The organism is Pseudoalteromonas sp. UBA6610 (assembly GCF_002433295.1).
GTDB lineage: Bacteria > Pseudomonadota > Gammaproteobacteria > Enterobacterales > Alteromonadaceae > Pseudoalteromonas > Pseudoalteromonas atlantica.
The window spans coordinates 1-57,671 of the sequence record NZ_DJHW01000128.1; the positions used below are offsets into that span (position 1 = coordinate 1).

The 57,671-nt window shown below is 42.4% G+C and carries 47 protein-coding genes, 1 pseudogene and 1 riboswitch (1 of these 49 running past the window's edge); of the genes and pseudogenes, 27 read left to right on the forward strand and 21 right to left on the reverse strand.

The window, feature by feature from the left end; genetic code table 11:
* The 4 genes and pseudogenes from B4F91_RS16545 to dapA all read right to left on the reverse strand — a co-directional run.
* Window positions 1-132 (reverse strand): annotated as a pseudogene (locus tag B4F91_RS16545) (succinylglutamate desuccinylase); the annotation flags it as partial.
* A 5-nt stretch (window positions 133-137) separates the two neighbouring features.
* The gene (locus tag B4F91_RS16550) at window positions 138-1,343 is read right to left on the reverse strand and encodes a PLP-dependent decarboxylase (protein WP_288636066.1); all 1,206 of its coding nucleotides are present in this window, start codon (window positions 1,341-1,343) and stop codon (window positions 138-140) included.
* Window positions 1,343-2,083: a 2,3,4,5-tetrahydropyridine-2,6-dicarboxylate N-succinyltransferase gene (locus B4F91_RS16555; protein ID WP_288636068.1), complete on the reverse strand. Its 741-nt coding sequence runs from the start codon at window positions 2,081-2,083 to the stop codon at window positions 1,343-1,345. Before B4F91_RS16555 ends, B4F91_RS16550 begins: the two co-directional genes overlap by 1 nt.
* Before the next feature lie 15 nt (window positions 2,084-2,098).
* Window positions 2,099-2,983, reverse strand: coding sequence for a 4-hydroxy-tetrahydrodipicolinate synthase (dapA, locus tag B4F91_RS16560; protein ID WP_256851532.1), 885 nt, complete (start codon window positions 2,981-2,983; stop codon window positions 2,099-2,101).
* A 128-nt stretch (window positions 2,984-3,111) separates the two neighbouring features.
* A riboswitch (Lysine riboswitch) is annotated at window positions 3,112-3,308 on the reverse strand.
* A 194-nt stretch (window positions 3,309-3,502) separates the two neighbouring features.
* On the opposite strand from dapA, the gene B4F91_RS16565 reads away from it, so the two are divergent.
* The 6 genes from B4F91_RS16565 to B4F91_RS16590 all read left to right on the forward strand — a co-directional run bounded on the left by B4F91_RS16565 (window position 3,503) and on the right by B4F91_RS16590 (window position 11,990).
* A complete protein-coding gene (locus tag B4F91_RS16565; protein WP_286936891.1) occupies window positions 3,503-4,207 on the forward strand; it encodes a DNA-3-methyladenine glycosylase I in 705 nt (234 codons plus the stop codon).
* A 2-nt stretch (window positions 4,208-4,209) separates the two neighbouring features.
* Window positions 4,210-5,616 carry a protein adenylyltransferase SelO gene (locus tag B4F91_RS16570; protein WP_286936892.1) on the forward strand — a complete coding sequence of 469 codons (1,407 nt, stop codon included), beginning with the start codon at window positions 4,210-4,212 and terminating at the stop codon, window positions 5,614-5,616.
* 335 nt (window positions 5,617-5,951) lie between these two features.
* Window positions 5,952-7,010 (forward strand): OmpA family protein, encoded by a 1,059-nt coding sequence (locus tag B4F91_RS16575; RefSeq protein WP_138578050.1) that lies wholly within the window; start codon window positions 5,952-5,954, stop codon window positions 7,008-7,010.
* Window positions 7,011-7,318: 308 nt separating this feature from the next.
* On the forward strand, window positions 7,319-9,916 hold the full coding sequence (acnB, locus tag B4F91_RS16580) for a bifunctional aconitate hydratase 2/2-methylisocitrate dehydratase (protein ID WP_273606268.1): 2,598 nt from the start codon (window positions 7,319-7,321) through the stop codon (window positions 9,914-9,916).
* A gap of 199 nt (window positions 9,917-10,115) precedes the next feature.
* The gene (locus B4F91_RS16585; protein WP_286938657.1) at window positions 10,116-10,748 is read left to right on the forward strand and encodes a 2OG-Fe dioxygenase family protein; all 633 of its coding nucleotides are present in this window, start codon (window positions 10,116-10,118) and stop codon (window positions 10,746-10,748) included.
* A 9-nt stretch (window positions 10,749-10,757) separates the two neighbouring features.
* Complete coding sequence (locus tag B4F91_RS16590) at window positions 10,758-11,990, forward strand: cysteine desulfurase-like protein (RefSeq protein ID WP_286938658.1); 1,233 nt, start codon at window positions 10,758-10,760, stop codon at window positions 11,988-11,990.
* A gap of 142 nt (window positions 11,991-12,132) precedes the next feature.
* On the opposite strand, the gene B4F91_RS16595 is transcribed toward B4F91_RS16590, so the two are convergent.
* Window positions 12,133-12,837: a 2OG-Fe(II) oxygenase gene (locus tag B4F91_RS16595; RefSeq protein WP_004588165.1), complete on the reverse strand. Its 705-nt coding sequence runs from the start codon at window positions 12,835-12,837 to the stop codon at window positions 12,133-12,135.
* 36 nt (window positions 12,838-12,873) lie between these two features.
* Here B4F91_RS16595 and B4F91_RS16600 point away from each other — a divergent pair, with 36 nt between their 5' ends.
* From B4F91_RS16600 to B4F91_RS16630, 7 genes are all read left to right on the forward strand, one after another.
* Window positions 12,874-13,263, forward strand: a complete 390-nt coding sequence (locus B4F91_RS16600) for an acyl-CoA thioesterase (protein ID WP_286938659.1) — start codon at window positions 12,874-12,876, stop codon at window positions 13,261-13,263.
* Between the two features lie 181 nt (window positions 13,264-13,444).
* The gene (locus B4F91_RS16605) at window positions 13,445-14,425 is read left to right on the forward strand and encodes an aldose epimerase family protein (protein ID WP_286938660.1); all 981 of its coding nucleotides are present in this window, start codon (window positions 13,445-13,447) and stop codon (window positions 14,423-14,425) included.
* A gap of 186 nt (window positions 14,426-14,611) precedes the next feature.
* The gene (locus tag B4F91_RS16610) at window positions 14,612-17,359 is read left to right on the forward strand and encodes a TonB-dependent receptor (RefSeq protein WP_286938661.1); all 2,748 of its coding nucleotides are present in this window, start codon (window positions 14,612-14,614) and stop codon (window positions 17,357-17,359) included.
* A gap of 173 nt (window positions 17,360-17,532) precedes the next feature.
* Entirely contained in the window at window positions 17,533-19,059 is a 1,527-nt protein-coding gene (locus B4F91_RS16615; RefSeq protein ID WP_286938662.1) for a tryptophan halogenase family protein, read from the forward strand.
* Window positions 19,060-19,071: 12 nt separating this feature from the next.
* Window positions 19,072-19,833: a SapC family protein gene (locus tag B4F91_RS16620; protein WP_273611773.1), complete on the forward strand. Its 762-nt coding sequence runs from the start codon at window positions 19,072-19,074 to the stop codon at window positions 19,831-19,833.
* A gap of 81 nt (window positions 19,834-19,914) precedes the next feature.
* Entirely contained in the window at window positions 19,915-21,393 is a 1,479-nt protein-coding gene (locus B4F91_RS16625) for an SLC5 family protein (protein ID WP_024032020.1), read from the forward strand.
* Window positions 21,394-21,837: 444 nt separating this feature from the next.
* Window positions 21,838-23,970: an alpha-galactosidase gene (locus B4F91_RS16630; RefSeq protein ID WP_286936293.1), complete on the forward strand. Its 2,133-nt coding sequence runs from the start codon at window positions 21,838-21,840 to the stop codon at window positions 23,968-23,970.
* A gap of 63 nt (window positions 23,971-24,033) precedes the next feature.
* Here the strand turns inward: B4F91_RS16630 and B4F91_RS16635 are convergent, their stop codons facing one another.
* Window positions 24,034-24,735, reverse strand: a complete 702-nt coding sequence (locus B4F91_RS16635; protein WP_004588172.1) for a FadR/GntR family transcriptional regulator — start codon at window positions 24,733-24,735, stop codon at window positions 24,034-24,036.
* Window positions 24,736-24,913: 178 nt separating this feature from the next.
* On the opposite strand from B4F91_RS16635, the gene B4F91_RS16640 reads away from it, so the two are divergent.
* Window positions 24,914-25,672, forward strand: coding sequence for an SDR family NAD(P)-dependent oxidoreductase (locus tag B4F91_RS16640; RefSeq protein WP_024032022.1), 759 nt, complete (start codon window positions 24,914-24,916; stop codon window positions 25,670-25,672).
* Between the two features lies 1 nt (window position 25,673).
* On the forward strand, window positions 25,674-26,624 hold the full coding sequence (locus tag B4F91_RS16645) for a 2-dehydro-3-deoxygalactonokinase (RefSeq protein WP_248531436.1): 951 nt from the start codon (window positions 25,674-25,676) through the stop codon (window positions 26,622-26,624).
* Between the two features lie 76 nt (window positions 26,625-26,700).
* Here B4F91_RS16645 and glpD read toward each other — a convergent pair whose 3' ends face one another.
* From glpD to galE, 7 genes are all read right to left on the reverse strand, one after another.
* Window positions 26,701-28,206 (reverse strand): glycerol-3-phosphate dehydrogenase, encoded by a 1,506-nt coding sequence (gene glpD, locus B4F91_RS16650; RefSeq protein ID WP_096041020.1) that lies wholly within the window; start codon window positions 28,204-28,206, stop codon window positions 26,701-26,703.
* 201 nt (window positions 28,207-28,407) lie between these two features.
* On the reverse strand, window positions 28,408-29,910 hold the full coding sequence (gene glpK, locus B4F91_RS16655; RefSeq protein WP_096041021.1) for a glycerol kinase GlpK: 1,503 nt from the start codon (window positions 29,908-29,910) through the stop codon (window positions 28,408-28,410).
* 205 nt (window positions 29,911-30,115) lie between these two features.
* Window positions 30,116-31,444: an alpha/beta hydrolase family protein gene (locus B4F91_RS16660; protein WP_286936299.1), complete on the reverse strand. Its 1,329-nt coding sequence runs from the start codon at window positions 31,442-31,444 to the stop codon at window positions 30,116-30,118.
* A 31-nt stretch (window positions 31,445-31,475) separates the two neighbouring features.
* A complete protein-coding gene (locus tag B4F91_RS16665; protein WP_286936301.1) occupies window positions 31,476-32,477 on the reverse strand; it encodes a Gfo/Idh/MocA family protein in 1,002 nt (333 codons plus the stop codon).
* A gap of 19 nt (window positions 32,478-32,496) precedes the next feature.
* Entirely contained in the window at window positions 32,497-33,645 is a 1,149-nt protein-coding gene (gene galK, locus B4F91_RS16670; protein WP_024032028.1) for a galactokinase, read from the reverse strand.
* Window positions 33,635-34,699 carry a UDP-glucose--hexose-1-phosphate uridylyltransferase gene (locus B4F91_RS16675; protein WP_286936302.1) on the reverse strand — a complete coding sequence of 355 codons (1,065 nt, stop codon included), beginning with the start codon at window positions 34,697-34,699 and terminating at the stop codon, window positions 33,635-33,637. Before B4F91_RS16675 ends, galK begins: the two co-directional genes overlap by 11 nt.
* A gap of 1 nt (window position 34,700) precedes the next feature.
* Window positions 34,701-35,714 (reverse strand): UDP-glucose 4-epimerase GalE, encoded by a 1,014-nt coding sequence (gene galE / locus B4F91_RS16680; RefSeq protein WP_286936304.1) that lies wholly within the window; start codon window positions 35,712-35,714, stop codon window positions 34,701-34,703.
* 306 nt (window positions 35,715-36,020) lie between these two features.
* Between galE and B4F91_RS16685 the strand changes: the two genes are divergently transcribed.
* Window positions 36,021-36,848 (forward strand): SDR family NAD(P)-dependent oxidoreductase, encoded by an 828-nt coding sequence (locus B4F91_RS16685; RefSeq protein WP_248443284.1) that lies wholly within the window; start codon window positions 36,021-36,023, stop codon window positions 36,846-36,848.
* 144 nt (window positions 36,849-36,992) lie between these two features.
* On the opposite strand, the gene B4F91_RS16690 is transcribed toward B4F91_RS16685, so the two are convergent.
* Window positions 36,993-37,232 carry a YdcH family protein gene (locus B4F91_RS16690; protein WP_004588182.1) on the reverse strand — a complete coding sequence of 80 codons (240 nt, stop codon included), beginning with the start codon at window positions 37,230-37,232 and terminating at the stop codon, window positions 36,993-36,995.
* A 301-nt stretch (window positions 37,233-37,533) separates the two neighbouring features.
* On the opposite strand from B4F91_RS16690, the gene B4F91_RS16695 reads away from it, so the two are divergent.
* The 10 genes from B4F91_RS16695 to speD all read left to right on the forward strand — a co-directional run bounded on the left by B4F91_RS16695 (window position 37,534) and on the right by speD (window position 49,235).
* Window positions 37,534-38,523 carry a zinc-dependent alcohol dehydrogenase family protein gene (locus tag B4F91_RS16695; protein WP_286936306.1) on the forward strand — a complete coding sequence of 330 codons (990 nt, stop codon included), beginning with the start codon at window positions 37,534-37,536 and terminating at the stop codon, window positions 38,521-38,523.
* A gap of 332 nt (window positions 38,524-38,855) precedes the next feature.
* Window positions 38,856-41,129, forward strand: a complete 2,274-nt coding sequence (locus B4F91_RS16700; RefSeq protein WP_286936307.1) for a putative bifunctional diguanylate cyclase/phosphodiesterase — start codon at window positions 38,856-38,858, stop codon at window positions 41,127-41,129.
* Window positions 41,130-41,257: 128 nt separating this feature from the next.
* Window positions 41,258-41,839, forward strand: a complete 582-nt coding sequence (locus tag B4F91_RS16705) for an anthranilate synthase component II (RefSeq protein WP_248443281.1) — start codon at window positions 41,258-41,260, stop codon at window positions 41,837-41,839.
* 46 nt (window positions 41,840-41,885) lie between these two features.
* Complete coding sequence (locus B4F91_RS16710; RefSeq protein WP_286936309.1) at window positions 41,886-43,046, forward strand: HDOD domain-containing protein; 1,161 nt, start codon at window positions 41,886-41,888, stop codon at window positions 43,044-43,046.
* 444 nt (window positions 43,047-43,490) lie between these two features.
* Window positions 43,491-44,696, forward strand: coding sequence for an aspartate aminotransferase family protein (locus B4F91_RS16715; RefSeq protein WP_004588188.1), 1,206 nt, complete (start codon window positions 43,491-43,493; stop codon window positions 44,694-44,696).
* Window positions 44,697-44,780: 84 nt separating this feature from the next.
* Window positions 44,781-45,797, forward strand: a complete 1,017-nt coding sequence (astA, locus tag B4F91_RS16720; protein ID WP_004588189.1) for an arginine N-succinyltransferase — start codon at window positions 44,781-44,783, stop codon at window positions 45,795-45,797.
* Between the two features lie 16 nt (window positions 45,798-45,813).
* Window positions 45,814-47,283, forward strand: a complete 1,470-nt coding sequence (astD, locus tag B4F91_RS16725; protein ID WP_029774138.1) for a succinylglutamate-semialdehyde dehydrogenase — start codon at window positions 45,814-45,816, stop codon at window positions 47,281-47,283.
* 140 nt (window positions 47,284-47,423) lie between these two features.
* Window positions 47,424-47,771 (forward strand): DUF3802 family protein, encoded by a 348-nt coding sequence (locus tag B4F91_RS16730; RefSeq protein ID WP_004588191.1) that lies wholly within the window; start codon window positions 47,424-47,426, stop codon window positions 47,769-47,771.
* A 149-nt stretch (window positions 47,772-47,920) separates the two neighbouring features.
* Window positions 47,921-48,334 carry an OsmC family protein gene (locus tag B4F91_RS16735; protein WP_004588192.1) on the forward strand — a complete coding sequence of 138 codons (414 nt, stop codon included), beginning with the start codon at window positions 47,921-47,923 and terminating at the stop codon, window positions 48,332-48,334.
* Between the two features lie 88 nt (window positions 48,335-48,422).
* Entirely contained in the window at window positions 48,423-49,235 is an 813-nt protein-coding gene (speD, locus tag B4F91_RS16740) for an adenosylmethionine decarboxylase (RefSeq protein WP_004588193.1), read from the forward strand.
* 82 nt (window positions 49,236-49,317) lie between these two features.
* Here speD and B4F91_RS16745 read toward each other — a convergent pair whose 3' ends face one another.
* Window positions 49,318-50,589, reverse strand: coding sequence for an aromatic amino acid transport family protein (locus tag B4F91_RS16745; RefSeq protein ID WP_286936316.1), 1,272 nt, complete (start codon window positions 50,587-50,589; stop codon window positions 49,318-49,320).
* A gap of 476 nt (window positions 50,590-51,065) precedes the next feature.
* Here B4F91_RS16745 and B4F91_RS16750 point away from each other — a divergent pair, with 476 nt between their 5' ends.
* A complete protein-coding gene (locus B4F91_RS16750) occupies window positions 51,066-51,551 on the forward strand; it encodes a hypothetical protein (RefSeq protein ID WP_286936319.1) in 486 nt (161 codons plus the stop codon).
* Between the two features lie 199 nt (window positions 51,552-51,750).
* On the opposite strand, the gene B4F91_RS16755 is transcribed toward B4F91_RS16750, so the two are convergent.
* From B4F91_RS16755 to cysD, 6 genes are all read right to left on the reverse strand, one after another.
* A complete protein-coding gene (locus tag B4F91_RS16755; RefSeq protein WP_286936320.1) occupies window positions 51,751-52,032 on the reverse strand; it encodes a hypothetical protein in 282 nt (93 codons plus the stop codon).
* A gap of 156 nt (window positions 52,033-52,188) precedes the next feature.
* Window positions 52,189-52,959, reverse strand: coding sequence for a 3'(2'),5'-bisphosphate nucleotidase CysQ (gene cysQ, locus B4F91_RS16760; protein ID WP_029774142.1), 771 nt, complete (start codon window positions 52,957-52,959; stop codon window positions 52,189-52,191).
* A 5-nt stretch (window positions 52,960-52,964) separates the two neighbouring features.
* Window positions 52,965-53,561, reverse strand: coding sequence for an adenylyl-sulfate kinase (gene cysC, locus B4F91_RS16765; RefSeq protein ID WP_024032040.1), 597 nt, complete (start codon window positions 53,559-53,561; stop codon window positions 52,965-52,967).
* A gap of 33 nt (window positions 53,562-53,594) precedes the next feature.
* Complete coding sequence (locus tag B4F91_RS16770) at window positions 53,595-55,319, reverse strand: SLC13 family permease (protein ID WP_004588197.1); 1,725 nt, start codon at window positions 55,317-55,319, stop codon at window positions 53,595-53,597.
* A 31-nt stretch (window positions 55,320-55,350) separates the two neighbouring features.
* Complete coding sequence (gene cysN, locus B4F91_RS16775) at window positions 55,351-56,775, reverse strand: sulfate adenylyltransferase subunit CysN (protein WP_286936321.1); 1,425 nt, start codon at window positions 56,773-56,775, stop codon at window positions 55,351-55,353.
* A protein-coding gene (cysD, locus tag B4F91_RS16780; RefSeq protein ID WP_004588199.1) for a sulfate adenylyltransferase subunit CysD crosses the window boundary here: on the reverse strand, window positions 56,775-57,671 show its 3' portion. It continues 3 nt past the right edge of the window; the window shows 897 of its 900 coding nt (coding positions 4-900); the start codon falls outside the window, past its right edge; its stop codon occupies window positions 56,775-56,777. The genes cysN and cysD overlap by 1 nt, the downstream gene beginning before the upstream one ends.

Genomic DNA, 57,671 nt, shown 5'->3' on the forward strand with positions numbered 1-57,671 from the left:
ATTGGCTTGAATATACACGCTTGGCCCGCTGCCATCGCCTTTTAAGCGATACACCGGAATAGTTAGGGGTAAGCCGTTTGCTACTTCCCCTACTACAATGTTTTCTTGGCTAATGGGTGTTGTTATGCTCATGTTTATTACCTTAAGTAGTGACTGGCATCTTCTGCTTGGCGCACACACGTGAGCTCGCCATTTTGTAACACGTATTCTGCAGCTAGTTCATGGCATAAAAAATAGGGCATGCTTTCGGTAAAACCATAGGCGCCACATTGGCTAAACACCAGCCAGTCTTGCTCGTTTAAATCGCTTGGTAGGCTATGCTCGCCTAAGCAATCAAGGGCAGTACATAATGGGCCATATAAGCTCATTGCTTGTTCTGGCGCTGTTGATTCGCGCAGTAACGCCGCAGGAAAATCTTGGCTTGTAACAGCTGGGCGCAATAAGTGGTTAATACCACCGGTTAAAATAACTTGCTGTTGCCCGTAGTTTTGTTTGCACTCAACGACGGGGTTCGCGTAATGTCCGCATTCGCCTACAGCGTAACGGCCAAGCTCCATCCAAAGCTCGTCTACACCCGCATCTTTTTTAATTTTTGCCAGCGCGGTGATTAATCCATCCCACTCAAGTGTTGCATCGTTTGATGTGTAAGGAATACCTAAACCGCCGCCTAAATCTAAAATTTTCAGGTTTATATTTAAGTTTTTAGCCAAGGTGGTAAGCGGTGCAATCATTTGCGACCACAGCTCGCTTAGCTTTTGTGTGCTAAGCATGTTGCCCCACTGAAAAATATGTAGGCCATCAAAATTAAGTGCTGGGTAATCGCCAGTATTGAGTGCTTGCCATTCATCGCAACCAAGCCCAAACGGAGTAAGGCTGTCACCCCCTAATGGGTTTTTTTCACCTTCTGGCCAGCGTAATTGCACACGCAGTAATACTTGCAGCTGCGTATTTTGCAGCTGCGCTTGTTGGTTTAACCAACCTACTTGATTGAGGCTTTCGGCAACAAAAATACGCACGCCGCGCTCAATAAAGTGTTTAATTTGTTTAGGGCTCTTTGCAGGCCCTGTGTTGAGCACGCGCTGTGAACTAATACCTTGTGCAAGGACTTGTTCAAGCTCACCTTTACTTGCTACGTCAAAGTTAAATCCGGCGCTGTCTAGGCATTGAATAACCTTAGAAAGCGGATTGGCTTTTACCGCATACCAAAGCTTTACATCGGTTTGCGCAACTAAACGGGTAAGGTGTGCGTTTAGTTTGTCTAAGTCGTAAACAAAAAAAGGTGTATCAAGTTGCTGAGTAAGTGTATTTACGGCGGCCTTGATAGGCGTGCTCAAAAAGCTCATTATCGTAAAACCTCTTCTAGCAATAACGATGCATCGCTTTGCTCGTCGCGGTATTTAACAATGAGTGCACACGACATGCTTAGGCCTTGCTCACGAGCCCATTCGCTAGACGCTGGGCGAGAGCCTGGTATTACAATAGCGTACTCTGGGATTGGTTCGCCTTTATCTAGCTGGCGCTCGTTAACACAGTCGTAAACCGGAATAGTGGCAGATAAACGCACGCCTGGTGCAAGTACAGCGCCTTTTTTAACCACTACGCCTTCAACAATGACACAACCTGCGCCAATAAAGGCATCGTCTTCAACCACGACTGGGCTTGCCCCAATTGGCTCAAGTACACCACCAAGTTGAACAGCCGCGCTTAAATGTACATTTTTACCAACTTGTGCACATGAACCCACTAATGCGTGGCTATCAACCATAGTGCCTTCGTCGATGTATGCGCCAATATTTACGTACGCTGGTGGCATAATAATAGTGCCTTTAGCTACGTAGGCACCGCGGCGAACACTGGTGCCACCTGGTACCATACGCACGCCATCTTCAGTGCTAAATTCTTGCGGTGCAAGGTTGTGCTTATCAACAAACCCGCCTGCAAACTCGGTGTTAGTGCCATTTTTAAAGGCTTCTAAAATGCCTTGTTTTACTTCTACGTTAGCTTCCCATTGGCCGCTTTCGTTTTGTGATGCTGCGCGTACTGCGCCCGATTCTAAATTATTTAGTAGTTCTAACCAGCTCATTATAAAAACCTGTGTTTAATGCCAAGATAAAATGGTGTCGTTTGCAGTGGTAATGCAATCGGTTTGCGTTAACTCAAGATGCGTTAAAGGTGGACGCAACAGTGGGCTATTTAAACGCCCTTGCTGGTGCATTAGCACTTTAACGGGAATAGGGTTTGCTACAGCAAATAGGCTATTGATAGCCCGAGTCCACTGAGCAAATAAATTGGGGTGTTGACCGCTTAGGCTGCGCTTTACAAATTCGTGTGTTTGCAAAGGCCATGCATTGGCCGCAACCGAAACTAAGCCTTTTGCACCTGCTTGGGCAAAGTAGGGCATAAGTGCATCGTCGCCACTGTATAGCGCTAAATTAGGCGCGGCTTGTCGGTATGCTTCAAATTGGGTGATGTTGCCACTGGCTTCTTTTAAAGCCCACAGTTTTGGGTGCGCTTTTAAGTTTTCAATGGTTTCGATAGGAATGCTTACACCGCTGCGCCCAGGTACGTTGTACAACATACACGGATGCACGCTTTCGTTTAATAAGCTTTCGTACCAATGTGTTTGACCTACAGCCCCTGGTTTTGCATAAAGAGGCGAGCCTAATAAGTAGCTGTGAATAGGTAATTGGTTACAGTAGCTAACCCATTCTTTTTGTTGGGCCAAATTACTACCACCAACAGCAACCATAAGCGGTACACTGGGTTTTAATTGGCACACGTGCTCAACAATGCCTTGCTGCTCTTTAAGCGTAAGGGCTAAGCCTTCACCTGTGCTACCGAGCAGTAAAATACCGTTGTGTGCCGCTTCTTGTTCGCTAACAAGTGTTGTGAGCGTGTCGTAGTCAACATTACCTTGTTGATCAAACGGCGTAACAAGCGCTGTCCACAGTGCGTAGTCGTCTAAATTGAAGTTGTGAATCATCTCTTACGAACCTATAAGGTGTTCGAGATATTAAGGAGGCTGTATGATGTGAGCCGCATTAACGTCGTTCGAACAGTATTCGAAGAGCGAATGGGCTTAAAATAATAGGGCGCACGGCCTTATTATTTAAGACCAGAAGCTCTCCACCAAACTAATAAGCTGCTCTAAAACAGCTATTGGTGACAGTCGCTAGGATTCAACCTAGTCGCCCGAAGTAATTGCTTCGCAAAAGCGTTTACCTCTCGGCGGTATTCCCCTCACATATGCTCACTGGAGTTTGCGCTCCTAACATACGCTACCTGAATAACGCACCTCTTCTAGCCCTTTGTATTTTGTTTAACCGCAAAAGGTTTAACAAAATACAATTTAAATAGGGTAATTGCGGCGATTAAAACATTTTAGCCGTCTAGGTGTCAAGTTGCAGGATACAGATTAGTTCATCGAAAATGCGGGTGGTTACGTATTGGCTGCTTTTCTCGTAAACTAACCCTATGAGCAGTGATGAGGTATTTAATAAGTATGGAAAAATTTAGCGATATTTATAAGCGAGCAATAGAGCGAAAAGGTTCTGAAAAAATGCTTAAGTTATTACTCGCAAAACCCTTATCTAAAAAAGCATTAAGCGCATTAAGTGACGACGACTGGCTTGAAGAGTTTACCCGTAAAGTATTTCAAAGCGGGTTTTACTGGTCGGTAATAAACAGTAAATGGCCAGGTTTTAGAGAGGTTTTTTGGCAGTTTAGTGTTGATAAATTACTTATGATGCCGCCCGATATGCTCGAGCAAAAAGCAACTGATGAGCGTATTATTCGTAATTATAAAAAGGTAAAAACAATTCCTGAAAATGCCTACATGATCCACGAAATAGCTCAGCAACATGGCAGTTTTAGCAAGTTTGTAGCTAACTGGCCAAGCGATGACATTATTGGCTTATGGGCATATTTAAAAAAACACGGCGCCCGTTTGGGCGGCAATACAGGCCCGTATGCCTTAAGAGCGCTTGGTAAAGATACTTTTTTACTTTCGCGAGATGTGGAAAGCTATCTAAGAGCGCACAAAATTATCGATGGCGGCCTGCAAACTAAAAAATCACTCACTGCCGCACAGGCGTTTTTTAACGAAATGCAAAAGCAAAGTGGTTTGAGCCTGCAAGAACTTAGCTTAATTGTGGCTTACAGCGTGGGCGACAATCGCGTAGGCATAAGCCAACAAACAGAGGATTAACTATGAAACTAGTGCCAAGATACACAGACATAGCAGATAACTTCGCAATAGAGGACAGTCCTTCAAGCGTTGCTGCCCCGCAATTGCTGCTGTGGAACGAAGCGTTAGCACAGCAGTTTAATATAGATGTTGAGCCAGCGCTGCGCGCCAGTACTTTTGCTGGTAACGAGCCACAACCGGTAAATGCTGTAGCGCTTGGCTATTCTGGGCATCAGTTTGGGCACTTTTCGCCGCGCTTGGGTGATGGGCGAGCGCACTTACTGGGTGCTATCAGCGATGATAAAAATCAGCTGTGGGATATTCAGTTAAAAGGCTCAGGCGCCACGCCTTTTTCAAGAGGAGGCGATGGGCGATGTGCACTAGGCCCCGCTATTCGCGAGTATATTATGAGCGAAGCTATGCATGGCTTAGGGATTAAAACCACGCGGTGTTTGGCTGTTGTCGGCACAGGCGAAGCTGTTTATCGTAATCCGCCGCAACCTGGCGCAATTGTTACCCGCTTAGCAAGTAGCCATATTCGCGTTGGCTCGTTTCAGTATTTAGCAACTCAAGGTGATGTAGAGGGATTAAAAAAATTAGCTGATGTAGCCATTGAACGCCATTACCCAAGTATTCAATCAACAGGGGCTCAGCGCTATTTAGACTTTTTAGCAGCCGTTATAAATAGTCAGCTAGCGCTGGTTATTAGCTGGATGCGAGTAGGCTTTATTCATGGCGTTATGAATACTGATAATACCTTGATAAGCGGCGAAACTATCGACTACGGCCCGTGTGCAATGATGAATACCTTTGATTTTGATACCGTGTTTAGCTCAATTGATAAGCAAGGTCGCTATGCCTATGGTAATCAGCCAAATATTGTAAGTTGGAACTGTGCGCGTTTAGCCGAGAGCCTAATACCGCTTATACATGAAGATGACGAACAAGCTGTAAGTTTAATGACGCCGCTAATTAATCAGTTTTCTACGTTATTTAACGAGCAATATAATCAAATGTGGGCACAAAAATTAGGCTTAGCAGGTTATAACGAAGACGATGTAGAGCTTGTAAGTAAGTTATTATTGTTATTTCAAGAGCATAAGCTCGATTACACCAATACCTTTGATGCCCTAACCGAGTCACTAAAGGGTGGCAAAGTGCCAGATGAGTTAACGCAATGGGCCCAGTTGTGGCAAAAAAGATGTGATGAAAACAGCTATAACCTAATGAGAGCGGCTAACCCAAGGGTTATACCGCGTAATCACATCGTCGAAGAAATCCTTGCGCAATATAATCAACACGGCGAGAGCGAGCTGCTAAGCGACTTCTTAGCGGTGATGGGTAACCCATATGATAAAACAGCTAACTTAGCCCGCTTTCAAAAGACAGGTAAAGATGACAAGGGCTATCAAACTTTTTGCGGTACTTAAGTATTGTAATTAATTGTAAGTTTTTGATTATAAATAGTCATTTTTAAATGATTCAGTGTCCAATGATTGAGCAGTTATATACTCGGTGGTATTGTTCGCATTCATAAAAAGTGACTATTTGTAAATTACCATAATTTATTAATTGCCGATTAGGTAAAAATTTTCACTTAACCTACAATTGGTGGTTGGAATGTCTGTATATCGTTGAAAAAATTTATAATCTTTATTTTTTCGTTAAGTATCGATTAACAAAAGCTCAGGTAGTGTGTACAAAACTGGTTGAGCTAGCATTGATTAGCTACAATTTTCTAAGTTGTTAAAATGGGAAGAAAACAATGAAATTAAAATCACTTACAATTGCAATTGCGTTAGCTGCAACTAGCGCGTCTACATTCGCTGCCGATAAAGAAGAAGGCCTTTATCTTGGTGTTTTCGGTGACTACTATGATGCGTCATGGAAAAACATGCGCGCACAAACTGGCCTTGATGTAAACGAGTCAACTGGTTGGGGTGTAGAAGCAGGTTACCGTTTCAGCGATTACTGGAGCGCACGCCTTGAGTATGCAGATATGGACTTTAACGCGTTCGATAAAGTAGCGGGTAATCGTAATAATATCGATGGCGAGCGTTACGGTATTGATGCGCTTTACCACCTTGACGGCGGCCCTTTCTACGGTCTATTCGGTATTAAAGAAATGGACGTAGTAGATGACAACACATTCTTAAACGCAGGTGTTGGTTACCAACACTTTATTACTGATGGCTTTTTCGTAAACGCTGAAACTGCGGTATACCAAGGTCTTGATAAAGGTTACACAGATGTAGGTGCTAAAATTGGTATTAACTACTTATTTGGCCAAAACTCTATGCCTGCACAGCCTGTAGAACCAGCGCCTACAGCAGTAGTAGAAGTACCTGTAGAACCTAAAGACAGCGACAACGACAACATCCTAGATAAAGATGATAAATGTCCTAACACGCCAATGACAGACGCTGTTGATGGCGATGGCTGTACTTTATACGAAGACCGTGAAGTAACAACAAGCTTATTAGTTACTTTCCCACATGATTCTGCACAAGTTGGTCAACGTTACTTTGACGACATTGCATCAGTATCTGAGTTCTTAAAAGAGCACGAAGATACAACTGTACTACTTGAAGGCCACGCGTCAGCTGTAGGTAACGCAAACTACAACAAGATGCTTTCTAAAAAGCGTGCTGATGATGTAGCACAAGAGCTAATTAAAGATGGCATTGCTGAAGATCGCATTACAACTGTTGGCCTAGGTGAAGAACGTCTTAAAAACACAGCTAACACGAAAGAAGCTCACGCTGAAAACCGTCGTGTAGAAGCACATGTAAAATCTATTGAACGTGTAAAAGTTAAGCGTTAATAGTTACTTACTTTATTTTAAAAACCCAGCCTAGTGCTGGGTTTTTTTATGCCTTTAAAACAGCATATACAGTATTAACCTGATTAAACAAGAATGATTATTACTTAACAAACATTCACGAAAATAGAATTTACGCTTACCACTATTCATAATATTTATAGTCGGTATAATCAGTTGCTTAGCTGGATGGATTTTCATCTATACATAAAAGCTTTATAATCCCGCGTTAGAATACTATAAGTATTGGGTTACTTTTTTTGCGCATGAGGCGCTACCGAATACTTTCACGTCACCAAGAGGGCAATATTGTGCTACAAGAATATCGTAAACACGTAGAAGAACGTGCCGCGTTAGGTATCGTACCAGCGCCATTAGATGCTCAGCAAACGGCTGATCTTATTGAACTAATTAAAAACCCACCAGCGGGTGAAGAAGAGTTCATCTTAGATTTACTAATCAACCGCGTACCACCAGGCGTTGATGATGCAGCATACATCAAAGCAGGCTTTTTAGCGGCAGTTGCTAAAGGCGAAGCACAATCTCCATTAGTATCTAAAGAAAAAGCAGCAGAATTATTAGGTACAATGTTAGGTGGTTACAACATCGCCCCAATGATTGAGCTACTTGATGACGAAACACTTGCGCCTATCGCTGTAAAAGGTCTATCAAACACATTATTAATGTTTGATGCATTTTACGACGTAGAAGAAAAAGCAAAAGCAGGTAACGAGCACGCTAAAAAGATTATTCAATCTTGGGCAGACGCTGAATGGTTTACTAACAAGCCAGCTGTTGCTGAAAAAATCTCTGTTACTGTATTTAAAGTAACCGGCGAGACAAACACTGATGATTTATCACCAGCACCAGATGCATGGTCACGTCCAGATATCCCACTTCATGCTTTAGCAATGCTAAAAAATGAACGCGACGGTATCACTCCTGACAAAGCGGGTGAAGTAGGTCCAATCACTAAACTTGAAGAATTAAAAACACAAGGTTTACCACTTGCATACGTAGGTGACGTTGTAGGTACTGGTTCTTCTCGTAAATCTGCAACTAACTCTGTGCTTTGGTTTATGGGTGATGATATCCCATACGTACCTAATAAGCGCGTTGGTGGTGTATGTTTAGGTAACAAAATTGCGCCTATCTTCTTCAACACAATGGAAGATTCAGGTGCGTTACCAATCGAGTTAAATGTTGATGAGTTCAACATGGGTGATCAAATTGATATTTACCCATACGAAGGTGTAGTTAAGCGCCACGGTACTGATGACGTTATCTCTACTTTTGAACTTAAATCAGACGTAATTTTAGATGAAGTACGTGCCGGCGGCCGTATTCCTCTAATCATTGGTCGTGGTTTAACAGACAAAGCACGTACCTCTTTAGGTTTAGGTGCTACTGACGTATTTAAAGTACCAGCAGTCACTGAAGTGTCTGATAAAGGCTTTACACTAGCGCAAAAAATGGTTGGTAAAGCATGTAACGTAGCAGGTATTCGCCCAGGCCAATACTGTGAGCCTAAAATGACCACTGTAGGTTCGCAAGATACTACAGGTCCTATGACACGTGATGAGCTTAAAGACTTAGCATGTTTAGGTTTCTCTGCAGATTTAACAATGCAGTCATTCTGTCATACCTCTGCTTACCCTAAACCAATTGACGTAAACACTCACCATACGCTTCCTGATTTCATCATGAACCGTGGCGGTGTTTCACTTCGCCCAGGTGATGGTGTAATTCACTCTTGGTTAAACCGTATGTTATTACCAGATACTGTAGGTACTGGTGGTGATTCACATACACGTTTCCCATTAGGTATTTCGTTCCCAGCGGGTTCAGGTGCAGTAGCGTTCGCAGCAGCAACAGGTGTTATGCCACTTGATATGCCTGAGTCTATTTTGGTTCGCTTTAAAGGTGAAATGCAACCAGGTATCACTTTACGTGACCTAGTACACGCAATCCCTTACTACGGTATTAAGCAAGGCTTATTAACAGTAGAGAAAAAAGGTAAAATCAACGAATTCTCTGGTCGCGTACTAGAAATTGAAGGTGTTGAGCACTTAACTGTTGAGCAAGCGTTTGAATTATCAGATGCATCAGCAGAGCGTTCAGCAGCAGGTTGTACTGTTAAGCTTTCTAAAGAGTCTATCAGCGAATACCTTGAGTCTAACATTGTTATGCTTAAGTGGATGATCTCTGAAGGTTACGGCGATGTACGTACAATCGAACGTCGTATTAATGCAATGCAAGAATGGTTAGCTAACCCAGAACTTATGGAAGCTGATGCTGATGCAGAGTACAAGCACGTTGTAGAAATCGACCTAGCAGAAATTAAAGAGCCAATCCTTTGTGCTCCAAATGACCCAGATGACGCGCGTTTACTTTCTGATGTTACTGGCGAGAAAATTGATGAAGTATTCATCGGTTCTTGTATGACTAACATTGGTCACTTCCGTGCTGCGGGTAAATTACTAGATGGCTTTACTGGTCGTATCCCAACTCAACTTTGGGTAGCTCCACCAACTAAGATGGATAAAGACCAACTAACTGACGAAGGTTACTACGGTATTTTTGGTCGTGTTGGTGCACGTATCGAAACGCCAGGGTGTTCACTGTGTATGGGTAACCAAGCACGTGTTGCTGATAAAGCAACGGTTGTTTCTACCTCAACACGTAACTTCCCTAACCGTTTAGGTACAGGCGCAAATGTATTCTTAGCATCAGCTGAGCTTGCTGCAATAGCGGCAATTTTAGGTAAATTACCTACACCAGCTGAGTACCAAGAATACGCAGAGAAAATCAATGCAACGGCTGCAGATACATACCGTTACTTGAACTTCCACCGTATGCCTCAGTACACTAAAAAAGCAGACAACGTAATTATTCAGCAAGCTGTATAATCTAAACCTGTTTTTAAAAAAACCCGCTTAGGCGGGTTTTTTATTGGTTAAAATAAAATTGAATATTTCATGCTGTAATAAGTTTTAATTGAATTAAATATAACCATTACCCACTTTTTATATAAATAATAAAGCAAATATTCCTTTCTACATGCATTAAAATCTCTTTCAATATTCTCATTATTTTAAGCGAGATTTTATGACTGCATTAAACAACCAGAATTTACTGCAACTTCGTTTTATTAACCAAGCAAATATTGATTTGGTTAAGCCTTCTTTTGATAACCTACCTGCTAATCCGTATGCAGATGGTGAATTTCGTAAGCGTCGTTACTCGGTAATTAAATTTCAAAATGGTGAGCTAAAACTACAAGCTGCCAAAGCGTTTGTTCAAGACGATTCCATTAATACCTTTCAGGGTAATGTTGAGCGTACTTATGAAAACTTAGAGCAAAGCTTACTTGAGTCAGAAGGTATGAAAAGCATTGTAAGTGAGTTTTGTGAGCTTACCGGCATTGATGAAGACCGTGATATTGAAATTCACCAATTTAGAATGCTTGCCATTGATAGCGATACGCCGGCAGCACCTGAAGGTGTGCATCAAGATGGGTTTGACCATGTTTGTGTATGTGGTGTTTCTCACGAAAACTTAGAAGGCGGCGAGCTGCTTGTATACGAAAACAAGCAAGCTGAACCGTGTTTTAAAATGGAAATTAAAGACGGAATGTTTGCACTAATAAACGACCGTCAAGTTTGGCACAATGCAACGCCAATGAACAAAGTAGATACAAGCAAGCCAGGTTACCTGGATTGTTTTGTACTTACCTCTTAAGGAATGCTCATGAACATAGCGCAACTACGTGAGCAGTTTCCTGCATTAATACAAACCGTTGATGGTAAATCGCCAATATTTTTAGATGGCCCAGGTGGCTCTCAAGTGCCGCAGTCTGTACTAAATGCAATGACTGCTTATTTAGGGCACTACAACTCAAACTTAGGCGGTGCGTTTTTTTCAAGTGATAAAACCGTTGAGTTAATGGCAAATGCGCGCCAAGCAGCAGCCGATTTACTTAATGCGCCAAGTGCACAAAATATAGTGTTTGGCCCTAACATGACCAGCCTTACCTTTAGCTTTAGCCGTGCTATTTCACGCATTTGGCAAGCCGGTGATGAGATTATTGTGACTAACGCTGATCACTTCTCAAATGTATCGTCATGGCAGCAAGCAGCGCAAGATAAAGGCGCTAAAGTTCAAACCGCTTTAATTAACGAGGCTGATTGCAGCTTAGATATGGCGCAGTTTGAAAGCTTATTAAACAGCAATACTAAACTGGTTGCGGTAACTTACGCTTCAAATACTACGGGTTCTATTAACGATATTAAACGTATTATAGAGCTTGCCCATGCTGTAGGCGCATTAGTGTACGTTGATGCCGTGCATTATGCACCGCACGAGCTTGTTGATGTTCAGGCCCTTGATTGCGACTTTTTGGCCTGTTCTGCATATAAGTTTTTTGGTCCTCACTTAGGCATGGTGTACGGTAAAACACAGCATCTTGAAGGTTTTACGCCTTACAAAGTAGAACCAGCTAAAGATGTAGCACCAGGTCGATGGGAAACAGGCACGCAAAGCTTCGAAGCCTTAGCAGGTTTTATTGCCGCTGTTGATTACATTGCTGCAATTAGCGGGCTTGATGAAGGCCACACGCGCCGCGAAAAGTTAAGCGTGGCTTTTGCTAAAACAAAGCAGCACGAAATGGCGCTTAGTGAGTACTTTTTAACGCGTTTAGTTAATTACCCGCGCATTAAGCTATTTGGTATTGATGACCTTGAGCGCTTAAACGAGCGTACGCCTACATTTGCTTTAACCTTTGAAGGGCTAGAGCCGCGTGAGGTGTCTGAGTTTTTAGGCAAACAGCATATTTGTGTATGGGATGGTAATTTTTATGCACAAGGCTTATGTGAGCAGTTAGGCGTACTTGATAAAGGCGGTGTAGTGCGCATTGGTTGTATGCATTACAACACCACCGAAGAGCTAGATAAGTTATTTGATTTGTTTGATCAACTTCTTTGAAACTGACAGTTTATACCAATCCGCATAATTAAGTATTATCGCGGATTGGTATGAATACAAATCTGCGCTTTTAAATGACTCTTTTTAAAGCTCAAATGCTTAAAGTAGTCAGCGGTTAGTTAGTTTTTGCCCGCTGACTGTTTTAGCTTTTAGGTGTGCCGTATATGTGCTCTGCGCGATTAAATAGCACCCATGAAGTTAAAATATATTTATCGTTCGATACCGGCTTATTACCTCGATGGGTATGCGTAAAGTAGCCAGGGGCAATGACCATAGTGCCTTTTTTAGGCGCAATTTTACGTTTTTGATAATAAAACTCTGTTTCGCCACCTTCCTCTACATCGTTTAAATAAAACATAAATAATAATACACGGTGCAGTGCTTCATTGTGTTGTAGCTGTGGATACACTTCACTATGCCAGTAAGGGTAGCCGCCTTTATTTACCTCGTACTTTTGCGCCTGAATGTTCCCAAGTCTAAATATTTGCTGCACCAACACAGAGAGCTGCGGTTTGCCTACTTCGTCAAAGTTATCCTGTGTTAAATCCACCACATCCCCCGTTTTTGGGTGATAAACTTTTAAGCCAAATGCGCCAATTAGCATAAAAAAGTGTGCTTCTACATAGTTAAAAACATGCTGTGCAGTGGTTTGCTGAATATGCTTTAATTGTTGGGCGTATTCTGGGTAACTGTTTAATTGCAGGTCGTGGCTGTCTTTCTTTTTTAAGTCCACACCACCAGAGGTTACACCTTGTTTTACATGCGGGCTGTTAGAGAATGTGGTAATAAAGTTATCGCAAAAATCATCGCTTAACGCGTTATCAATAACGTGGATAAAGTCCGTCATGATTTACCTTTTTATTTAGTTATTATTTGGATTTTTATGTTTATTGAAAAAGTGATGCCGCGCTTTAGCGAAACAGATGCACTCGGACACATCAACAATACCGTACTACCTGTATGGTTTGAAGCCGCACGCGTCCCTATTTTTAAATTTTTTACCCCTGATCTTAACCCACACGACTGGAAACTGATCATCGCTAAAATAGAAGCATCGTTTGTAGGGGAATTATTTTATGCTCACGAAGTGACGATTAAAACAGCTGTTGAGCATGTAGGAAATAGCTCTTTTACCATTAAGCAAGAGGCGTGGCAGCAAGGTAAATGCTGTGTTGTGGGTAAAACTGTATTAGTGCGTTATAACTTTAAAAACAAAGCTAAACAAAATTTAAGCGAAACAGAAGTCGCAGCACTCAGCGATCACCTAGTTTAACTAGGTGCATTTGATCCACGCAACGAGGAGCGGTGATGTAAACTACAAGCGACAGCTGTGAATTTTTATAGCGTTATTTTAACGCATTTTGATTGAGTTACGCTTCTCACTTATATACTATTTATATTATATATTGTTGCACCGCTATGACAGGTACTGTTGAGCTGGTAGTTTATGGAGAATGAATGTGGCATCTACAACTGGCAATAAATCTTTAGAGGTAATAACGCTTAGCGATGGTAAAAGCTTAACTGCAGAAATATTGCCATTTGGCGCTATTATCAAAAGCATAAAGTTTAATAACCAAGAGATGACACTGTGCGTTAACGAACCTGCTTATTATTTAGAAAACCCATTTTATTTAGGGGCAACAGTCGGGCGCTACGCAAATCGTATTGAAAACGGACGTTTTGTATTATCAGGCACAGAGTACCAACTTAAAGCAAATAATGGCCCAAATAGCTTACACGGCGGCGAAAAAGGCTTCAATAAAGTACTGTGGCAAGTCACTAAACAAAGCAATAATGAAGTGGAGCTCTATTACTGCTCGGCAGATGGAGAAGAAGGCTTTCCTGGCCAATTACAAGTTTGGCAAACAATTACTGCACGCAATGGCGAGCTAATCCTCAGTTACAAAGCCATTACTGATAAAGAAACCCTCGTTAACTTTACCAACCACTGCTATTTTAATCTTGAAGGCAGTGAGAGCATTAATAATCACCTGCTGCAAATAAATACCGCAACGTATTTACCTATCGATAGTAACAGTATACCGCTTGCCCATCATGAAGATGGCTCGGGCAGCTGCTTTGATTTTACTCACCCTAAGCCCATTGGCGATGCACTTTGCGCACAGCATGCACAGCTTGATGCCGGTAGTGGCTTTGATCATTGCTATATTTTTAGTGATGACAATCGTTTAAAAACAATGGCTACATTAACCTCGCCACACACGGGCGTTAATTTAACCCTTAAAAGTACCCAACCTGGTATGCAGCTTTATACGGCAAATTTTGTAGGTTCTCCTTTTAAAGCACGCCAAGCAGTGTGTTTAGAAGCTCAAAACTGGCCCAATGCAGCAAATAGAAGCGATTATCCAAAAGCTAATTTATTGCCGGATGAAGAATATAATCAGCAAATAATTTTTGCGTTTTCGCAATAACGTACTAATTCCACTGTTAAATTAAAGAAAACAAAAAGAAAAATACACGTAACAAAAAGATAGCCATAATTAAGGAAAAGGTTGCACTTTTGCTCAATTTAAAGTATTTATATTATAAATAGTATTTGAAGCTATACACACCACACAACGACAAAATGACTACACACAATCAGGAGTTTTTAAAAAATGATAATTAACAATAAGTTATCGTTCAACAAGAAAACCGCACTCAGTATTGCTATTACAGGCATATTGGCAAGCGGCCACGTTGCAGCTCAAGGCGCTGAAGGCGACACACCGACAGTAGTAGATAAAGATGTTGAGGTTATCGCAGTAACGGGTATTCGCAGCAGCTTACGTTCATCAATGTTAGATAAAAAAGCATCTAATGTTGTAACCGATGGGATTAAAGCAGAAGATCTTGGTAAATTTCCTGATTTAAACGTAGCAGAGTCTCTGCAACGTATCACAGGTGTAGCCATTGACCGTAGTGGCGGTGAAGGGCAAGCAGTAACAATTCGTGGTTTTGGCCCACAATTTAACACGGTACTTGTAAATGGTCGTCAAATTGCGACTGACAGTGCAGGGCGTGAATTTAATTTTGATGTATTAGCGGCAGACCAAATCACCGGCGCTGATATTTATAAAAGTAACAGTGCAACGCTTCAAGAAGGCGGCATTGGTGGTACGGTTAACGTAACCACAGCTCGTCCATTCGATTTTGGTGGCTTACATGTGATTGGTTCAGTAAAAGGTATGTACGAAAGCCTTTCTGAAGAAGTATCGCCATCGGCTTCATTTTTAGTAAGTAATACGTTTAACGACGACAAGCTCGGTGTGCTTTTTGCCATCACTAACCAACAACGTAAGCTGCAAAATAACCAAATTTTAACGGCTGGTTGGCGCGGTGGACAAACTATTTCAAATCCACAAGACGGCGTATTGTACGACAATGCATACATCCCACGTAACTGGGACCAAGTTGTAGATGAGCAAGACCGTGAACGTACTAATGCAAGCTTAGTATTACAATATGCACCGTCTGACGATATTACTATTACCGTAGATGGTTTAATTTCTAAATTTGAAGTGGACTCATCAGTACGCGATTTAGCTTCTTGGTTTGAACCAGACCGCGTAGGTAGCGCAACAATCGATCCAGAAACGGGTACCTTGCTTACCTTTACGCAAGAAGTAGGTTTAGGTAACGCCAGTGGCAACCCTGCAACCGACTTTGTATCACACACACGTAACTCGCGTGATGTAACTAACAAAGCATTTGGTGTTAACGTTGACTGGCAAGTAAACGAGTCATTAAAAGCAAAATTTGACGTATCTCGCTCAACAGCTGAAAACGACCGTGCTGGTAATGACCGCTTTAACGTAGTGGGTATTATTAACAGCTACAGCTTTGATGGCACCGGTAGCGTTCCTACCGTACAGCATGATGGTTTTGAAAATGGCTCGCTGCCAGATGCAAGCCTTGCGCGTCTTCACTACAACGAAATTGGTAACCAGTTTACTGATGAAGATGAAATTACCGAAATCAAAGCCGATTTTGAATATGTACCAGATAAAGGCCCAGTTGATCGCATTAACTTTGGTGCTTATCGTCAAGAACGTGAAAAATCAAGCTTCCAAATTTTTGGTAGCCAATGTCAATTTTGTGGTTACGGCACTGAAGCACCACTTGATGAAATTGATTTTGAAGCTTACTCAGCAAGTAACTACTTTCCAGGTTTAATCGATACATTTTATAGCTACGACGGCGACAAAATGCTTGATTACCTTGCTGACCAAGGTTTCCCTGTAGAGCCAACACTACAAAATAACCGTTACACAATTAACGAAGATATCACTAGCCTTTACATGGACTTTACCATTGGTTTTGACCTAGCTGATATGCCAGTTACGGTTAACATGGGCGCACGTTACTCAGAAACTGATATTGAAGTAGCGGCTGTACAAAGCTTTATCAGCGATGTTATTCCTACCTCTGATGCCACTTTATTCCAAAACGTATTTGGCCCGGCAACAGACATTCAAGAAGGGACGAGCTACTCAAACTTACTTCCTTCTTTTAACGTTAAGCTTGAACTGCAAGACAACATGATTTTACGCTTTGCAGCGTACGACAGTATTACTCGTCCTACTATGTCACAGTTATCACCTGCGACCACGTTTAACGAGCCTCGTCGTCAAAACTTAACAGCAAGTGGTGGTAACCCTGCACTTAAGCCGTTCCAATCTGAAAACTGGGATATCTCTTACGAGTGGTACTACAACGACGCTAACTTATTTAGCTTTGCCGTATTTAGTAAAGAAGTAGATGACTTTATTGTTACCCTAACCGGCGACGAAACATACGACATGACTGACCGTACAGGCCCTGATTTTGCGTGTACAACCTGTACTGACCAAAGCGATGCCGAACTTAACGGTAGCTCAGAAGTTTACACTGTAAGTCGCCCGCAAAATGGCGAGTCTGCAACGGTAACGGGTTACGAAATCGGTGTAACTCATATGTTTGAAAACGGCTTTGGTTTTATTGCTAATGCCACGGTAGTAGATAGCGATATTAGTGTTGATGGCGATACAAGCCAAACATTTGCGCTTGAAGGGTTAGGTGATTCACAAAACTTAGTGCTGTTTTACGAGCAAGATAACTGGCAGGCACGTGTTGCATTTAACAACCGTGAGGGCTTTTTACGCTTAGTTGATAACGGCTTTAACGGCGAACCAGTGAACGTAGAAACGTACGGTCAATGGGATATTAGTGCAAGCTACGATATCAACGAAAACTTCACTATTTTTGCCGAAGGCATCAACATTACTGAAGAAGAGCTAGTGCAAACGGGCCGTTTTGCTAATCAAATCTACTCTGTAGAAGATAATGGCTCACGTTACGCGTTTGGTATTCGCGGTACGTTTTAATTGATAGCAGAGGCAGCGATTGCCTCTTAGTTTTCATTGCAGTGCATTATAAGTACTGTTACTAATAAAGTTAGTAGCTAATTTGCACAAAATGAGACTAATTTAAACAAATGCCCGAAAGGGCATTTGTTGTCTAACCGGTTATCAATAAAGTACTCAAAGAGTAGTCCGTTATGAATAAAGCAATAAAAACAATCGCCGTAATTGGTGGCGGCACAGCAGGATGGCTGAGCGCTGCAATTATCGCTTCGTATCACCAAGGTAATAAGGGTGATGGCTTAAAAGTGATGTTGGTAGAATCATCTGATATTCCAACAATTGGTGTAGGTGAAGGTACCTGGCCCACTATGAAAAACACGCTTCAGCAAATTGGTTTGCGAGAAGTGGATGTATTTAAAGCCTGTAATGCCACCTTTAAACAAGGTGGTAAATTTGTAAACTGGACGCATGGCAACAACGATTTTTACTACCATCCCTTTACGGTACCGCTAGGCTACGGCCGTATAGATTTAGCCCCCTATTTAGATAATGTTGAAAACTTTGCTCAGCAAACTAATTTTCAGCACGATATTTGCGAAGCAAACCTAGCACCGAGAGGCATTGCGCAAGGCGAGTATCAAGCAAATTGTAATTACGCATACCATTTAGATGCCGGTGCCTTTGCTGAGCTATTAAAGCAACATTGTAAGAGCAAACTCGGCATTGAGCACATTATTGGCACCGTTGATCAGGTAAAGCTTGATGAAAGCGGAGCTATAGACACCCTTACCTTAACCGATCAAACCCGCACAATAAACGCTGATTTATTCATAGACTGCACGGGTTTTTCATCGCTGTTATTAGGCCAAGCCCTTAACGTGCCATTTAAAAAAATGGATCACGTATTATTTAACGACAGCGCCCTAGCTATGCAAGTCCCCTACGATGAAGGTGATAAGTCACTGGCCAGTCATACCATTGCCACCGCACAAAATGCTGGGTGGATTTGGGATATAGGCCTAACGCATCGCCGTGGTGTAGGGCATGTATATTCAAGCAAGTTTTTATCAGATGAAGAAGCCGAGCAAAACTTACGTAACTATTTAGGTGATGCCGCTAAAGGCTTAACTGCCCGAAAAATAAGTTTTGAGTCAGGCTATCGCGAAAAATTTTGGCACAAAAACTGTGTTGCAGTGGGAATGTCGGCAGGTTTTGTAGAGCCCCTTGAAGCAACTGCCATTATGCTGGTTGAAATCTCGTCTCGCTTTGTTGCAGAGCATATGCCAGCCGATACTCAAGTTATGCCCATTGTTGCAAAGCGCTTTAATGAGCAAATGGATTATCGCTGGCAGCGTATTATCGACTTTTTAAAACTACATTACATGCTAACTAAGCGCCCAGAGCCTTACTGGCAAGCGCACATACAACCGCAAAGCATTCCGCAAAGTTTACAAGAAGACTTACTGCTTTGGGGGACGCGTGGCCCTCTTATTCAAGATTTTCATGGCGCATTAGAGCTATTTCCTGCCGCCAGTTACCAGTATGTTTTATACGGTATGGGCTTTAAGCCCGACTTTACTAAGCAAGCGTATTTGTACTCAAACGATGCGCAAGCAAATCAAATAATTGAACGTAACAGCCAGCTTACACAGCAGATGTTGCAAACGTTGCCGCCTCACCGTGCTTATATTGAGCAGTGGCTTGCGGCTAACCCAGTTTAAGGATGTGTAACTATGGCTATTAGTGAACTATCAAATACTCAACACCAAGCAATAAAAATTAACCCTAATGCGGGTGTTGAATACGCAAAAACACAGCATTTAGTTAATCTACGTGCAAACGAAGTAGCAAAAGCGGCCTGCGATTTACCTATTTTTTTAGCGCGTAACGCACACAACGGCAGCTACACCATTTCGGGCTTAACCAGCTTTAGTGCTCAGCAAAGTTTATTTGTGAGTAACAATCAATGGCAAGCGCTGTACACGCCTGTGTGCATGCAAACCCAGCCGCTTTATTTACTCACTCGTGAGGCAAATAGCAGTGAGTACTTTATTGCTATTGATGAGCAAAGCTCAGCCGTTAATACCCAGCAAGGCGAGCCGTTATTTGATGCCAAAGGCAACCCAAGCCTGTATTTAAGTGCGCAGCAAAAGCTACTAGAAAGCGATTTAAAAAATGATTACCAAACGTACCAATTTACCCAAGAAATTGCCCGCTTAGGGCTTATTAAAAACATAGATATTGTTTTGCAGTTTGAACAAGGCGAGGCGCAAACTATTCAAGGTTTGAGCACTGTTGATGAAGATAAACTGCAAACTTTAGACAGCGATACCATTGCCAATTTACACAAACAAGGTTACCTGAGCGTGCTTAACAGCATGCTTATTTCGTTGTTTCAGTTAAATGCGTTAGTAAAGCGTCACAACCAGCATCCTGAACTTATGCCATTAAAGCAAATTAAGTTAGAACTAAGTCGAGATGCACACGCACTGTAAGGTGCAATTTATTAATTAGCCTTTACAGGTTAATACGTTCACATAGACAGACATTGCGTTTAACGCGCTGGAGACACACACATGTCAGACAACATTTTGCAGTTGGTGGTTTTTTTCTTTGTAACCGCTTTAATTGGTGGACTTACATATTGGAAGTGCCGAGGCCAAAACCGTAATAGTGGTGATAATCAAACAAAAGAGTATTTTTTAGCGGGCGGTGGCCTTACTTGGATGTTTGTAGCAGGCTCAATTACGCTCACAAATTTAAGTACTGACCAGCTGGTGGGCATGAATGGCAATCAAATGGCCTTGCTCGTGTGGTGGGAATTGGCGGCTATTTTAGGACTTATTATTTTAGCCAAAGTATTTATTCCTGTTTATTACAAGTACAACTGTACAACCACCACAGAGCTGTTAGAAAAACGCTACAACAACAAGCACATTCGCGCTGTTATTGGTGGCTTATTCTTTTTAGGTAATGCGCTAATTTACATGCCTGCGGTTATTTATTCTGGTGCGCTATTTATGCAGACCATGTTTAAGGTTGATATACCGCTAATGTACATAGCGACCGCATTTGCTTTAGTAGGCGCTATTTATGCATTTTTTGGTGGCTTACGTGCGGTTGCCGTATCCGATACCTACAATGGTTTATTAGTGTTAGGTATGGCAATACTGGTCGTATTTTTAGCGCTTAACGCGATTGATTACGACTTTAGCGGTATTCCACAAGAGCGCTTAACATTAATTGGTGATGCTGACTCGCCAATCCCTTGGCCTACGCTTTTAACCGGTATGATCTTTATTCAAATGTATTACTGGGGTACTAACCAAACCATTACCCAGCGTGCAATGGCTGCGCCAAACGTTAAAGAAGCGCAAAAAGGGATATTTGCAGCAGCGGGTATTCGCTTTTTAATTGTACCGGCGATTGTGGTGCTACCGGGTATTATTTCGTACAAACTGTATGGCGACATTGGCGATGCAGCTTATGGCCGAATTGTAGGTGATGTAATGCCTGCTTGGTTAACGGGTGTATTTGCCGCAGCAATGGCGGCGGCAGTGCTTTCTACTTATAACAGCTTATTAAACTCGGCTACGGCACTTTACGTGTGTGATATTCACGAAGCTTACTTTAATAAAGAGCCAAGTGTAGTAAAGCTAAGTGGCTATGTTACGTTGTTACTTACTAGCTTAACGCTTGTGCTTGTGCCAATTTATCAGCAAGCCGACAGCATTATTAACTTACTACAACAGTTAAACGGCTTATTAAGTATGCCTATATTCTCAATTTTTGTAGTGGGCTTATTGTTTAAAAATGTGGATGCGCGTGCAGGTATTGCCGCGGTAATTTTAGGCGTGGTTATGTATGGCATGCTGACGTTTGAAAATTCGCCGCTACATACTGAACTACACTATATTCACTTAATGCCAATTACACTTATTGTATGTGTAGCCTTTGCGTTAATCGTTAATAAAGTAGTGTTTGGTTTAAATGCACAGTGGGCAGGTAAAACACCTGCTATTGAAGATACGCCACCAGTGCACGCACCAAAATAACCAGCAATAAAAAGTTAAGTCACTTTTTATTAGCCAGTTAACACATTACTAAATCGGCCTAAGGTAACTTAGGCCGATTTTTGTTTATTCAATTAACCTACACTGTAGATAACACCTATGGGCAATAATACTTAATCATTTTGCGTGGCTAAACGTGTGACTACCAGCTGGGTTTTACAGGCTACCCCAGGCTAAAAGCCCACTAAATATAATATTGCACAAGGTGGTATTAAATTTTTTATCCGCTGTTTAAGTTAATGACTGGTATAGCCAGTAATAATATTGGCTAAATTACACCGTAAACACTATCTAAAAGTAATTTGTATGATATATACTATTATTCTAAAATCACTGACTGCAATTTGATGCAGTAAGCGGCGAGTAAGCACACATATAATGTACTCGCGTATTAAACTCATCTTCATTAAAGAGGACAGGAGAATCATGGCTGATATTAAACCATTCTTTCGATTAGACAGCGCAAACAGCACCGTTATTTTCGACTGCCAGAGCAAAACCCCAGCGTTACTTTATTTTGGTAAGCGCCTATCTGAGCAAACAACTGAAACAATGCTAACTCAGCTTGCGACTCGTCAGGAAGTAAAATGTGCCGTGGTTGAAGAAGCACCTATTTCTCTTTCTCCGCTATTAGGTGAAGGCTTTACAGGCGCGCCAGGGCTAGAGCTGTCAAACGACACCATAGCTTGGTCAGTTGGGCCTGCTCTTCAAGATGTTCGTCAGCCGACCCCTTCTAGCTTAGAGTTTGTAAGTGTTGATGAGCTGCGTGGTATTGAAGTAGTGCACAGCATCAGACTTGATAGCAACACCGATGTGCTAAGTGCGCATACCGTATTAACCAATTTAAGTGATGCACCGCTAAGCGTTAATTTTTGCGCCGCACCTACGTTCCAACTACCCGATAGCATGAACAAACTAGTGAGCTTTGAAGGACGTTGGTCTAACGAATTTCAACGCCAATCGGTTGATTTAGTATTAGGCAGCTTTGTACGCGAAAACCGCAAAGGTAAAACATCGCACGACGTATTCCCTGGCTTATTAGTTCATAGCGAAGGCGCAGGCGAGCAACAAGGCGAGTGTTATGGCTTTCATTTAGGTTGGAGCGGTAACAACAAGCTACGCGCTGAGCTATTACCAGAAGGGCGCCGTTATGTGCAAATGGGTGAGTTATTATTACCGGGCGAGCTAACCCTTGCTAAAGGCCAAACGTATCAAAGCCCAAGTATTTATGGCTCGTTTTCGAGCGATGGCTTTAGTGCACTGTCGCGTAATTTTCATCGTTTTGTTAAAGCTAACTTACTTAGCCAGGCGCAGCGCGAAAAAACACGCCCAGTGCATTACAACACGTGGGAAGGTATTTACTTCGATCACGATGTAGACACGCTAAAGCAGCTAGCCGATAAAGTAGCGCCATTAGGTATTGAGCGTTTTGTACTGGACGACGGTTGGTTTAAAGGTCGCCGTGGTGATTATGCTGGCCTAGGTGATTGGACAGTAGACTACGAAATTTACCCAGACGGCCTATCGCCAGTGATTGACCATGTAAACAGCTTAGGCATGGAGTTTGGTATTTGGTTTGAACCTGAAATGGTAAACCCAGATAGTGACTTATACCGCGCCCATCCTGATTGGGTATTAGGCTCAGAAAATAACGAGCAACTTAGCTTTAGAAACCAGCTAGTGCTTGATTTAACGCGGACTGAGGTTGTTGAATACCTATACAAAGCGATTGATGACATTTTAGTTGAATACCCAACAATTAAGTACATTAAATGGGATATGAACCGCGATATAAACCACGCGGGTAACTTCTCAGGCAAGCCTGCGGTGCATCAGCAAACACTGGCACTGTATCGCTTAATCGACCGTATTAAAGCGGCGCACCCTGGCCTTGAAATAGAAAGCTGTTCTTCAGGTGGTGCCCGTGTAGATTATGGTGTGCTTGCACACACAGACCGTGTATGGACGTCAGATTCTAACGATGCACTTGACCGTCTTGAAATTCAACGCGGCTGTTCGTTCTTCTTCCCATCGTCGGTTATGGGTGCACACGTAGGCCCTCGTGATTGTCATATCACAGGTCGTAATGTCAGTATTGAAATGCGTGCTGCGGTATCTATGTTTGGCCATATGGGTATAGAAATGGACCCACGTGAGCTGACCGATCACGAATACAATGCGCTTAAAGCGGCTATTTCGCTGCACAAAGAGCACCGTGAATTTATTCATGCTGCCGATTTGTACCGCCTCGATAGCGACGATTTATCAATTAACTTTGGTTTAATCGACGAGCAAAAATCAAAAGCGTTATTTGCGTATAACAGTGTACGCGAAACACCGCGCACTGCGCCTAATAAGCTTCGTTTTGTTGGTTTAGATGCAGATACGCAGTACACACTTAATTTGGTGTGGCCTGTTAAATTTGAAGAATACCGACCTTCGTCTATCGCCGCTGTTAACGGGCAAACTTTTACGGGTGAAGCGTTGATGGAATTTGGCCTACAAATGCCAATTTCATTCCCGCAAACATCGCTTATTTTTGAGCTTAACAAAGCTTAAAATATAGCAAGCAGTAAAAAGGGAGCTAATTAGCTCCCTTTTTTAATAATGTTTTTTAAGCCATTAGTCGAGTTTAGACTCAATCAGCTCAAGCGCTTCTTCTAAAATAGTTTCTACTGCTTTTTTAGCGCGCTCTGGATTGCGCGATTTAATCGTATCTAAAATATCAGCATGCTTTGCAACGTCGGCCCCTGGCACACCTTTAATGTGGTTGGTGTAACGAATACTTACGCGCAGCGCGGTGCTAATAAATTCAGTGAGCTGTACAAAAAAGCGGTTATTACTGGCTACTAAAATACTGGTATGAAAGGCAATATCGGCTTCAAGCGGATCGTCTAAGCCTTGGTCTGCATCGGCCATGCGGGCAAGTGCGTTGTCTATTTCAGCAAGTTGTTCGGCGCTGGCATTTTCAGCTGCTAGGGCAGCGGCTTGTGGCTCAAGTGCGACACGTACTTGTGTAAACTCTTTTAATAAAGAAAGCGACGGTTTACTGCTTAAAATCCAGCGCAGTACATCTGTGTCAAACATATTCCAGCTGCTTTCTGGCAGTACGCGGATCCCTTGCTTAGGGCGAGAAGATATTAAGCCCTTAGCAGAGAGCATTTTAACTGCTTCGCGTGTTGCACTGCGGCTCACATCGTATTTTACGCATAGGTCAGCTTCTGAGGGCAGGCCTTCGTTAACTGGGTAAACGCCACGCACAATTGCAAAGCCTAAATCATGGGTTAATTGTTGTGTTAAATTTTGACGAGGTTGGCTTTTCATTGAGCGTTATCCGAATGAGTTATTGCTTTATTATATATCATATATCATATTAATGTACGAAAGGATATGTTATAAACTTTGTTAAAGGCAAGTATTTTAACACAGCTGTAACAGTAATCCTCTTTAGCAAATAATTATAAATATTAAGAGGGGCAGTCTGTATTATGGAGAAACGCATTTGAATAATCACGCTCACTACCCCAGTATTTCTGGCAAAGTTGTTTTTATTACCGGGGGCGCTTCAGGCATTGGCCGTGCAATGGTAAAGGCGTTCGCCGCTCAAGCTGCCAAAATTGCCTTTATAGATATTAATAACGAGGCTGCCCAATCTCTTATAGCCTCACTGCCTAACGCCAAATTGTGGTTTAGACAGGTTGATGTAACCGACTCAAATGCTTTACAGCAATCTTTGGTAGATGCATGTGCTGAACTAGGCGCTATAAATGTACTGGTAAACAATGTAGCCAACGACCGCCGTCAAGCCAGTGAAGACGTTACAGTACAAGATTGGGATCAATGCCTACAAATTAATTTAAATCCGGCGTTTTTTGCCTCGCAAGTCGCTATGTCTTTTATGAAAAGCGAAGGCGCGGGGAGTATTATTAATTTTAGCTCTATCAATGCCATCATGGGGCAGCCACAAATGGCGGGTTACGTAACGGCAAAGGCCGGTTTAATCGGCATGACTAAAGCACTGGCGCGCGATTATGGTGAATTTGGTATTCGGGTGAATGCTATTTTGCCGGGTTGGGTTGCCACCGACCGCCAATTAGCCAGTTGGTTTACTGAGCAAGAGCAAGTGAAGTGGATGGAAGCCATGGCACTTAAAAAGTTAGTAACCCCTGAAGATGTAGCTAATTTGGCACTTTTTTTAGCTGCCGACGAAAGCAGTATGATCACCGGTCAAGGTATTAAAATTGACGGTGGGAGGCTCTAAGTTGCAGCACTTAAACCTTTTTATAGCCGTAGATTGGGGCACGAGTCATTTACGCGCCTATTTATGCGGCGTAAATACCACAGGGCAGTTAACTTTAATTGCTCAGCGCGACGGCCCAGGTGTGATTAGAGATAAACAAAACTTTGAACATACTTTAATTGGTGTCGTTGCACCATGGACCAGCGAATACGGCGTTTTACCTATTTATATGGCAGGGCAAATCACCTCAAGTATTGGCTGGAAAGAAACCCCTTATTTAGCGTGCCCCATAAACCCCGAAAGCCTGCTTAGTGGCGCAATTAATTTTGATTGTGCAGGTAACAAAGTCAGTGCTTTGCCTGGTACAAAATGCACATTACAAAACAATTTATTTGATGTAATGCGCGGCGAAGAGCTGCAAATTTTAGGTTTTTTAAAACAAAACCCGGCCTATCAGCAAGGCAACGTACTCATTTGTTTACCCGGTACCCATACTAAATGGGTGCTGTTAAAAGATGGTCAAATTATCTGTTTTAAAACCGCAATGACCGGCGAATTATACGACTTGCTATGTCATCAAAGTGTACTTATTCCTAACGACTGTGAAGCGGGGGAGTTTGATTGGCATGCATTTGAGCAAGGCTGTGAACTCACGTTAGGCAGTGACAGCGGTAATTTGGCGCACGGTATTTTTAGTGTCCGTACGCGCCAGCTTTCAAAAGAGTTAACACCAGTGCAAGCCAAGGCATACTTGTCGGGCGTGCTTATTGGTAGCGATGTACGCGCTGCACGCCATGCCAGTGAATGGCAATTGGTGAATAATTCTAAAGTAGTGGTTATTGGCACAGAGCAACTAAATACCTGCTTTACCCATGCGTTAAATTGCATTGGTGTGCAATGTTTAGAGTTTGACGTAAAAGAGGCTACGTTAAGTGGTTTTAACTACTTATTTAATAGTAATAAAACCAAGTAATATAAAAAAGCCCCCAATATTGCTTGTGCAATCATTGGGGGCTAGTTCTTAAATTAAGTAAGGGTTAAAGCGGCTGTTAAGCTGTTTTAGCCGCTTGGCTTTGCGTAATATAATGATTAAGCGTTGCGACTTGTGCTTCATTAAAGCGCAGTCCTAGTTTACTTCTGCGCCATAAAATATTGTAAGCGTTACCCGCCCATTCTTCATTTAGTAAGTAATCGACTTCTGCTGCAAATAAGCCATGACCAAAGTCTTGGCCTAAATCACTGAGCTGGGTTGCACTGCCTAAAATTAGTTTTGCACGAGTCCCGTAGGTACGTACAAAGCGTTTAAGAGTGATTTCTGGTAACCAACTATAAGCCGCTTTAAGCTCATTGGTCAGCGCTTCTACCGAGCTAAAATCGCCACCGGGTAAGGCGCTGTGTTTGGTCCACGCTTCACTCATTTGTGGGTAAAATTCTTCAAGCTTATTCACTGCAGCTTCGGCAAGTTTACGGTAGGTGGTAATTTTGCCACCAAACACACTTAACAGTGGTGTGTGTTTGCCTTCACTTGAAAGCTCTAACTTGTAATCACGCGTTACTTTTTGTGCATTCACTGATTCGTCATCAAGCAGTGGGCGCACACCCGAAAAGGTATGTACTATGTCTTCGCGTTTAATGTGGTTTTTAAAGTAGCTGTTAGTAATATCGATTAAGTAATCGATTTCTTCATCACTAATTTTTACATCTTGCGCTGCGCCTTTGTGTTCAACATCGGTGGTGCCTACTAGCGAGTAGTCATCTTCAAACGGTATAACAAACACAATGCGCTGATCTTTATTTTGTAAAATGTAGGCTTGTTTTTCATCGTGAATACGCGGCACCACAATATGGCTGCCTTTAACAAGGCGAATATTTTGTGGCGATTTTTCTATCAGTGCTTCGTCAAATAATTTTGCTACCCACGGGCCCGCTGCATTAACAATACCTTTGGCTTTAATAGTTTGTTGCGCCTTAGTTTGTTGTTGCTCAAGCGTTACCTGCCATTGGTTATCGATGCGTTTTGCACTTACGCACTTGGTTTGCGTAGCAATGGTCGCGCCTTTGTTTTGGGCAGCTAAGGCGTTTAAAATTACCAAACGTGAATCATCAACCCAGCCATCTGAGTATTCAAACCCTTTTGTAATTGAAGGTTCTAATACGCTGTTTTCACCAAATTTAATGCCACGCGAGCCAGCAAGTGTTTCGCGCTTAGCTAGGTTGTCGTACATAAATAAGCCAATACGGATCATCCATGCTGGGCGTAGGTGCGATTGGTGCGGTAGCCTAAAGGTAAGCGGCCACATAATATGCGGGGCATTTTTAAGCAGCACTTCGCGCTCAGCCAAGGCTTCTTTTACTAATCTAAATTCGTAATGTTCAAGGTAGCGTAAACCGCCGTGGATCAGCTTAGAACTATTTGAAGACGTTGCACTGGCAAGGTCTGATTGTTCACACAATAGAACTTTTAATCCTCTGCCTGCTGCATCAGCTGCTATTCCAGTGCCGTTTACACCGCCACCGACGACGAGTAAGTCGTATTCGTTATCTGCTAATTCCACCGAGCTAACCTTTTTATTTGTAATATAAATAAGACATATAGCATCATAAAGCTGTGGCTCTTATTTGACAATAGATAACCACGCTTTTTGCTTGTTAATTTTTAATCCTGATCTTTTTAAAACATACAGCGTACAACGCGCCATTTAAGCGCTGTTGCCGGTGTTTTGTAAGCCGCTAATTTTAATTAGCGGCTGGGCGTTTTACGCTTGTTTGCTATCGTCACTAGAGAGACAAACTTGCGCTACACAGTGCTGCCACTTTGCGTATAAATCGTTACGTTCGTCAGCGCTCATTGTTGGCTCAAAACGTCGGTCGCAGGTCCACATTTTTGCTAATTGCTCAGTTGACTCATACACACCGGTTTGTAAGCCTGCTAAGTATGCTACGCCTAAAGAGGTGGTTTCGGTCACTGTTGGGCGCTCTACCGTTGCGCCTAAAATGTTTGATAAAAAGGTCAGTACCCAGTTATTTTTAACCATACCGCCATCTACCCGTAACACGCTTGGGCGTAAGCCATCACGCTCCATTGCTTTTTGTAAGTCTTTGGTTTGATACCCAACCGATTGCAGCGCAGCAGCAACAATGGTGCTAATGCCCGAGTCGCGGGTTAAACCTAAAATAGCGCCCCGTGCATTTGGGTCCCAGTAGGGCGCGCCTAAACCTGTAAACGAAGGCACTAAAAATACCCCATGATCAAGCGGTACATCTTTTACTAACGATTCGCTCTCTCCGGCATGGCTTAATAGTTTTAAGCCTTCAACAATCCACTGCATCGTGGCGCCTGCCATAAAAATGCTGCCTTCAATGGCATATGTTGGTTTGCCATTTAGCCTGTAAGCCACCGTGGTTAGTAAGCGGTTTTCAGAGGTAAGTGCTTTTTCGCCGGTATTCAGCATTAAAAAACAGCCCGTACCGTAAGTACTTTTTGCCATACCTTGCTCAAAACATGCGTGGCCAACAAGGGCTGCTTGCTGATCGCCGGCAATACCACATACGCGTATTGGTGCGCCAAAAATCTCATCGCTGGTTGAGCCAAACTCGTCGGCTGAGTCCATCACTTGGGGCAGCATAGATTCAGGAATTTCGAATAAATCGAGTAGTTCTTGATCCCATTGCTGAGTATGAATATTAAATAACATAGTGCGTGATGCATTGGTGGCGTCGGTGCGGTGCTCTTTACCACCGGTTAACTGCCATAGTAAGTAGGTATCAACGGTACCAAACGCCAGTTCACCTGCAAGGGCTTGTTCGCGTGCGCCTTCAACGTTGTCTAAAATCCAGCGTACTTTAGTGGCCGAAAAATACGGGTCTAGCAGTAAGCCGGTTTTATCGCTTATGGTTTGGCAAAGCTCGTCAGTGCTTAGGCTTTCGCAGTAATCGCTGGTGCGGCGGTCTTGCCACACAATGGCGTTATAAATAGGTTTGCCGGTTTTTTTGTTCCACACTAAAGTGGTTTCACGTTGGTTGGTGATACCAATGGCAATAATTTCTTCAGGCTTAACGTTTTTATCTGCTAATACTTCGCGGCTGGTACTTAGCACGGTTTGCCAAATATCGTTAGGGTCGTGTTCTACCCAACCATTTTGCGGAAAATGCTGCGAAAATTCTTGTTGTGCTGAGCCAAAAACGTCTGCATCTTTTGTAAACAAGATGGCCCGAGAGCTTGTGGTTCCTTGATCAATTGAGAGTATGTATTTTGACATGATATTTGTGTTATTTATCTTATCTTATATATGACTAGATTGCCTTTAACTTACATTAATGGCAATGATTTTTTCTTAAAATAACCGTTTAAAAAATAAGCACGCTGTTTTTATTTGCTAACTCTTTTAAATAACAGGTGTTTTATAGCAGCATTATTTTAAGTGCGTATGCGGCTAAATATAAAAATAGCCGCCAAAGTTTGTGTTACTTGGTGCGCGGTTTAGCTTGTTGCCAATCCATACCAGTAGAAAAACGATTATCAAACCCATGCCATGCTGGCAGTGGCTTACCATTAACCACTGCTTGGTCGCCATTTTGTGGTAAGTCTAGGTATTCACATTGGCTGGTAATGCCTTTTACGTGGCAGTCCATCATAGCAAGTACAAAGTGTTTGTTGGTCTCGTTTAGGGTGCGCATTGACCACGATGGCTCGTAGTAATGGCCTATATCTAATTCGCTGCTACGTTTGGCAATAGCAGGAGCAGGGTGCGGCGCAATATTATGGCGCGCATTTTTGTAAGTAAGCAGGTACTTGTCGGGGCTGCCCGTTTGGTTATATAGGTTTTTAATGCCTTCATAACCGGATATATCATCTAAGCTACCCGCGACATAAAGCGAAGGCACTTTAATGTTTTGCATAGCACTGGCATTAAATAAGTTATGTTGCCCGCCCCAAGGCGCAAAGGCCACCATAGCTTTAATGCGTGTATCTACTTGTGGGTTTTTATATTGCCCACCTGCACAGCTATTGAGTAATTGCTGCACTTGTTTAATTTGTGCAGGGTCTTTCATACCGGTAAACATTGCAGTGGTTTGCTCGTTAAAGTCATAACAGCCACCAATTGTATTAACCGCGCCAAAACCACCCATAGAGTAACCAATTACGCCTGCGCTTTTGTTATCCACTTGCTTGCTGGCAAAGTTGTTTTGTTCGTTAAAGTAGTTAAGTACAAATTGTTGATCGCGTGAGCGGTTAATAAGGGTACTAAAAAAGCCCGAAAACGGCGCATTTCTAAAATCAACATCTGCATTGGTTGAGTCGGTATGATCTATGGCTGCCACAATGTACCCATGCGATGCTAAATGTTCGCCCAAGTAATACATAATTGTACGATAGCCGGTATAACCGTGTGAGAGCACAATAACAGGGTAGTGCTCTTTGTTATTAATGGCTACATCGCGCATGGCATCGGCTTGTAAGGTAAACGTTTTACCTGTACGGGTTATGTCGCTGTAGCTGGTTAAGGGTGCGTTTGCACTGTCTGCTGCTGGGTACCACACTTCTACTTTTAAAGGGCGATCTTTTTTCCCTTGGGTTGCAGGGTCAAACTGCGCGGGATTTACTAAATCAAGCGTTTGTACGCCAACGCTGTAACTACCTTTAGCAGCAAGCTCAGGAAGTACTTCGCTGGTTAAAGGTGGGTAGAGTTGCTCTGGTGTTTTTTGATCTGCAAAAACAGTACTTGCTGTTAAGCAGCCCGTTGCTAGCAGCAAGGCTTTTGAAAGCGCCTTTAACGTGTGTGTGGTTGTCATTGTGTATCCTTGTTGTGTGTATTTTTTATTATTAATCTAGCTGATGGGCTTCAACGCTATCGCTGTATTTAAGCTGCCACTGCGCCCGAAGCGTATCCATTATGTGCATTACCCGCAGGCTTGTGCTGAGCGGTAATACATTGCTTTGTGTTTGTTGTTGTAAAATACATTTGCTAACGTGAGCAATTTCAAATTTAAAGTTTTCATCGTCATTAAAGCTAAAATCAAACTGCTGCACTTGTTGTGCGTTTAAATGAAGCTCTAGCGACTGTGCACCAACAAATTCAGCAATGCGAATATACCCGTGCTCCCCTAAAATACAGGCTTCGGTAGGGCCATTTTGTTGTAACGCGCTACTAAGCTGCGCAAATTGCCCTTGGCCGTAATTTATAAGGGTTACACTGCGCTCATCTACGCCGGTCGTGCTTTTATGTACTAATGATTTAATTTGTTCAGGGGCTTTATTAAATACCACATCGGCAATTGATATAGGGTAAATACCTAAATCAAGCAATGCGCCACCTGCAGTCGCAGGGTTCATTAAACGGTGTGAGTCAGCAAAGTTGCCCGCTAGGCTAAAGTTGGCATTAACACTGTGTACTTTGCCTATTACGCCCTCGCTTAATAACTGCTGCAGTTTTACTATGGCAGGTAAAAAGCGCATCCATACACCTTCCATTAAAAAGCAGTTTTGTTGCTCGGCTAACTGGCTAAGGGTTGTGAGTTGCTGTGCATTAACAGTAATGGGCTTTTCGCTGAGTACATGCTTATCGTGCACTAAGCATTGCGCAATAGTTTTAAAGTGTTGCTCGTGGGTATTAGCAATATATATGGCGTCAATGTGTGGGCATTGCATAAGGGCCTGGTAGCTCTCATAGCCTTTAACTGAATAGTGTGTGGCAAATTCTTTTGCGCGTTGCTCGCTGGTCGATGCAGCGCCAATAAGCTGTGCATTAGCGCAATGCGCAATGCTTTTAGCAAAGGTGTGAGCAATATTGCCACACCCAATAATACCCCAATTAACCTTTGCCATGCTTATTCCTTAATGATGTTTAAAAAGACGTAATTTGTAATCCTGAACCTGCTGAACATACGTAAATGTCGGCATTTAAATTAAAACGTTCAAAGTAGTGCTGCTCAACCGCTGCTTTAATTAGTGGCACTTCTGCATCACGGCATAAACACACAATCGCACCGCCAAAACCGCCACCGGTCATACGTACTGCACCGCGCTCGCCCATCGCTTCTTTACAAATTTCTACTAGGCCGTCGGTCGCTGGCACGGTTACTTCAAAGTAATGTTTAAGCGATTGGTGCGATGCCGCCATTAGCTCGCGCAGCGTATCAATGTCGTTATTTTGCAGCGCTTTAGTTGCTGCAATTACACGCTCGTTTTCGCTAATTACATGGTGTGCACGTTTGTATTCGTTTTCGCTTAGTGCATCTTTAGTTGCTTCAAGCGTGTCCATGGTGGCTTTACGAAGCGTGGCTACATTCATTTTTGCAGCTGCTTGCTCACAGTCAACACGACGTTGGTTGTACTCGCTATCTACCAATTTACGTGGGTAGTTAGAGTTAACAATAACAATGTTTAAATCATCGGGTACTTTTACTGATTCAGTCGCTAGGTTTTCACAGTCAATTAAAAGCGCATGGCCGTTTTCGCCTTTTGCCGAAATAAGCTGATCCATAATGCCCGATTGGCAATGCATAAAGTCGTTTTCGGCTTCTTGGCCTAGTAAGGCAATTTTTTCTTCGCTTAAGCCAAGCTGTGCAATATGGTTAAACATACCACCAATGGCCACTTCTAATGCCGCCGATGAAGATAAGCCACTGCCTTGCGGTAAGTTACTGTCAATAAGTAAATCGGCGCCGCGCAAAGTATGGCCCGCGCGCTTTAGTACAAATGACACGGCACGGATATAGTTACCCCACTGCGATTGCCCTTCGCTGATGTCTTCATCAACACTAAAGCTGTCTTTTTCGCCTGGGTAATTTAACGAATGCACAGTAATGATGTTGTCGTCGCGCTCTTTAAACATAACTTGAGTACGAAACTCTAACGAGCACGGAAATACAAAGCCGTCGTTGTAATCGGTAAATTCGCCAATTAGGTTTACACGCCCAGGTGCTGCAGCAATACCTTGAGCAGGCGCACCGTACAGTGATAAAAATTGTTGTTGAAAATCGTTAAGCGTCATCTGTGTGTCCTGCTGTTTTTTTGTAGTGTGTGGTACTGGCTGCTTGTAAAATAGAGGCAGCTGTTTCTGCGCTTAAATCGCGCTGGCTTTCGCCTAGCATTTCGTAGCCAACCATGTGTTTTTTAACGGTGGCAGAGCGAAGTAGCGGCGGGTAAAAATGGGCATGTAAGCGCCAATGTTGCTCATCTGAGCCACGATTAGCCGGTGCATTGTGCCACCCCATAGAATACGGGAAGCTACAATTAAATACGTTGTCGTATTTAGTGGTTAATACTTTAAGCGCCTGTGCTAAGGCGTCTGTTTGCGCATCGTTTAGCTGGCTAAAGTTTTGAATGTTATCTTTAGTTACAAGTAGTGTTTCAAACGGCCATGCTGCCCAAAAAGGCACTACAACAAGCCAGTGCTCGTTTTCAAATACGACGCGGGTTTTATCTGTTTGCTCTTTTTGCACATAATCGGCAAGCATCGCGCTGCCATGCTTTTTAAAATAGGCAAGCTGCTGGGTATCTTCGGCTTCTATTTCAGTTGATAAATGCGCATGTGCCCATACTTGGCCATGTGGATGAGGTTGCGAGCAACCCATGATCTCGCCTTTATTCTCAAATACCTGAACACACTCATAGTGTTGTGCAAGTTCTGTGTAGTTGTCTTTCCAGGTTTTTACTACTTCGTGTAGGGCATCGTGCTCAAGCTCTGGCAGTGTTTTGTTATGCTCTGGCGAAAAACAAATTACACGGCATTCGCCGCTTGCTTCATCAGCAATAAATAAATCGCTGTCTGAGTCTAAGCTTTGCGATTGCTTGCTCTCATTAGGCGTCAGTGCGCCAAAGTCATTTCTAAATACATGGGTGTATTTGTAATCTGGGTTGCTGTCGCCATTTGCACGGGTGTTGCCTGGGCAAAGTGGGCAGCTTTCATCGTGTTTTGGTAGTACGCTTTCGTTTACTGCTTCTGTAGCACCTAACCACGGGCGGTTATTACGGTGCGGTGATACTAATACCCAGCGTCCCGTTAGCGGGTTTTTACGTCTGTGAGTACTTTCTAATAAAGCCATGTTAACTCTCCAACCCACTAGGGTAATTAGTTTGCCAGCGCCATGTGTCGTTAGTCATGTCGCTCAGTGTTAGTTCTGCGTGCCAGTTAAGGGTGGTTTGCGCTTTTGTGGCATCGGCGTAATTACAGGCAATATCGCCTGCACGGCGCGGTGCACTTTTATACGGAATATCTTTATTGGCTGATGCGCTAAATGCTTTGATCATATCAAGCACCGAATAACCTTGGCCTGTGCCTAGGTTGTATGCATGAAATGCGGTATCTGTTTTATGTTGCATAAAGGCCGCTACATGGCCTTTAGCTAAATCTAAAACGTGAATATAGTCGCGCACGCCGGTGCCATCTTTGGTGTCGTAGTCGTCACCAAAAATATTAACCACTTCGCGTTTACCCACCGCAGTTTGAGCAATAAATGGCATTAAGTTATTTGGGATACCATTTGGGCTTTCGCCTAATAAGCCGCTTGGGTGCGCACCAACAGGGTTAAAGTAGCGAAGAGCAATGCCCATAAATTGGCTGTTGGCATTACATACGTCTTGTATGGCTTGCTCAACCATAACTTTGGTCCAACCGTATGGGTTAGTAGCGCGTATAGGGTGTTTTTCATCAATAGGTAGGTAGTCTGGCTCGCCGTACACAGTGGCCGATGAGCTAAATATAATATGGTTAACGCCTACCTCTTGCATGTTTTGTAGCATGCTTAATGTGCCCGACACATTGTTTTGGTAATAACGCAGTGGTTGCTCGGTTGATTCACCTACGGCTTTAAGTGCTGCAAAGTGAAATACAGCCTCAGCTTGGCTGTGTTTAAGGGCAAGTTTAAACTGCTGCTCGTCTTGAATGTCACCTAAAATAAACTCAAAACGGGTGCCGGTAATTTTTTCGAGTTGATCAAGCACACGGGGGCTTGCGTTAGATAAGTTGTCGTAAATAACTGGGGTAATGCCTGCCTCATGAAGGGCAATACATGTGTGGCTACCTATATAACCCATACCGCCTGTAACTAAAACTTTCATGTGTTTTCTCGAAAAGTGTATTTATATGATAAATACTACTATTAAGGTAATTTAAAAACAATAGTTATGATTGCCCGTTATTTCAAATAAACGCTTAAAATTCACCCAAGCAAAGGCACAATGGCTATACCTACTTAATAAGGGCGCATAGGTTTATCAATTAATTCTATAAACTGATTCTACTGAGCCACTAATTATTAGTCGCTAAAAGTGGTGGTACTATTAATAAATAGCAGTGAGCTAATGCGTGTGTAATTTGTCGTTAATGCAATGGCCAAAGCCTTAATACAAAAAGGAACGTTCAACATGAAAAAAACAATTTTATTAACCGGTGCCACCGACGGTATTGGCCTAGAGACCGCTAAAATGTTGTTAGCGCAAGGGCATACTGTATTATTACACGGGCGCAACCAAGACAAGTTAAATACTGTACAAGCAAGCTTAAACGCTGATTACCCGCAAGCAAGCACAGCGACCTACATTGCCGATTTAAGCGATATGGCGCAAGTAAACACCTTGGCTCAGTCAGTGTTAGCCGACTTACAAAACGCGAATAAAATACTTGATGTAGTTATTAATAACGCCGGTGTTTATAAATTGGCAAATATCACTACTGTAAATGGGCTAGATGCACGGTTTGCAGTTAATACGTTAGCGCCTTATTTACTTACTAAAGCGTTACTGCCTGTAATGAACACGCAATCACGTGTGGTTAACGTGTCATCGGCCGCACAAACCAGCGTTAACTTTGACTCGTTAGTGGGCAACAAGCCACTATCAGATAGCGCAGCCTACGCGCAAAGCAAATTGGCTATTACTATGTGGTCGCGTCACTTAGGTTTAGCACTTAAAGGCAGCGGGCCATTAGTTGTTGCGGTAAACCCTAAGTCGTTACTAGGTAGTAAAATGGTAAAAGATGCCTACGGGCTTGCTGGTGGCGACTTAAAACTAGGCGCTGATATTTTTTGCCGCGCCGCATTAAGTGACGAATTTAAAGATGCCACTGGCCTTTATTTCGATAACGATGCAGAGCGCTTTGCACCGCCACATCCAGATGCGCTCAACCCTGCTAAAAATCAGCAGTTAGTTGATACGTTAGATAGCCTGCTTGCTCAGCTAAATGCTGATAGCTAGTAGCAAAATAACGCAAAAAGATTTTACTCATGCCTTATAAGGCTTAGTTGTTTTTATAAAGCCGATATGTGCTTTAAATGTTTTACCCTTTGTTGATCGTCAAAGAGTTCACCTAACGGTGAACTCTTTTTTTTGCGTACAACATTACTCTTGTTGTAAACGCTCGTACAACCAATCTTTTAATTCTGAACGCTCATGTTTTAGTTGATTCATTTGCTCATCGCTAATGGGCGCATCTTTAAGCTCTAAAACACGAATCTCTTTATCTAGCTTGTCGTATTTATCTGCCTTTTTAGCAAATTCTGTGTCGCTTTTATTTAGCTCTGCAATGGTATTTAGGTACTGTGGAAAGTCATTGGTAAGTGAGTGGTCTTCGCCTAACATATTCGCTCCTTAGTAGGATAAATGAGTTACTTAAGTGAATTACTACCTTTTCATATATTACTCTGGGGCTTAGACAATAATAAATCAACCATAGCTAGCTTAAATTGATATAGCGCAGCGACTGGGTAGGATTTTGTTTAATGCCTACTTTTAAACAGTGATGGAGTGATTTTTAAACTCTATTATAAATATTATTTTGAAACTGATTGTGTGTTTAGCCTTATTATCATTTGTAAAGGGTGTGTCTACAATGAAGCTTCATTACATAATTACTTATCAACAGATAACAGAGGCAATACCTATGAAAGCAATGACAATTAATAATTTTGGTGGCACTGAAGAGTTTGTAGCAGCTGAGGTTGCAAAACCACAAGTAACAGCAGGTAATGTGTTAGTTCGTATTGCCGCAACAAGCGTAAATACAATTGATATGATGATTCGTCAAATGGGTGCTGACTTACCCTTTGCTCCAAAACTACCGGGCATTTTAGGGATGGACTTTGCAGGCACCGTTGAAGCTGTTGGCGAAGGCGTAACAGACTTTGCAGTAGGTGATGAAGTATATGGTTGTGCTGGTGGCCTAGGCGATTTACCAGGTGCACTTGCTGAGTTTATTCTTGCTGATAAGCGCTTAATCGCTCACAAACCTAAAAACCTAAGCATGAAAGAAGCAGCCGCTATTCCACTTGTAGGTATTACAGCACTTGAAGGCTTAACACGTGCAAGTGTAACTGCAGGCCAAAAAGTATTAGTACACGGCGGCGCAGGTGGTGTAGGCCATTTAGCAGTACAACTAGCTAAGCATTTTGGCGCTGATGTTTACTCAACTGGCGGTAACGCAGAGCAACTAGCACTAATAGAAAGCTTTGGCGCTACAGGCATTAACTTTAAAGACGAAACCGTAGAGCAATACGTTGAAAAGCACACAAATAATATTGGCTTTGACATGGTATTTGACACAGTAGGTGGTGGTAACCTGACTAACTCATTTGCTGCAGCAAAGCTAAATGCACAGGTATCTACAACGCTTTCTTTATTAGAAGTAGATTTAAGCCCAGTACACTTTAAAGGGTTATCGTTAAACGTAATCTTTATGCTTATTCCAATGATCCACGACTTTAACCGTCAAGACCACGGCGACAAACTGACTAAACTGGCACAAATTGTTGAAGCAGGTGGTATGCGCCCAGTACTTGATGAGCAAGACTTTAGCTTAGAAGAAGCTGCTAAAGCGCATGACCGCTTAGCAAGTGGCCAAGCTATGGGTAAAGTTGTTATTTCTGTACAATAAATTATACCAATCCGCATAATTAAGTGAGCTATTTTGAGGATGGAAAAGCGTGTTGATAGCAAGGCAAAAAATTCGCTATTTAGTTGCTCTAAATGAGAATTTTTTAACGTAGATAGCGACACGTTTAGCCCCTGAAAATGATTAAGTATTATTGCGGATTGGTATCATTACGGCCGGCATCCTCGCCGGCCTCTTTCTTTTTTATGTCCGCCTGATTAACGTTTGTACACCCTTTTTTATAACCAAATATAAACAATAGTGCTTTTATTAATCGTATATAATTACGCTTTAAAATGAGTTGTTAATATTTTAGGGTCAGATCAAGCGTTTATATGAAAATATTCACTAATAAATTTGCCAGTAAAGCTAAGCAGTTTTATATCGGTATTGTGCTGGTAGGCTGTGTACTGTCTGCGATGGTTTATTATCAGGCAGAAACCATTAAGCGCACCTCATCGACCTTAATGGAACAACAAATTCCGGCGCTGCGCGATATTCGATTAATCGAAACCTACCTAGTAAAGCAAGAGCGCTTATTATATGAGTATTACGCAACGAGTAAGCGTGAACTTTATTTAATCGACTTTTTAGAGAATCATGTACGTATACTTGCGCTGATAAAAAGCCTAGATCAAAACCACAGCACATTAGCGCTAGAAAGCAGCTTAAGTGATGAGTTTAAAAGTGGTTTAGACTTAGCACTTAAATTACACGAAAACCTATCAAGCAGCAGCACTAGTTGGGATTTAGCCAGAGCACAACTAGAGCAACTCACCGAACTGCAAGCCCAAGTGATGGGACACTTAACAAATGCAGAAACGGTTATTTCAAATGCGGTTGATAGCGGCTACAAAGACACCGAAAGCAACCTGCACACCACAGTCAATATTGTGTTTTTGTTTACGTTTGCCATAGTGCTGGTAAGCATTTATACAGGGCGTTACGCATCTAAATTTATAAAACTTAGTGCCCGTAACGAACGTTTAGCGCTATTTCCAACGCGCAACCCTAACCCAATTGTGAGTTTAAGCGCCAACCTTGAGCTTAACTACTGTAACCCTGCCGCTATTGCTATGCATAAAGCGTATGTAAGCGATAAACACAGTACGCCCATTGCATTACTAAGCCCTAATATAAAGCAGCAACTAATAGACACTAAGCAGTCGGCTAGTCATGTTGAGCGTTTTTATACACAGCTAGATAACCATTACCTCACTTACCAAATACATTGGCTGCAAGAAATAGATGCCTTTGATATACACATACGCGATGTAACAGAGCAATTTGAGGCAGAGCGCTCATTAGAGTATTTAGCCTTTCATCACCCGTATTCAAAGTTGCCAAACCAAGCCAGTTTAGAAACATACACCAATGAGCTAATTTCGCTTGAGCAGCCTTTTAGTTTAATGCTGATTGATGTAAGCCACTTTAAGCTATTGCTTGAGCAATATGGCTTATCGGGGGCTAACGAGTGTATAAATGCCTTTGCTATGCACTTATCGCGCAGCGCTAATAAATTTTCTCAGCAGTTAAAAAGCAAAAACAAACTGACCTTCTACCACATTGCCGATGCTAACTTTGTGGTTATTTATACCGAGCAAGATTGCTCAACAACCCTAGATGACTTACTCAAAGGCGTACAAAGCCGTTTAAGCCAAGCTATTAGCACACCGTACGGTGAAATGCGTATGAGCTTTAACTGCGGTGTAACACGCTACCCAACCAGTAATGACTATAAAACGCTGCTACTGCACGCCAATATTGCCTTAGAAGAGGCGGTAAAACGTAATATTCCCTACGCTTATTTTGATACCGAAAGCGGAGTTAAGCACGCACAGCAGCTGCATATTGCTCGGCGCCTTAATACCGCCATTGAAAAGCAACAGTTTGAGCTTTATTTTCAGCCTAAAATGCACCTTAAATCGCAAACCATAAACAGCTGCGAATGTTTAATTAGGTGGTTTGATGATGGGAAGTTTGTCTCTCCGGCGCAGTTTATTCCTATTGCCGAGCACAGCGGGTTTATATTGCCATTAGGCGAATGGATACTTGATAGTGCCTTTGCCCAAGCTAAAAAATGGCATCAGCAAAACTTAAATATCCGCTTGGCTATTAATATATCGGCAAGGCAATTTACACAGCAAGACTTTGTGCAAAGCATAAAACAGCGGTTGGCACATTTTAACGTGCCCGCGCATTTAATTGAGCTAGAAATTACCGAAACCGCCATTATGGACGATGAAGAGTTTGGTATTTCAGTACTGCAGGCGCTGAGTGCATTGGGTATTAGCTTATCAATTGATGACTTTGGTACGGGCTATTCGTCGCTGGGTTACTTACAGCGTTTTCCGGTAAATAAATTAAAAATAGATCAGTCGTTTGTGCGCAATATGGCCACAGACACACGGGATCAGGCTTTAGTACTGAGTATTTGCCAATTAGCTAAAAACTTAGGGCTCGATATTATCGCCGAAGGCGTAGAAGAGCATGCCCAACTTGAAAAACTAAAAGAGTATAACTGCGACCTAATTCAAGGGTACTTGTTAAGCCGGCCAATACCAGCAAACGAATTTGAAGCATTTTTAGCTAAAGGCGTAAGTTTTTAAGGCGTTTTGCTAATGTATGTTGGGTAATTATTAGTGATAGAATGGTCCTATAAAAGCTTCTATCGCTCATTTTACAAGCCACACATGTGAGCAAAGAGCACTACATTATTAAATAAGGTCGTTGTGTAATGCTGTTGATGATCGACAACTACGATTCGTTTACTTATAACCTAGTACAATACTTTCAGCGCTTAAACCAAGAGGTGCTGGTAAAGCGTAATGACGAAATATCTGTTGCGCAAATTAAGGAACTTAACCCCAAGCATATTGTTATTTCTCCGGGGCCTTGTACGCCAAACGAAGCGGGCGTGTCACTCAATGTCGTTGAGCAACTAAAAGGCATTTATCCTATTTTGGGTATTTGCTTAGGGCATCAAACTATAGCGCAAGCGCTAGGGGGCAAGGTTATACGTGCTAAGCAAGTCATGCATGGTAAAACCTCACCTATTGTTCATAATAATAAGGGGGTATTTACCGGTTTAGAAAACCCGCTTACTGTGTGTCGTTATCACTCGCTGGTGGTCGAAAAACACAGTTTACCGAGTGAATTAGCCATTACCGCATGGAGCCAAACCGAGCAAGGTGAGTTTGACGAAATTATGGGGCTACTTCACACAGAGCTTGCTCTTGAAGGCGTGCAATTTCATCCCGAGGCTATTTTAACAACTCAAGGGCTCGAATTGCTTGCTAACTTTTTATCTCGCTTCTAACCTTACAGTAACCACCGAATGGTAATACTTATACTGAATGGACTTTATGACTGAACTTGCGTCGCAAAAGCGAATAGCCTCAATGCTTGACCAGCGTGCTCACGACTTGCTGCTTGGCCATAGTTTTGCACATCAACAAATTGGCTTTATTCATACGCTGGAAATTGATTATGGCGAACCAATGAAGCAACGCACTTTATTAGAAGTAGAAGTTGCCGCACAGCATAAACGTCAGCAAAGTAGCACCGCGCATCATAAGTACCGAGCACAAGCGAGCAAACAACTTCATAAAGTAATAGAAACAGCCATATTTAAGCAATTAGAAGATATGGATGCTGTTATTCAAAACACCATAGGCATAGAAGATAACGTTGCTACCATGCTAGATATACTGGCGGCTAAGTCGGCAAGTGTTGGGCGTTTAGAGCCCTTGGTAAATGATTCTAGTTGGCTTGGCCGCGAATTAGTGTCATTGGTAAACCTGCCTTACTACCGAAAGCAGCGCAGCAAAAGTACCTCAGTTAAAGTAGACAGCCCCGCACTTGCACTGCGTTATATTGGCCTTGATAACTTACAATTGGTAATTCCTACTTTTGCTATGCGCCATTGGATGCCACACAGCACAGAGCCATTTCCATTATTAAAGCGCCGCCTGCGCGATGCCTCCATGGCCAATGCAATTGCGGCGCAAAAAATTGCAGAGCTTAACGATGTAAACCCTGTACATGCGTTTACACTGGGCATGCTTATAGATGTTGGGCGTATTGCCTTAGTACGCTTGTACTTAAAAACCTTTGAACAGGTATGGCAACGCAAAGTGCAAATAGCACGTGAAGCACAGCAAAAAGATTTACACACGGCATTGTTGGAGCTAAAGCCAGATCCCTTATTTTTAACCACGTTGTTAAGTAATAAGTCGCTTGAGTTAAGTGCTAAAGTTATTCGAAAAATGGCTTTTAAGTTTTTGCCGTTTAATCATGTTATGGCGCAACTTGTTCATGGTATTGAGCAAAGTAGTGATGTTTTCCCTATGAGTGAAGTCATGCTTAAAGCGCGATGCTATTCGCAGTATTTAAATCTAAAACAACACCAACTTATTGAACAAGATGAAATGCAGGCGTGGTTTTCGTATCACCAATTCACTAAAAATGAGCTAAAAGCCCTCGAAACAAGCAATTTTACCAACCTTGCTATTCAAATTGACTAAAAAGCAGCTTACTCGCTGGTCCTTATATCGGTAATTTGTCGCTGTTGCCGGCAAATTTTCATTAACTATTGAATTTTTTGTTAATTTTTTTGCGACTATTCATTCATTAACATCTCCCCAAGCACACCTCGCTTTAAGCACTTAATGTAAGGCGCGACTCACTGCGCAGGCGCATAAGTATTAAAAAATGGCATTTATTTTCTATGCAGATAGTTATTCACTATCTATGAAATAATATCCCAAGGCCTTTATTTTAAAGGCCTGCATGAAAGTTTTTAACGAGACAGCACCACAAATATCTGAAATAATGAGCGCCTGAAAATTGAACCACAAGGCAGTTTTACGCTCAACCTTTTGCTATTTAGTGCGTAAATATCTTGGTTACATTTATAACCAAACACCTATTTTGATGTTTTGTGTTGCTCACAATTAAGAGGAAAAAAAATGACAGTCAATCGCGAATTATTTGATCACGTAATGGTTCCTAACTACGCGCCTTCAAGCGTTATTCCTGTTCGAGGCGAAGGCTCTCGCGTATGGGATCAACAAGGTAAAGAATTTATCGACTTTGCCGGTGGTATTGCTGTTAACTGTCTTGGCCATTGCCATCCTGCATTAGTAGGTGCATTAAAAGAGCAAGGCGAAAAAATTTGGCACCTATCAAACGTAATGACTAACGAACCTGCGCTGCGTTTAGCTAAAAAAATGGTCGATGCGACCTTTGCTGAAAAAGTTTACTTTGCAAACTCAGGCGCAGAAGCAAACGAAGCAGCGCTTAAATTAGCACGTCGTTTTGCACTTGATAAATTTGGTGCTGAAAAATCACAAATTATCTCATTTAACAAAGGCTTTCACGGTCGTACGTTCTTTACCGTAACTGTTGGCGGGCAAGCTGCATACTCAGATGGTTTTGGTCCTAAGCCAGGCGACATCGTACATTGTGATTACAATGACCTAGCTGCATTTGAAGCGCTAATTAGCGACAAAACATGTGCCGTAATGATGGAGCCACTGCAAGGTGAGGGCGGTATTATTTCGCCAACTGACGAATTTGCACAAGGCGTTCGTGAGCTATGTACTAAACACAATGCACTGCTTATTTTTGATGAAGTACAAACAGGTGTTGGCCGTACTGGTGAGCTATACGCATACCAAGGTTTAAACGTAGTGCCTGATATTTTAACGTCAGCTAAAGCACTTGGCGGCGGTTTCCCTATTGGCGCTATGCTAACGACTACTGAGATTGCACAGCACTTAAAAGTAGGGACTCATGGTTCTACTTACGGTGGTAACCCTCTGGCGTGTGCAGTAGCTGAAGCCGCATTTGATACTGTAAATACCCCTGAAGTACTGGCGGGCGTAAAAGAAAAAGCAGCATTATTTAACGAGCTTCTTAACGCGGTAAACGAAAAATACAACGTGTTTAGCGAAATTCGTGGCCAAGGTTTATTAATTGGTGCAGCCGTTAACGAGCAATACAAAGGCCGTGCTAAAGAGTTTTTAGTAGCAGCTACCGAGCAAGGGCTTATGTCGCTTGTAGCGGGTGCTGATGTAGTACGCTTTACGCCATCGTTAGTAATTACCGAAGCGGATATTCGCGAAGGTATGGCGCGTTTTGAAAAAGCAGTAGCAAGCGTAGTAAACGCTTAAGCGCGTTAAACCACCTTATTAAGGGCAAGCCTGCTTGCCCTGCATATTCTATTTACCGTTATTGATAAGGGAGCAAGCGGACTCATGATGATCCTTCGCCCAATCCAGCAAAATGATTACGCAGCGTTATTAAAAATTGCCCACGAATCGGGTCATGGTTTTACATCTTTGCCGTTAAACGAAGAGTTACTGCAAAAGAAAATTGACCATTCTGTAAGTTCATTTGCTAAACAAACGTCACAACCTGGTGACGAAGGCTACCTGTTTGTTCTTGAAGATACCGAAACCGGTGAAGTAGTCGGTACTTCAGCTATTGAAGCTGCAGTAGGGCTTGATGATGCGTTTTATCATTACCACTTAAGTAAAGTAATTCACTCATCACGCACGTTAGATGTATACAAAGCGGTTGATATTTTAACCCTATGTAACGACTACACCGGCGCGACAGAACTATGTACCTTATTTTTGAAAGATGGCTATCGTAAAAACTGTAACGGTAAACTTCTTTCAAAAGCGCGCTTTATGTTTATAAAACAGCATGAGCAGCGTTTTGCACAAACAGTAATAGCAGAAATGCGCGGCGTGTCTGACGAGAACGGCAGCAGCCCGTTTTGGCAGTGGCTAGAAGAGCACTTTTTCTCAATGGACTTTCCTACCGCCGATTACCTAACAGGTATAGGCCAAAAAGTGTTTATTGCTGAATTAATGCCAAAGTACCCAATTTACGTAAACTTGCTGAGCAAAGACGCTCAAGCGGTGATTGGTAAAGTACACGACAACACACGCCCAGCTATTGAGCTATTAAAAAATGAAGGATTTACCTTCAACGGTTACGTCGATATTTTTGATGCGGGCCCTACAGTAGAAGCAAAAGTAGATAACATTGCCACTATTCGTAATGCGAAAGACTTTAAAGTAGAAATAGGCGAAGCATCGGGCGATACCATGGTACTGCTTGCTAACGGCAAGTTAGAAGATTACCGTGCAACGGTTGCAGCACTTAGCTTTGATGAGCGTGCAAGCAGCCTTATTTTATCGCAACAAATAGCCGATGCCCTACAGCTACAATCGGGCGACACCGTAAGCGCAACCCCAGTTTAATTAAGGAGAAAGTATAATGACTCATCCTGCACAATTTATTAATGGTCAGTGGTCACAAGGCCAAGGCAACGCATTTAATTCAGTAAACCCTGCAAATAACGACGTTATTTGGCAGGCATCTTCAGCGACTGCAGAGCAAGTAGATAGCGCAGTAAATTCGGCGCGCGAAGCATTTTACAGCTGGGCAGATAAAAGCTTTAACGAGCGCCTAGAGATAGTTAAAACCTTTGCAGCAACACTTAAAGAGCACAGCGAAGAGCTTGCTGTTGCGATTGCCCAAGAAACCGGTAAGCCACTGTGGGAAACGCGTACAGAAGCGGGCGCTATGGTAGGTAAAATTGCCATTTCTGAAAAAGCATTTTTAGAGCGCACTGGCGACGTTGAAAACGCTATGCCGGTAGGGCGTGCGATGATCCGTCATAAACCACATGGTGTAGTTGCCGTATTTGGCCCATATAACTTCCCTGGGCACTTACCTAATGGCCACATTGTGCCAGCGCTTTTAGCCGGTAACACAGTAGTATTTAAGCCATCAGAGCTTACGCCAATGGTGGCAGAGCTTACGCTTAAACTATGGGAAAAAGCCGGTTTACCTGCCGGTGTAATTAACCTTGTTCAAGGTGAAGTAGAAACAGGTAAAGCCCTTGCTGCGCATAAAGGCATAGATGGTTTATTCTTTACAGGTTCTTCGCGTACTGGTCATATTTTACATGAGCAGTTTGCAGGCCAGCCAGGTAAAATTTTAGCGCTTGAAATGGGTGGCAATAACCCACTGATTATTAAAGATGTGGCAGATACTAAAGCCGCGGTACACGATATTATTCAATCGGCGTTTATTTCAAGCGGTCAACGTTGTACTTGTGCACGTAAAGTATTTTTACCTAAAGGCCAACAAGGCGATGACATTTTAGCGCGCCTTATCACTGCAACTAAAGCCATTAAAGTAGGCAACTACGATGATGAAGATCAGCCATTTATGGGCTCTATGATCTCATCTGCGGCTGCAGCAGGCATGGTAAAAGCACAAAACGAGCTGGTTGAGCTTGGCGGTGAAGTACTAGTAGAGCTTGAGCACACAGCCAATACTGGTTTTGTAACACCGGGTATTATTGAGTGTTCAGCAATTAGCGACTTCCCAGATGAAGAGCACTTTGGCCCATTATTAAAAGTGTTCCGCTTTGATGACTTTGACCACGCAATTGATAAAGCAAACGATACCAGCTTTGGTTTATCAGCAGGTTTATTAAGCGATAGCGAAGCCGACTACAATCACTTTTTACGTCGTATTCGTGCCGGTATTGTTAACTGGAACCGCCCAATTACAGGCGCATCAAGTGCAGCCCCATTTGGTGGTATTGGCGCATCAGGAAATCACAGAGCAAGCGCATATTATGCAGCCGACTACTGTGCATACCCTGTAGCTTCGGTAGAACTTGAAAAAGTAACGATGCCAGCAACACTAAGCCCAGGCTTAAAAATAGATTAATTACTGTTCTATTTGTAGTTATAAAGAATGAGAAAAGCAGCTTAGGCTGCTTTTTTTGTATTGGTATCGCGCAAAGCTAGTAATTAGTGGCGCTTTCTGCTTAAATCTATGCAATTAGTTATTCAAAGGTGAAAATCACAATGGTTTTAGACAGGCAAGGGTACGATGACTTGATCATGTATCTAACTCAAAATTTAGCGTTATTTGAGAAGCCAGGCGAAATCAAACCCGGTGCCCCTACCGTTATGGAACTCATAGAAGACGTAATAGCGCATAACGTTATGCTAATTTGTGAACAACATACCAATCTTAATACCGAACAACGCAGCCAAATAGTGCGCGAGGTAGACGGTATTGTTTACGACTTACAAGAAGTACTAAGCAGCATAACCTCACAACCCGTTACGGTTGAACAACACGCATTTATAGATGAGTTTGCTGGGCTTATTAAAAACTTATTTGATAACGCGGTAACACAAACCTCTTAACGTTACCCGTTAACACAGCGCAGTATTACCTAATAACTGCGCTCCTATTACTTCTCGCCTTATTAATAACACCACTAAATTTAATCTCAGCGCTCACGTATCGTTGCAGATTGTTATACAATCAACAAAATTTTTTTAGAGATAAACACATGCAAGCAAATGTAAAATGGGTTGAAGGCGACACCTTTATTGGCCGTTCTAATTCTAATCACAATGTAGTTTTTGATGCCGGTAGCGACAGCGCTGCACCAAGTCCAATGGAAATGGTACTTATGTCGGTAGGTTGTTGCTCGTCGGTAGATGTTGTAAGTATTTTAAAAAAAGCCAAACAAGATTTTTCTGATGTGCAAGTACAACTAAGCTCAGAGCGCGCCGAAACAGCGCCTCGTGTATTTACTAAAATTAATTTACACTTTGTTGTTACAGGCAATAATGTCTCGGAAAAACACCTTGCGCGTGCGGTTTCGCTCTCTGCTGAAAAGTATTGTTCTGTTGCTTTAATGCTTGATAAAACAGTAGAAATTACCCATAGCCACGAAGTTGTGCAAGAACAGGTAAAATAACGCTTTTTCCGTGAGGAAAATTCGTATAAAATCCGCGAACTTTTCATTCTGCAGGTGCAGATTTCACTAATTTATAGGTTGGTTTATCATGAACAAACCCTTCGATAAACTTAAACTTCATGGCTTTAATAATTTAACCAAAAGTTTAAGCTTTAGTATTTACGACATTTGCTACGCAAAGACCGAGCAACAACGTAAAGAATATATTGAATATATCGACGAGCAGTACAGTGCAGATAGACTAACCGACATACTAGGTGATGTTGTTGATATTATTGGTGCTAACATTTTAAATGTGGCGCGCCAAGATTATGAACCACAAGGCGCAAGTGTGACTATTTTGGTTTCGGAAGAGCCGGTAGAAGAGCAGCAAAATTACGATGCTGATGAAGCGCCAGGCCCATTACCAGATTCTGTTGTTGCGCACCTAGATAAGAGCCACATTTGTGTACATACCTACCCAGAAGCACACCCTGATGATGGTATTTGTACATTCCGTGCTGATATTGAAGTATCTACCTGTGGCATTATTTCGCCACTTAAAGCGTTAAACTTCTTAATTCATAGCCTTGAGTCAGACGTAGTAACCATTGACTACCGCGTACGTGGTTTTACCCGCGACGTAAACGGCGTTAAACACTACATTGACCATGCAATTAACTCGATTCAAAACTTCATGACAGAAGATACCAAAGAAGCGTACCAAATGATGGACGTGAACGTGTATCAAGAAAACCTGTTCCACACCAAAATGATGTTAAAAGAAACCGACTTAAACACTTACCTGTTCGGCCTATCTACTGATGAGCTGTCGGATGAGGAAGAAGAAGAAATTCGCTCTAAACTAACCCGCGAAATGCAGGAAATATTCTACGGTCGTAACCTACCAGACGCAGAATAAATTAGTTTAAAAGCAATTTAATTGTATTAAAAATGGCGCTCAGTGAGCGCCATTTTTTATGGGGGGATTTATAGCAATTCGCTTAATAAAGCATGCTGTAAATAAGCGCACATACGGCCAGTGAGCCCACAGCAAGTACAAACAATGTGCTTAAACGGTTGCGGTATTTACTCAGCGCAGGCACTTTGTATACGGCAATCATTGGCATAATAAATAAAATCATCGCAATGATAGGGCCAGAGAGCTGATCCATCATGTCTAAAATGCTTGGGTTTTTAACCGCACAAAACCAAATAGCAAAAAACATAATGAGTACGCCAATTTTGTCGGCTACTTTTGCACTTAAGCTGGTTTGCTTAGTCACCAAACCGGTAAAGCTTTCACGTGCACCTAAAAAGTGCCCTAAAAACGATGACGTAATCGCAATAAAGGCAACCAGCGGCCCAAGAGTCGCTATATACGAGTTACTGGTGATATTAGCAAGGTAAGATAAAATCGATACGTTAGCCGCTTTAGCAGCAGCCATTTGCTCGCTAGTAAGCGAAAGCACGCACGAAAACACAAACAGCAGTACAAATACAATAAGTAGTAAGCTAGTGCGCTTTAAAATAGCCTCAGCCTTATTAGTGGCCTGATTGCCATAATGCCCACGCTGCACGTTCACAAAGCTTGAAATAGCCGCCGCATGGCTAAACGAAAACACAATAATAGGAATAGATAACCACAGTGTTTTAGTAAAGCTGCCCGCCTCAGGTAGGCTCATATCAGGCATTTGCCAGCTAGGGATTAAATAGAGCGATAAGCAAAATAAAATACCTACAAGCGGATACACCAAAATAGCAAAGGCACGTAGCATTAAACGCTCACCGCCCATCATTAGGCTAATCATACCGGCAACCAATACGCCCGAAAGCAACACGCGAGAAGGTGACTCAAGGCCCATTTGGTTAACCATAAAGCTGTCAACGGTATTGGTTAAGCCTACGCCGTAAATAAGCAAAATGGGGAATATAGATAAAAAGTATAATAAAGAGATTAATCTACCCGCCGTTACACCAAAGTGCTCTTCAACAACATCAGTAAAATCTGAATCTTTATTTTTAGACGACAACACAAAGCGGGCTAAGCCGCGGTGTGCTAAAAAGGTCATTGGAAAGGCTAAACACGCCATAATAATAAGCGGCCAAAAACCACCTATACCAATGTTAATAGGTAAAAATAAAATGCCCGCGCCAACGGCGGTACCAAAAAGGCTTAACGTCCACTGCGTATCGTGCAGGTTCCATTTAGAAGTAGGTGTGTGTTCACCTGTTGTTGATGCATTTGAAAGCGTTGCATCTTGTGATGGTGTCATGTGTGTGCTCATCCATTATTTAAATAATAATCGCGCGCAAGAATATAGTTTTTAGCTAAAACTTTCATGTTTTGAGGGGGGTTGTAGACTAATTAATTAGACGCCGTTGCACCAAAAGTGTCATGAATACGAAACAGCGCTGTAAAAATAAACAAATACCCGAACCAGCACAGTTGTAGGTTGGGTAGAGCGAAGCGAAACCCAACACGCCATTGCTCCTCTAAATTCTTACTTTATTTTAGTTATAGTGTTTTAGATTTTAGTGAGTAGATGTGGCAACGGATATCTAAAAGCTTGAGTGTCCTTACTTATTGTAATGACTTCGTTAATAATTATTTCCTAACTAATTAAGGGGTAATAGTATGAGCAATAATTCTATAAAGTGGCACAAGAAACCAAGTGGTATATTAGCTTTAAATATTTTAGGTAGCATAATTGCTGCGCTTATTTTTACCGTAATATTTTAAGGGGCTGTTATGAAGAGTAAATACCTAGATATTAATGAGCAAACCATTAATGAATTAGAGGAGGCGTGGGAGTACCTTAATAAGCACTTTTATAGTGAGTTAAATTTAGAAAGAGACCACCCTTTAGTGTCGGAAGATCCACTTGGTAAACTTGCATATTTCATGGAGCTTGGGATTTACCCACCACCTGAATTACTTCTCAAAATATCAGAGATTTATGAAGTGTATATGCTACAAGCTGGTAAAGTTGATCTTGAAGAATCATTTTATGGAAAGCCTATTAAAGGCATTGGAAACTTTTCTGGGCGAGAAGCAAAAAAGCAAGACGTTAAATTTTTAGAGATGACGTTATCTATGGAAGCTATTAGTAATGAAAAGAAAAAACGTTCGCAATATGAAGTAGCCGAAGAATATTTGAGAGCTAAAGGCTCAGACGAAGATCCTGAACACTTATTAAGAAAGTTGCGTAGATACAGAAATAAGCCTGCTAACTAAAGCATACAACAAGCGCTTTATACTAGGCAATGGTCTCCTCGATGTGTAGTACCCGTTAACCATCCTCGCTATTTCGCACTAAAAAACTTGTCTACCAATTGATAAAGCGTACTGAAACACAGCAACGTTATAAACATACCAAGTGATAATATAACCTTTTCTTTTAGGGGTTGTTCAGGCTTTTGGGCTAATATGCTTTTTAAGAAATAAAGAAAGTAAAATAGGTGCACGCACCGATGCCTATAATCAGCATAAAGAGCCGCTTTATTAAATTACCTTCAGTAGGAGGAGTTTCCTCACCGGTATACGGTGTATAAATACTTATTTTTAATATAAATGCATAGATATATCTATAACAGAAGAAAAATACTAACACGCAGAACAACAGCTTTTCTACTGACTCAAAACCTATGAAAAAAGTAGCTCCTAACACAAACCATAAAATGCCAAACAATAAAACAATAACCTTCTTTTTATCCATACTGACTGCCTTTATTTTTTCTTTAAGTTCTTTATTTATAAACCTTAAAAGGCGTTTTAGTTAACAGATTAGGAGTGGTCATCTATTGATAATATACAGAGCTAAAGCTATCACTTATCTTGCTGACAACTGATAGCTAACCACTCAAAACTGCTCTTATCCCTCTAAAGCCGAAACAATAAAATACGGATTCAAATACTCATCTTTGGTGTTATAAATAAGCGGGCTGCCATCGAGCTTAGTTACTTTAGCGCCGGCTATTTCAGCAATAGCATGGCCAGCTCCCGTATCCCACTCACAGGTTGGGCCTAAGCGCGGGTAAATATCGGCGCTGCCTTCGGCCACTAAACATAATTTTAGTGAGCTGCCTTTTGAGACCATTTCAACGTCGTCAAAGCGTTTTACAAACTCGGCTAAATCGGGTGATGGGTGCGAGCGGCTGCCAACCACGCGGATTAACCCTTTATTAGGTTTGGTGGTTACTTTAAGCTCAATGCGCTCATCGCCTTTGTCTTTAAACGCGCCAATGTCGTTACTGGCTAAGTACGATACACCAAGTGCGGGCGCATCAACGACAGCAAGTACGGGTTTGCCGTTTTCGATTAGGGCTATATTTACGGTAAATTCGCCGTTCTTTTTAATAAACTCTTTAGTGCCGTCGATTGGGTCTACTAACCAGTAGCTTTTCCATGTTTGACGAATGTCCCAGCTTATATCAGCGCTTTCTTCGCTAAGTATAGGTGTGTCGGGCGTGAGCTGTTTTAGCCCTGTCACAATGACTTTATGAGCTGCTAAGTCGGCGTCGGTTACTGGGCTTTCATCGGCTTTGTATTCAACGTTAAAGTCCTTTTCGTAAATCCCCATTATGGCTTGGCCTGCTTTGCGGGCAAGGATGAGGGTTTCTTCTAGTAGCTCGGTTTGGTTCATTGGGGTTAACCTATAATATGCTTTTGTTTTAGATACGTTATCAGTTGTGTAACCGATTGGTCTAGGGTGTTTTTACTGGTATCTAAAATTATTTCTGGGTTGTTGGGTACTTCGTAGCTTGAGTCGATACCGGTAAAGTGTTTAATCTCACCTGCACGGGCTTTTTTGTATAAGCCTTTAGGGTCACGGCTTTCGCATACATCAAGCGGGGTATCTATAAATACTTCAATAAACTCGCCGTCATCTACTAGGCTGCGCACCATGTCGCGCTCTGCTCTAAATGGCGAGATAAACGCGGTAAGTACTAATAGGCCGGCATCGGTCATTAGTTTGGCGGTTTCGCCAACGCGGCGTATGTTTTCGATGCGGTCTTCGTCGCTAAAGCCAAGGTCTTTACATAAGCCGTGACGTACGTTGTCGCCATCAAGCAGGTAAGTGTGCGCACCTTGCTGATTAAGTGCCGCTTCTAGTGCGTTGGCTACGGTGCTTTTGCCAGAGCCAGAAAAACCGGTAAACCATAAAATGGCCGGTTTATGCTTTTTTTGCTCACTACGCTGTGCTTTTGTGGTTGCGTAGTTATGCCAAACAATATTTTCATCCATAGTGGTGTGTCTCTTGTACTGTAAGCACCCGTATTAAAAAGGAAATACGAGCGGGATCAAGGTTAATACCGTGATTGAATAAATAATAGAAAGGGGCAAGCCCATTGTTATGTAATCTTTTAAGCGGTAGTTACCCGCGCTGTAAACCATAAGGTTTGTTTGATACCCAAACGGCGATATGAAACTGGCAGATGCACCAAACGCTACCGCCATAATAAAGGGTAGAGGGTCCACATTAAAACCCACTGCTAGCGAGTAAGCCACAGGGAATGAAAGCGCTGCTGCGGCATTATTAGTAATAAGCTCGGTGAATAATACGGTCATTAAAAATATGGCGATAAACGCGCCATAAGGGCCAAAATCACCTAGTACCATAAATAGGGCATCTGATATTTGCCCGGCAAGCCCGGTTTCTATCATTAATTTAGCAAGCCCTATGGCACTGCCCACAACGGCGAGTAGCTCAATGGGAAAGCGACGTTTTACTTCGCTCAGTTTAACTGTACCGCTAAGCAATAAGCCAATGAGTAACACCAGCAGGCCTTTTACTAAAGGAACTATACCTACAATGCTTAACCCTAACACGGCGGCAAAGCCTGCCAATACAATATTAGATTGTTTAGGTTTTAGATGTGTTTGTAAGTCAAACCCCGATATATACACAAATTCGCGGTTTAAATTAGGTAAAGAGTAAAAGTTTTTACCTGGGGCGAGTATTAAGGAGTCACCGGCTTGCAATTGCACTTGCCCAAGGCCGCCTTGTAAGCGATCGTGGCCTCGGCGAATGGCAATAACAGCGGCATGAAACTGCTCTCTAAAACGCGCCTCTTTTACGGTTTTGCCAATAAACTTTGATGATTGGCTTACAACCACTTCAACTAAGTGTTCTATGTCTTTTTCGTGGTTGTCGTGCACCACTTTTAATCCGTCAAAGCGTCTTAATAAGGGTACCGATTTAATATCGCCAACAAACAGTAGTACGTCGTTTTGTCTAATAATTTGCTGAGGTGTTACTGCGTATATACGCTCATCGCCACGAATAATTTCGGCGAGAAATAAATCTTTTAAATCGCGTAGGCCGTTTTCTTCTACGGTGCGGCCAATAAGCTTAGAGCCTGCCTGCACTTTTCCCTCTAAGTAAAAGGGAATAACCTCTTGCGTGTTTTTGCCGTTGTCGGGCAGGTATTTGAGCATCACTAAAATAGTAATGAGGCCCACACTTAATGCGCCAATGCCCACTAAGGTAAAATCAAAAAAGCCCAGTGGCGCCATACCTGCATCTACGGCAAAACCGTTCACTATTAAATTGGTTGATGTACCAATAAGTGTAATGGTGCCGCCTAATATAGCGGTGTACGACAGCGGTAATAGTAGCTTTGAGGGTGAATGATTTGGGTTGTCTTTTATGGCGGTGATAAGCGATGCCACAACCGCGGTATTGTTAGTAAATGACGATAAAAACGCGGTTGATAAACCAAGCTTTGTTACCGACTTTACTAAGCTCCCTTTAGATAACGATTGGGAAAGCTGTTGTATGAGTGTGGTTTTTTCAATAGCGATTGAAACCAGCACTAATAATACTAGGGTAATGAGCGACGGGTTTGCGTAGTTTACTAGCATGCTTTCAAGGTCAATCAGGCCTGTTAAATAACCCGTACCAATAGCACTTACAAATAACCATGCTGGATTAATGCGGGTGCCAAAAAGGCACCCAACTAAAGTAAGCATAATGCCTGTTAAAACGAGCTGCTCTACCATGCTTTTATATTCCTAACAGACATTTTTATACTTACAGTTTTGAAATATCAAGCGCTTGCCAATGTGGGAAGTGCTTGCGTACTAAGCAATTAAACTCAATTTCAAAGTCGCTGAAATCGCTGTTTTGTTTTTCGCTTTTTAGTACTTGCTCAATCATACCTGCGGCAACCGTTAAGTTAGATAAACGGTCGATAAGAATAAATGAGCCAGTTTCGTGGTTGTTGTGATACTCATCAGCTAATATTGTTTCGCTTAGTTCAAGCGTGACAATGGCAATTTCATTTAGCTGAAGTGAATCGGCTGTGCCGTGCTCTAAAGTGTTTACATCAATAGTGTGGTCAATCTTTTTAACCACGGCTGATGTATTTTTGCTACCTAGTTTAATGTTGTAGCTTTTACCTAGTACCAGCGGCTCTTCGTGCATCCACACAAGTTTAGCTTGTATAAGGTTAGTAACCGTTGCACTTGAGCTTTGCGGCACAATGACATCGCCGCGGCTAATATCAATTTCGCTATTTAGGGTAACGGTAATTGCTTGGCCGGCCTCTGCGTGATCTAGGTTGCCATTAAAGGTCACAATTTCTTTAATGCTTGATGTTTTACCCGACGGTAATACTTTTATTGCATCGCCAACTTGTAATTTACCTGATGCCAATGTGCCCTGAAAACCACGGAAGTTTAAGTTAGGGCGCACTACATATTGCACAGGCAAGCGTGCTTCAAAGCCGGTATCGGTTTCGGCCGCTGGTGAGTCTTCTAAAAGCTCAAGCAATGGCTTGTCGGTGTAATAAGGCGTATGAGCAGAGCGTGTTACTACGTTGTCGCCTTTAAGCGCCGACATAGGCACAAACTTAATGTTTGATACGTTAAGTTGCTCAGCAAATTTAAGGTAGTCGGCTTTGATTTTTTCATAAACGGTTTCGTCAAAATCAACGATATCCATTTTATTAATCGCTACCACAAACTGTTTAATACCTAGTGAGTCACAAATAAAGCTATGACGCTTAGTTTGTACTTGCACACCGTAGCGGGCATCAACCAAAATAATGGCTACATCGCTTGTTGATGCGCCTGTTACCATGTTGCGTGTGTATTGCTCGTGCCCTGGGGTGTCGGCAATAATAAATTTACGCTTAGCCGTTGAAAAATAACGGTACGCTACGTCAATAGTTATACCTTGCTCGCGCTCAGCTTGTAGGCCATCTACTAGTAGCGCTAAGTCTAGCTCTTCGCCTGCGTTACCTACTTTTTCGTTATCTTTATGAAGAGCTGCTAGCTGATCTTCATAAATTTGGTGGCTGTCGTGCAGTAGGCGGCCAATCAGTGTTGATTTACCGTCATCTACGCTGCCACAGGTAAGCATACGCAATAAGCTTTTATCTTGTTGGCGTGCTAGGTAGGCGTCTATGCCAATCTCTTTTACTTCGTTAATGGTGTCGTTAGTATTGGTCGACATTAGAAATACCCCTCACGTTTTTTCTTCTCCATTGAGCCTGCTGAGTCGTGATCTATTACACGGCCTTCACGTTCAGATGACGTAGATAACAGCATTTCTTCAATAATTTCTGTTAGGTTACTGGCTGTAGATTCAACTGCACCGGTAAGTGGGTAACAGCCTAAAGTACGAAAACGTACCGACTTCATTTGTGGTACTTCACCCTCAGCAAGTGGCATGCGCTCATCGTCGACCATAATTAAGGTGCCGTCGCGCTCTACTACTGGGCGCTCTTTCGCTAAATAAAGCGGAACCATTTCAATGTTTTCTTGGTAAATGTATTGCCAAATATCAAGCTCAGTCCAGTTAGACAGTGGGAATACACGAATGCTCTCACCTGGGTTAACTTGGCTGTTGTAAGTATTCCAAAGCTCTGGACGTTGGTTTTTAGGGTCCCAGCGGTGGTGTTTATCGCGGAACGAGTAAACACGCTCTTTAGCGCGAGACTTTTCTTCATCGCGGCGTGCGCCACCAAATGCAGCATCAAAGCCGTATTTATCTAGCGCTTGCTTTAAGCCTTGGGTTTTCATTATGTCGGTATGTTTACCCGAGCCATGCTCAAACGGGCTAATGCCCATTGCCATGCCTTCTGGGTTTTTGTGTACCAGCAGGTCAAAACCGTATTCTTTTGCAAGGCGATCGCGAAACTCAATCATTTCACGAAACTTCCAGTTGGTGTCTACGTGTAATAACGGAAACGGAATTTTTGCAGGGTAAAATGCTTTACGCGCTAAGTGCAAAAGTACCGATGAATCTTTACCAATAGAGTAAAGCATTACTGGGTTCTCAAACTCAGCGGCGACTTCGCGCATGATTTTGATACTTTCAGCTTCAAGTTGCTGAAGGTGAGTTAAAGC

Excerpts from the sequence above, each read along its gene's own strand:
- B4F91_RS16600 (WP_286938659.1), top strand. The coding sequence starts at position 12,874 with ATGTTTATTGAAAAAGTGATGCCGCGCTTTAGCGAAACAGATGCACTC.
- galK (WP_024032028.1), bottom strand. The coding sequence starts at position 33,645 with ATGACGCTTAACGATTTTCAACAACAATTTTTATCACTGTACGGTGCG.
- B4F91_RS16635 (WP_004588172.1), bottom strand. The coding sequence starts at position 24,735 with ATGAAAAGCCAACCTCGTCAAAATTTAACACAACAATTAACCCATGAT.
- B4F91_RS16735 (WP_004588192.1), top strand. The coding sequence starts at position 47,921 with ATGCAAGCAAATGTAAAATGGGTTGAAGGCGACACCTTTATTGGCCGT.
- cysQ (WP_029774142.1), bottom strand. The coding sequence starts at position 52,959 with ATGAACCAAACCGAGCTACTAGAAGAAACCCTCATCCTTGCCCGCAAA.
- B4F91_RS16690 (WP_004588182.1), bottom strand. The coding sequence starts at position 37,232 with ATGTTAGGCGAAGACCACTCACTTACCAATGACTTTCCACAGTACCTA.
- B4F91_RS16575 (WP_138578050.1), top strand. The coding sequence starts at position 5,952 with ATGAAATTAAAATCACTTACAATTGCAATTGCGTTAGCTGCAACTAGC.
- dapA (WP_256851532.1), bottom strand. The coding sequence starts at position 2,983 with ATGATTCACAACTTCAATTTAGACGACTACGCACTGTGGACAGCGCTT.
- B4F91_RS16630 (WP_286936293.1), top strand. The coding sequence starts at position 21,838 with ATGGCTGATATTAAACCATTCTTTCGATTAGACAGCGCAAACAGCACC.
- B4F91_RS16755 (WP_286936320.1), bottom strand. The coding sequence starts at position 52,032 with ATGGATAAAAAGAAGGTTATTGTTTTATTGTTTGGCATTTTATGGTTT.
- B4F91_RS16750 (WP_286936319.1), top strand. The coding sequence starts at position 51,066 with ATGAAGAGTAAATACCTAGATATTAATGAGCAAACCATTAATGAATTA.
- B4F91_RS16715 (WP_004588188.1), top strand. The coding sequence starts at position 43,491 with ATGACAGTCAATCGCGAATTATTTGATCACGTAATGGTTCCTAACTAC.
- B4F91_RS16565 (WP_286936891.1), top strand. The coding sequence starts at position 3,503 with ATGGAAAAATTTAGCGATATTTATAAGCGAGCAATAGAGCGAAAAGGT.
- B4F91_RS16610 (WP_286938661.1), top strand. The coding sequence starts at position 14,612 with ATGATAATTAACAATAAGTTATCGTTCAACAAGAAAACCGCACTCAGT.
- B4F91_RS16570 (WP_286936892.1), top strand. The coding sequence starts at position 4,210 with ATGAAACTAGTGCCAAGATACACAGACATAGCAGATAACTTCGCAATA.
- B4F91_RS16660 (WP_286936299.1), bottom strand. The coding sequence starts at position 31,444 with ATGACAACCACACACACGTTAAAGGCGCTTTCAAAAGCCTTGCTGCTA.
- B4F91_RS16555 (WP_288636068.1), bottom strand. The coding sequence starts at position 2,083 with ATGAGCTGGTTAGAACTACTAAATAATTTAGAATCGGGCGCAGTACGC.
- cysN (WP_286936321.1), bottom strand. The coding sequence starts at position 56,775 with ATGTCGACCAATACTAACGACACCATTAACGAAGTAAAAGAGATTGGC.
- B4F91_RS16705 (WP_248443281.1), top strand. The coding sequence starts at position 41,258 with ATGCTGTTGATGATCGACAACTACGATTCGTTTACTTATAACCTAGTA.
- speD (WP_004588193.1), top strand. The coding sequence starts at position 48,423 with ATGAACAAACCCTTCGATAAACTTAAACTTCATGGCTTTAATAATTTA.
- B4F91_RS16665 (WP_286936301.1), bottom strand. The coding sequence starts at position 32,477 with ATGGCAAAGGTTAATTGGGGTATTATTGGGTGTGGCAATATTGCTCAC.
- B4F91_RS16730 (WP_004588191.1), top strand. The coding sequence starts at position 47,424 with ATGGTTTTAGACAGGCAAGGGTACGATGACTTGATCATGTATCTAACT.
- B4F91_RS16710 (WP_286936309.1), top strand. The coding sequence starts at position 41,886 with ATGACTGAACTTGCGTCGCAAAAGCGAATAGCCTCAATGCTTGACCAG.
- cysC (WP_024032040.1), bottom strand. The coding sequence starts at position 53,561 with ATGGATGAAAATATTGTTTGGCATAACTACGCAACCACAAAAGCACAG.
- galE (WP_286936304.1), bottom strand. The coding sequence starts at position 35,714 with ATGAAAGTTTTAGTTACAGGCGGTATGGGTTATATAGGTAGCCACACA.
- astD (WP_029774138.1), top strand. The coding sequence starts at position 45,814 with ATGACTCATCCTGCACAATTTATTAATGGTCAGTGGTCACAAGGCCAA.
- B4F91_RS16590 (WP_286938658.1), top strand. The coding sequence starts at position 10,758 with ATGAACATAGCGCAACTACGTGAGCAGTTTCCTGCATTAATACAAACC.
- B4F91_RS16605 (WP_286938660.1), top strand. The coding sequence starts at position 13,445 with ATGAATGTGGCATCTACAACTGGCAATAAATCTTTAGAGGTAATAACG.
- B4F91_RS16620 (WP_273611773.1), top strand. The coding sequence starts at position 19,072 with ATGGCTATTAGTGAACTATCAAATACTCAACACCAAGCAATAAAAATT.
- B4F91_RS16615 (WP_286938662.1), top strand. The coding sequence starts at position 17,533 with ATGAATAAAGCAATAAAAACAATCGCCGTAATTGGTGGCGGCACAGCA.
- B4F91_RS16675 (WP_286936302.1), bottom strand. The coding sequence starts at position 34,699 with ATGGCTTTATTAGAAAGTACTCACAGACGTAAAAACCCGCTAACGGGA.
- B4F91_RS16595 (WP_004588165.1), bottom strand. The coding sequence starts at position 12,837 with ATGACGGACTTTATCCACGTTATTGATAACGCGTTAAGCGATGATTTT.
- glpK (WP_096041021.1), bottom strand. The coding sequence starts at position 29,910 with ATGTCAAAATACATACTCTCAATTGATCAAGGAACCACAAGCTCTCGG.
- B4F91_RS16585 (WP_286938657.1), top strand. The coding sequence starts at position 10,116 with ATGACTGCATTAAACAACCAGAATTTACTGCAACTTCGTTTTATTAAC.
- B4F91_RS16550 (WP_288636066.1), bottom strand. The coding sequence starts at position 1,343 with ATGAGCTTTTTGAGCACGCCTATCAAGGCCGCCGTAAATACACTTACT.
- B4F91_RS16695 (WP_286936306.1), top strand. The coding sequence starts at position 37,534 with ATGAAAGCAATGACAATTAATAATTTTGGTGGCACTGAAGAGTTTGTA.
- B4F91_RS16770 (WP_004588197.1), bottom strand. The coding sequence starts at position 55,319 with ATGGTAGAGCAGCTCGTTTTAACAGGCATTATGCTTACTTTAGTTGGG.
- astA (WP_004588189.1), top strand. The coding sequence starts at position 44,781 with ATGATGATCCTTCGCCCAATCCAGCAAAATGATTACGCAGCGTTATTA.
- B4F91_RS16625 (WP_024032020.1), top strand. The coding sequence starts at position 19,915 with ATGTCAGACAACATTTTGCAGTTGGTGGTTTTTTTCTTTGTAACCGCT.
- B4F91_RS16700 (WP_286936307.1), top strand. The coding sequence starts at position 38,856 with ATGAAAATATTCACTAATAAATTTGCCAGTAAAGCTAAGCAGTTTTAT.
- B4F91_RS16745 (WP_286936316.1), bottom strand. The coding sequence starts at position 50,589 with ATGACACCATCACAAGATGCAACGCTTTCAAATGCATCAACAACAGGT.
- B4F91_RS16685 (WP_248443284.1), top strand. The coding sequence starts at position 36,021 with ATGAAAAAAACAATTTTATTAACCGGTGCCACCGACGGTATTGGCCTA.